The organism is uncultured Gemmiger sp. (genome assembly GCF_934561205.1).
Lineage (GTDB): Bacteria > Bacillota > Clostridia > Oscillospirales > Ruminococcaceae > Gemmiger.
Genome location: NZ_CAKTFU010000019.1, coordinates 1 through 46840, shown reverse-complemented (window position 1 = coordinate 46840; position 46840 = coordinate 1). Strand labels below are relative to the sequence as shown.

The window sequence follows — 46840 nt, the reverse complement described above, 5'->3', positions numbered from 1 at the left end:
ATGCTTTGTTTTTGGTAATTCCTGCAATTATTTTGTTCGTTATTGGTTTCGTTGTAAAGAAGAAACAGTAAACAATTCCGGTTTGTCGGGGAGCAAATAGAACAAATCGGAATTTCCCAATTAAATCCCGGTAGACATGATGTGTCTACCCTTAAATTGCGGCAATTCTCGCTTTGTGTCGTGGCATTTATTATGTGGCTCTGTTATGATTTTTGCGAAAGGAGGACTGCGGATGGACCAGCAAAAAATAGGTAAATTTCTTAAATACCTTCGCAAGGACAAAGGGTTGACTCAAGAACAACTGGCAGAGCATTTTTGTGTTTCTTCCCGAACCGTTTCACGATGGGAAAACGGAAACAATATGCCGGATGTGGATATTCTCATTGGGCTTGCAGATTTCTATGAGGTAGATTTTCGAGAACTCATTGATGGAGAAAGAAAGAACGAGAATATGAATAAAGAAACAAAAGAAACAGTATTAAAAGCGGCAGAGTACATGAATGCGGGAACAGAGCGATATACGAAGCGTGTACACTTACTTTTACTGGCAGGGGGAATCTTTTGGTTTGTGGCAAGTTTGATTAGCCATACGGAACTAAATAATAATGCAGTTCTAAATGGAGTCTCAAACTTTGCCGAAGGTGCCGCAATCGGAATGATTTTATGCGGGATTGTTTTTACAAGTCGTTATGGACAAAGAATAAAAACCTTCAAACAGCGTTTACTTAAAAGGCAGTGACAACCACCAGTTTGTCGGGCTGCGATGTCGGGGCGGGACATAACGGCAGCTTTGGCTTCCCCCTTGGGGGGAAGCTGTCACCGCAGGTGACTGATGAGGGGGCAACTTCCGGATATTTCTCCCTCATCCGGCGCGTACCGCGCCACCTTCCCCCCAAGGGGAAGGCTTTCCCCGGCGGGGTTGGGTTGGTGTAAGAAAGACAAATCAGAATTTATATATAAAGGAAAATATTGATGAAACTGTTTTTATGTTCGCACTTTTCAAGTGTAGGAAGTTTGATAAAAGAAGAAATCGATAACAAGAAAGTCGCATTTATTCCCACAGCTTCGCTGCGTGAAGGCTATACCGGTTATGTCGGCTCGGCTCGAAAGCTATTCAATAAACTGGGAGCAGCCGTAACTGAAATTGATATTTCAACGGAGGCTTATTTAACGATACAGTCCGTTTTTGAAGATGCGGATGTGATATATTTTACCGGCGGAAATTCTTTTTTCCTTATAGACCAGCTCCGTAAAACGGGAACGGATGAGCTGTTGAAGAAAGAATTGGCAAAGGGAAAACTGATGATTGGTGAATCGGCAGGTGCGATTATATGCGCTCCAAGCATCCAATATATCGAGCAAATGGATGAAAAGCCGGAGGACTACTCACAAGAAGATGATGCAGGGCTTGATTTGATTGATTTCTATGTTCTTCCGCATTATCTTACAGCACCATTTAAGAAAGTTACTGAGAAAATAATGACTGAATTTTCGGATTTGAATCTATGCCCAATTAACAACCATCAGAGAATTGTAATTGATGGTGAAGGTTCAAGGGTTATTTGCAAAGACTAATTTGAAAATTCCAGTTTGTCAAGCTGCGGTGCCGGGGCGGGGCATAATGCACGGGTTTCGGTTCTGGCAGGAAACTGGGCAGGTTTAAGACGGACAAATCGATATTTGTAAAGGAGATATACAACATGAAGAAAGTCTGCTTAGCGGTTTTGCCAGCTTTAACAATAGTGTTAGAATTATTACCCTTGGGAGCAGTTTGTATTTTTGCAACATCTCCAACAGAAAGAGTAAAAGAAACATTCTCATACTTTAGCCTTACACCGTTTGGCTATGCAAATTTTGCTCCACTTATTACAGCCACACTTACTGTTGCCATCTTCTTACTTTCATTGTTTTCATTGAAGAAGAAAGGTGTTCTCAAAGCATTGTTTGTCCTTTCCATTATTACGGTAGTTATTTCTCTTTTGCCATTGATGTATGGCTTAAACTACTATACCCTTGTAGGAGCCTTTATAACAGTAACACTTGTAATAGAAAGTATTTTGGCTAAGATACAACAAAAGTAAAGCGATAACTTCCAGTTTGTCGGGCTGCGGTGCCGGATGAGGGGGCAACTTCCGGTCATTTCCCCCTCATCCGGCGCGTTCCGCGCCACCTTCCCCCCAAGGGGAAGGCTTTCCCCGCCATCCGCATTGACACCTTGCGCCGATGCGCTTATAATAAAGTCATATTCGCAATTATAAAAAAGGGGTAATCACTATGGCAAATGTTCGCACCCGCTTTGCGCCGTCGCCCACGGGCTATATGCACGTCGGCAACCTGCGCACGGCTTTGTATACCTATTTGCAGGCGCGCCACAACGGCGGCACCTTTATCCTGCGCATCGAGGACACCGACCAGGGCCGCTTGGTCGAGGGCGCTACCGACATCATCTACAACACGCTGAAGGCCACCGGTCTGACCTGGGACGAGGGTCCCGACATCGGCGGTCCCGTCGGTCCCTATGTGCAGAGCGAGCGCATGGGGATGTTCAAGCAGTATGCCGAGCAGCTGGTCGCGGCGGGCAAGGCGTACTACTGCTTCTGCACCGAGGAGCGCCTGAACGAAATGCACGAGGCGCAGCGCGCCGCCGGCGAAATGACCCACTATGACGGGCATTGCCGCAGCCTGAGCGCCGAGGAAGTCGCCGCCAAGCTGGCTGCCGGGGAGCCGTATGTCATCCGCCAGAAAATCCCCGAATCCGGCGTGGCGGGCTTTGACGATGTGGTGTACGGTCACATTGAGGTCGATGTCAAGGAGCTGGACGACCAGATCCTGATCAAGACCGACGGTATGCCCACCTACAACTTTGCCAACGTCGTGGACGACCACCTGATGGGCATCACCCACGTCATTCGCGGCAGCGAGTATCTTTCCAGCACGCCCAAGTACAACCTGCTGTATGAGGCGTTCGGCTGGGAAAAGCCCATCTACGTCCACTGCCCGCCCGTTATGAAGGACGCGCAGAACAAGCTGAGCAAGCGCAACGGCGACGCCAGCTATCAGGACCTGGTTGCCAAGGGCTACCTGCCCGCCGCCGTGCTGAACTATCTGCTGCTGCTGGGCTGGGCGCCCGAGGGCGAGCAGGAGATTTTCTCGCTGGATGAGATGATCAAAATCTGGGACCCCGCGCGTATTTCCAAATCCCCGGCGATTTTTGACCCGCTGAAACTGCGCGCCATCAACGCCGCGTACATCCGCGCCCTGCCTGCCGAGGAGTTCCGCCGTTTGGCTGACCCGTTTATTGACAGCGCCGTACACCGCGACATTGACCGCGACCTGCTGTGCGCCAATTTGCAGCCCCGCTGCGAGGTGCTGGAGGATATCCCCCCGCAGTTGGATTTCTTTGACGCGGTGCTGCCCATTGACGCCGAGATGTACCGCAATAAAAAGCAGAAAACCGACCCCGAATCCGCCAAGGAAGCATTGAGCGCCCTGCTGCCGATGCTGGAAGCCCAGACCGACTGGAACCGCGACGCCATTTTTGAGGCGTGCAAGGTTTTGGCGGAGCAGATGGGCAAAAAGAACGGCTGGCTGTTGTTCCCGCTGGGCATTGCCCTGTCCGGCAAGGCACGCACCCCCGGCGGCGGCACCGACCTTGCCGCGATGCTGGGCAAGCCGGAAACCCTGAACCGCGTGAAGGCAGCTTTGGAAAAGCTGTAATACAGAAATGCAAAGGCGCTCTCGCAGGAGGGCGCTTTTGCTAAATAAGAAAGAAGAAATAATAAATAATAAATTTGGTGTGCCCGCCGCGCGGGCACATTTTTATTCGGGGCGGCATAAAATTTTATGGCATCTGCCCGTTTGGTTGTAGGGGCGAGCATTGCTCGCCCGCGGGGTTTACCCGTTGGGTTGCATTACCGGGTTGGCTGCGGCGGGCGGCATATATGCCGCCCCTACAAACCAACCCATTATATTCATTATAATATACGGTCGCGGGCGGGGCATGCCCCGCCCCTGCTGTGCAATGATTTTTATTGCCCTGTGGGGCGGCATACACCCCACCCTACCGCGCATTTGCGGGGAATCGCGCTTTCTTAAAATGTGCGCGCACGGCGCGCACTCCATATTTATTATTTATTATTTATTATCTATTATTTATTTTTCCCCCATCACCACCGCCGGGTCCAGATATTTCCCGTGCTGCATGCACTCCAAATGCAGGTGGCTGCCAACGTGCGCCTCGGCGGGCAGGCTGCCCAGAACCGCCAATGTCGTGTCCTGCGTGACCTTTTCCCCCTGCGTGACCTGCGTCTGGCGCAGCCCGCAATACCGCCACACAATGTCGGAGGAATCCGTTATCTCCACCACATTGCCCCACAGCGCATCGCTGCGCACCGCCGTGACCGTGCCTCCCACTGCGGGGGTGATGACCTTGCCCTCCGGCACCGTGTAATCCGCGCCGTTATGGGTGCGCCAATCGCCCAGCGTTTCATTGTACACCAGCTCGTCCCCGCTGAACGGCGTCACCGCCTTGCCGTACCAGGCAGGGCGCGGCCGCACGGCCTGCTGCGGAACTTGGCTTTCCGCCGCCCGCATCGGCTGCTGCGTGGGCTGCGGTGTAGCCGTCGGCGCAGGTGTAGGGGTCTGTGTCGGCTTGGGGATATCCACCACCGGCTTTTCCACCGCCGTGTCGGGCTGCTCCCACAGGGTATCCTGCTCCACAAGGCCCGACGCAGCGTCGGGCTGCCCCGTCAGATGCCCCACAATGCGCCGCAGCGCCAGAATGCCCGCCGCCGTGGCCGCAAACGCCACCGCCAGGCACAACAGATACAAACCCTTTTCCCGTACAAACGCTTTGAAACGGTCCATTGTCCCCCATCCTTTACCTGCAGATTGTTGTTGTATGCCCCTAGTCTGCGCGCACGGCGGGCGTTTTATACACGGCACAGTTATCCGTTTTGGTCACGATTTTTAATATTATACAATTTGGATAATCTTAAAAAGTTTTTATTGCGTTTTGTCGCAAAATCGTGTAGAATAAAGTGTTGTAGTTTTTATCACCGTTTTTGATAGATTTAAGGAGTGACCCATGGCTTCGTTACGCGAGGAAATCGAATCCCGGCGCACCTTTGCGATCATTTCGCACCCCGACGCCGGCAAAACGACCCTGACCGAAAAGCTGCTGCTGTACGGCGGGGCGATTCAGTCTGCCGGCTCCGTCAAGGGCAAGCAAAGCGCCAAGCACGCCGTTTCTGACTGGATGGACATCGAAAAGCAGCGCGGAATTTCCGTTACATCGTCTGTTTTGCAGTTCAATTATCAGGGCAAGTGCATCAACATTCTGGACACCCCCGGACACCAGGACTTCAGCGAGGACACCTACCGCACCCTGATGGCCGCCGACTGCGCGGTCATGGTCATCGACGCCGCCAAGGGCGTTGAGGCGCAGACCATCAAGCTGTTCAAGGTCTGCACGCTGCGCCACATCCCCATTTTCACCTTTGTCAACAAGATGGACCGCGAGGCACGCGACCCCTTTGAGTTGATGGAAAACATCGAGGAAATTCTCGGCATCAAGACCTACCCGATGAACTGGCCCATCAGCTGCGGCAAGGATTTCAAGGGCGTGTACGACCGCAACGCCAAGCGTGTGCTGGCTTTCACAAGCGACGGACGCGCCAACGGCGTGAAGATGGTCGATGAAATTGAAGCCGAGCTGGGCGACCCCGCGCTGGACGCGCTGATTGGCACGGCCAACCACGAAAAGCTGGCCGAGGACATTGAGCTGCTGGACGGCGCTGCCGAGGAATTTGACCTGGACGCCGTGCAGCACGGCGAATTAAGCCCCGTGTTCTTCGGTTCGGCTTTGACCAACTTCGGCGTGGAGCCGTTCCTGAAAGAGTTCCTGCGCCTGACCCCCGCCCCGCTGCCCCGCAAGGACGCCGCCACCGGCGAGCTGGTGGACCCTTGCAGTGAACAGTTCAGCGGGTTTGTGTTCAAAATTCAGGCGAATATGAACAAGAACCACCGCGACCGCATTGCGTTTTTGCGCATCTGCTCCGGCAAGTTTGAGCGCGGCATGGAGGCGTTCCATGTGCAGGAGGGCAAGAACATCAAGCTGGCCACCGGCACCAGCCTGATGGCCGACGACCGCGCCATCGTCAGCGAAGCCTACGCGGGCGATATCATCGGTCTGTTTGACCCGGGCATTTTCTCCATCGGCGACACGCTGTGCACCGGCAAAAAGCACGTTCAGTTTGCCGGCATCCCGACCTTTGCGCCCGAACATTTTGCCCGCGTGACGCAGGTGGACACGATGAAGCGCAAGCAGTTCGTCAAGGGCATGGAGCAGATCGCCCAGGAGGGTGCTATCCAGATCTTCCGCGACCTCGGCTCCGGCATGGAGGAGGTCATCGTCGGCGTGGTCGGCGTGCTGCAGCTGGAAGTGTTGGAGTACCGTTTGAAAAACGAGTACAACGTCGATATCCGTATGCAGTCCCTGCCGTATGAGCATCTGCGCTGGATCTTGAACGACCCCGACGAGCTGGACATCAAGCATCTGGACCTGACCAGCGACACCCGCGCCATCGAGGATATGAAGGGCAACCCCCTGCTGCTGTTCGGCAGCCCGTGGAGCATCAACTGGGCAGAAAACCACAACGAAACGTTGAAATTGTCCGAGTTCGGCAATTTGACGTTCTAAACAGAAAAGCGCCCCCTCATCCGAGGGGGCGCTTTGGTTTTGTCGGAAAACCTTACGGGACGATTGCGAACCTTCGTTGGGTTTGTAGGGGACGGTCTTGACCGTTCCGTGCCGCCTTGCCGATAGCACGATATATCGGGAAACCGCGCGCCATTCGGCGCGATTTTATGCGCTGCGCGCGGCCAGATGTACGGATGGGTCAAGACCCATCCCTACAAATATCCCGGAAACGGACTTTTTCTCCAAACCAAACTCCCCTCACAAACGTGAGGGGAGTTTTTGTTCGCCTTACCTGCCGAAAATTGCCCCGATGCTGCTGAACACCCCGGCGATGCTGTCGGCCTGCTTTTGCAGGGCATCGACATTTTCCATCAGGCCGGGCAGCCCTGCCAGCACCTTATTCAGCGAATCCACGTCCAATTTTTGCAGCTGATCCACAATGCCGGGCAGCTTTTGCATCATATCGTCCAGCTCGGCGGGGTCCAGCGTGCCCAGGCTGTTTTGCAGGGTCTCGGCCAGGGCGTCCACCTGCGTGCAGGCGTCCAGCACCTCGGCGTAGGCGGCGTTCAGGCGCACGGCGGCAAAGGCCAGCGCCGCCAATACCACCACCGCCAGCACGACGGTGACCGCCATGTGGATCGTCTGATTGCGCAAAATTTTTTGGTTCTGCTCCTCAATGCGGTCCAGCTGTGCCTGCAGCGCCGTTTCGGGCGCGGGGGTCTCGCCGTTGTGTTCATCGGGGGTGCGGTTCAGTTCCTGCATAGGCTCCTCCTTTACTCGGTGCGGGTATCCCGCATTTCAAACCAGAATGTACTGCCCTGCCCCACGGCGCTGTTTACGCCAAAGGCAAAGCCGTGCTGCTGCAAGATCGCCTTGGTGATGCTAAGTCCCAGCCCCGTGCCGCTGCGGCCGGAATCCTGCCGCGCGCGGTAGTAGCGGTCAAAAATGTACGGCAGCTCGTCGGGGGGGATGCCGGGGCCGTGGTCGGTGACCTCCACACGGCAGCCGCCGCCGGGCAGGGGTGCGGCGCGCAGGACCACCACGCCGTCCGCGCCGATATGGTGGAACGCGTTGCCCAGCAGGTTGTGCAGCACCCGTTCCATCATGGCGGGGTCGGCACTGACAGGGCAGGGCTCGTCGCCCAAAAATTGCAGCTGCCAGTGGTTTTTCTCACACAGGGCGTCGTAGCGGCCCGCCACCTCAAAGCAAAGTTCGTCCATATTGAACTGCACGAGTTCGGGCTTTTCGGCGCCCGACTGCACCTTGCTCAGCTCCATGACGCTGTTGACCAGCGCCGACAGGCGGTCGGCCTCGTCGGCAATGATGCCGCACTGCTCGGTGCGCTTTTCGGCGTCGTCGCCCGTGATGTCGCGCACCGTTTCGGCGTAGCCTTTTATCAATGTCAGGGGGGTGCGCAGGTCGTGGCTGACGTTGGCCAGAATGTCCTTTTCCAGCTGGGCACTGCGCTTGACCTCGGCGGTCATGTGGTTAAAATCAGCGGCCAGACGTCCGATTTCGTCGTTGTGCTCCACCGTGATGCGGGTGTCGTAGTTGCCGGCAGCGACCTCGCGCGCGGCGGCGGACAGGCGGTGGATGGGGCGGGTGATCCAACGACTGAACAGCATCGCCGCCAGCAGGTCGATGACCAGCAAGACCAGCGACAGCGGCAGCAGCAGGCTGCGCAGCACCTCGGCGGCCGTGAAGATCTGCGCCAGATTGGCCGAGACCAGCACGCCGTAGCTGCCGTCCGCCGAGAGCCTGCCCACGACCATCTGCCGATTGCTGCCGGTCGAGATGATTTTGTACAAACTGCCCTGCTCAAACAGCTGCTGGCGCAGCGAGATGACCACGGGGTTGTCGGCCGTAAAGGCAAATTCGCCGCCGAATGCGGCCGAGCTGTCGTGCAGAAGGCAGGGGAACAGGCTTTCGTAGGCTTTCAGGCAGTGCAGGGTGGAATCGCTGAAATCCACGCAGGTGCCGTCCACGTCGATGCGCTGCTGGGTAAAGGCGTCGCTGACGCTGTTCCAGAAATCGCTGTTGAGCCACAGCCCCGTGTAGGTGCGCTGAGAAATTTTTTCGTCGCTGCGGTCGATCATGGCCGTAATGGCCGTACAGCGGTTTTCCAGCCGGGCGCGCAGTGTGCGGTTGTACATCGGCTCCAGCCCATAGGTGATGACCGCCCACATCAGCGCCAGCGTAAACAACGTTAAAGCGCTGATAAACAGCATCAACTGCCAGCGTATGGCCAGCGCGGGGCGTTTGTGTGCAGGGTATTTGACCATGGCGGCACTTCCTTTACCGTGCATCGGGGTCGAACTTGTAACCGATGCCCCACACCGTGACGATCAGGTTGCGGCAGACCCCTAAGTGGCTGCGCAGCATTTTGATATGGGTGTCCACGGTGCGGTCCTCGCCGTAGTAGTCGTAGTTCCAGACCTTTTGCAGAATTTTTTCGCGGCTGAGGGCAATGCCCTTGTTGTTGACAAGGAACACCAGCAGGTCAAATTCCTTGGGGGTCAGCGGCGCCTCCTGCCCCGACACCCTGACGCTGTGGCTGGCCGTGTCGATGGTCAGCTCCCCAAAGGTGTACAGCGTGTCGTCGCGGTCGGTGCGGGGCATGGTGCGCCCCAGCACCGCCTTGACCCGCGCCACCAGCTCCCGCGGGGAAAACGGCTTGACGACGTAATCATCGGCGCCGTTTTCCAGCCCGGCCAGCTTGTCGTACTCCTCGCTGCGGGCGGTCAGCATAATGACGGGGGTCATGATCCTGCGGGTGCGCATCTCGCGCAGGCAGGTCATGCCGTCCATAAAGGGCATCATGATATCCAGAATGACAAGGTCGATGCCGCCCTGCGCCAACAGGCTGAGGGCTTCGCCGCCGTCGCCGGCCTCGGTGCAGGTAAAGCCGGCAAATTGCAGGTGCTCCCGAATCAGGTCACGGATGCGGGGTTCATCGTCCACGATGAGAATATTGGGCATGGGAAACTCCTCCTTAAACATTACCTCTATATTAGCATAATACCGCAGCATCGTGGTGAATTTGTGAAATTTTTCGAAAAATTTTGAAAATAGCTTGCCGCCCCGCGCCGCGCCGAACTCTCTTGTGTGAACTCCGTGCGTTCAGACATTGTATTTTTTTGCAAGCTATGGTATACTTTTTCCATATAAATCCCGCCGGAGAGGACGAATTTTTATGAAATATCTCAGCCTTGCTGAGCATGCCTATGTATACAACCACCTGAACCGTGTGCGCCACATCACGCTGGACCCCGACGGCCCCGGCGCGGTGCGCATCCATCTGGTGCCCTGCCGCAAGCCCGACCGCACCACGCCGTTTGTCGCCATCCTGAACGGGCAGGATATTCTGCCGCTGCAGATCAGCTGGGCGATCCTGCTGGCCAACCTGATGGACGCCCTGCAGCCCTTTGCCGGCAAGGAGATCTCCCCCGCCGACTGGGCCGCCGTAAAAACGCAGACGGCCGCCTCCACCCGCAAAATTTACCGCACCACGCCGTCGGTGCAGATCGAATCCGATTTGCAGGTACTGCTGGACTGCCTGCTGGCCATCGCGCAGGGCAAGACCCCGCCCGTGTCCGTGCAGCCGCTGCGTCTGGCCGACTACGCCCCGCGCATGGCCGCGCCCCACCGCATGGACCTGATGGTCAGCGCCATGACCAAGGACGGTGCGTGGCACTGCAACCAAAAATGCCTGCACTGCTACGCCGCCAACCAGCCCCTGGCCGACACGGCCGAGCTGGACACCGACCAGTGGCTGGCCGTCATTGAAAAATGCCGCAACGCGGGCATCCCGCAGCTGACCTTTACCGGCGGCGAGCCGACCCTGCGCAGCGACCTTGTCAAGCTGGTGCAGGCGGCGCAGTGGTTTGTGACCCGCCTGAACACTAACGGCCGTATGCTGACCAGCGCGCTTTGCCGCGACCTGCACGCCGCCAGCCTGGACGCCGTGCAGATCACCTTTTACGCCGCCGACGCCGACACCCACAACGCACTGGTGGGCGTCAACGGCTACACCGACACCGTGGGCGGCATCCGCAACGCGCTGGACGCCGGCCTGAGCGTAAGCCTGAACACCCCCCTGTGCAGCCTGAACCGCAACTACCTGCAAACCGTTCAGTTTGCCCACAGCCTGGGGGTGCGGTATCTGACCTGCAGCGGGCTGATCCCCACCGGCAACGCCGCCGGGGACGAGAGCCGCGCCGTGCGCCTGACCCCCGACGAGCTGGCCGACGTGCTGCGCCCCGCCATGGCCTTTGCCGCCGAAAACGGCATGGAGATCAACTTTACCAGCCCCGGCTGGCTGAGCGAGGACATGCTGGCCGCGCTGGGCTTTACGCAGATCCCCAGCTGCGGGGCGTGCCTGTCCAACATGGCCATTGCCCCCGACGGCACCGTACTGCCCTGCCAGAGCTGGCTTTCGGGCGGCGGGCTGGGCAACATTCTGCACGAGCCGTGGAAACAGATCTGGGACGGTGCCGCCTGCCGCGCCGTGCGGGAGGAAAGCGCCCGCATGAAACGCCTGTGCCAGCTGGGCAACACCCCCTTGCAGGAGGGCTGCTGATGAAAACAACATTTGTACGCAAGTTTTTTGCTTTTTTGCTGGTCGGCGCGCTGGCGTGCCTGCTTTGCCTTGCCGCCTTTGCCGACAGTTTAGCCCCCTATGCCGAGGACGGCGACATGGACTATATCCCCCTCTACCGCGTCACCGTCGACCCGCGGGAGGACGGCTCGGCCGATATCACCTACGAGATCGACTGGCAGGTCATTGACGGCGGGCGCGACGACTACCTGTCCTGGGTAAAAATCGGTCTGGCCAACGCCTACGTCGATGAGCTGACCGCCCTGACCGATACCATCTCCGACATTGAGTACAGCGGCGACGGCGGCAGCTACGCAAAAATCACCTTTGCCGAGCCTTACTATGCTCCCGACATCGCCGCCGAGATCGGCGCCGAAAGCCGTGTGCACTTTGCGTTTTCGGTACACCAGAGCCACCTGTTCCGCTTAAACCCCGACGGCACCGCCGACTTTGCCTTTACCCCCGGCTGGTTTGACGAATTGTGCGTGGAAACCATGGAGGTGCGCTGGCGCATGACCGACGGCTGCACCGCCGACAACATGGCGACCGACGGGGACTATCTCTTGTGGGAGTACGGCCCGCTGGAGCACGGCCAGGGCGGGGAGGTGCACGTCACCATGCCGGTGACCGAGAGCTTTGACCCCGACGCCGCCTACAGCCCCGACGATGCCCCGACATGGGAGGAAAGCGAGCAGGGCACCTCTGTGGATGAGGTGATCGGCGTTACGTTTCTTATTGTATTTTTTACCATTCTTGTCATTGCGCTGAGCGTGACCCCCCACTGGGGCGGCGGCTTTGGCGATGACATCGACCCCGACGACTGGTACTGGTACACCAACGGCGTCCACACCGTGCGCTGCCTGCGCACAGCCCCGCCCCCCACCGGCTACCGCCGCACCGACCCGCCCAAGGGCTTTCGGGCCGGCGGCGGGCACAGCCGCGGCGGCGGCACGGGACGCCACAGCGGGGGCGGCTGTGCCTCCTCCTGCGCGTGTGCCTGTGCGTCCAGCTGTGCGTGTGCCTGCGCCTGTGCGGGCGGCGGCCGCGCCGGATGCTCGGTCAAAGATTTTTACACCGTCAAACTTCCCCGCAAAGAAAGTGAGGCATAAGCCATGGGTCTGGAAGATCAATACGACGCCTGGGTGCGCGGCCTGATGGGCGGCAGCAAGTACGCCGCCACCCCCGAGCAGGCCGCCCAGGCGGGGGACGCCGTGCAGCAGATGCAGGCGCAGCTGGAAGCGCTGCAGCAGGCAAACCGCCGCCAAAAAACCGCCGCGGGCGCCGCGGGCGCCGTGGACGCCGTGCAAAAAGCAGGGGCAGCCACCGCCGACAGTGTGCGCAAGATGAGCAGCGATCTGGCCCGCAGCCTGAAACAGGACGGCCTGCTGGGCGGCAAGACCGCCGCCCCCACGCCCGCGCCCGCTGTGCCCGAACATGCGGATTTCAGCGGCGTGGCGGAAAAAGTCCGCGCGCAGGTGCTGGGGCAGGACGCCTTTGTGTCCGCCGTGGTCAAGGCGTTCCGCCGCCCGTTTGTGCTGGGCACCGCCGCCGACACCGCCAAGGCGCGCAACATCATGGTGCTGTGCGGCCCCGCGGGCACGGGGCGGCACTATGCGCTGGACTGCACCGTGCGCGAGCTGGCAGGGCGCGGCATTTTGCACAGCGAACTGGTGGAAACGCTGGACCTTGCACTGTATCCCGGCCCCGCGCAGGAAAAGCTGTTTTTGCAGGACCTGTACGCGGCCCTGCAATCCGAGGCCGAGGTGCTGGCCTTTGAAAATTACGAGGGCTGCGCCCCCGGCTACCTGAACATGCTGGCGACCCTGGCCATGGACGGTACGCTGGCGCTTTCCAGCCGATACGTTTTGCAGCGCGGCATTCTGGTGGACGTGGGCACGGCGCTGGCCCCCGGTGCCATCGGTGAATTGAAGGCCGGCGGCAAGTACTTTGTGTTTTTCTCCCACAAGGGCGAGGCGGCGCTGGCAGAGACCTTCGGCGCCCGCTTTGTGGACGCCGTCTGCGGGGATATCTGCCGCACCGAGGCCTTTACCCCCGAAGCACTGGCCGCCGTGGCCGCGCGCGAGCTGAACGAACTGGCGCAGCGGGTGCGCCGTCAGTGCGGGCTGGCCCTTGGCATGGACGCCGCCGTGCGCGACTTAGTCGCCGCACAGTACGGAAAAACCAGCGGTATGCAGGCCATGCGCGACTACTGCGAGACCGTCTACCGCGCCATTGCCGAGTATGTGCTGGACGCCGACACCGCCCCCGCTGCAGGCACCCCCGCCGCGCTGCGCGTGGAGAACGGCCGCCTGACGATGGCCGTGGGCGACGCCGCGCCGCTGGACCTGCTGGCGCTTTTGCCGCAGCAGTACCGCGGGGATATCGATGCCGTCGAGGCCGAGCTGGACGAGATCGTCGGGCTTACCGAAATCAAGGATTATGTGCGTGACATCGCCAAAAACGTGCAGGCGCAGCAGCGCCGCAAGGCACAGGGGCTGAAAGTGGCCGACATCAACATGCACATGATCTTTACCGGCAACCCCGGCACAGGCAAAACGACGATCGCCCGCATTTTGTCCAAGTACCTCAAAGCCATCGGCGCTTTGCGTGGCGGCCAGCTGGTGGAGGTGACCCGCGCCGACTTGGTGGGGCGCTATGTGGGTCACACCGCGCCGCTGACCAACACGGTCATACAAAGCGCCCTGGGCGGCGTGCTGTTTATTGACGAAGCGTACAGCCTGTACCGCGGCGGTGAGGACAGCTTCGGCCTGGAGGCCATCGACACGCTGGTCAAGGGCATTGAGGATCACCGCAACGATCTGGTAGTGATTTTGGCGGGCTACACCAAGGAGATGCAGCTGTTTTTGAGCGCGAACTCCGGCCTTGCCAGCCGTTTCCCGAACCAGATCGAATTCCCCGATTACACGGGTGCCGAGCTGTACAAAATTTTGCTTTCCATCGCCAAAAGCAAGGGCTACCGCCTGGACGAAAGCTGCGAACAGCCGCTGACCGCATGGTTTGACCGCCGCCAGGCCGAGGACGCCGCCACCAACGGCAACGGCCGCATGGCGCGCAACGCTTTGGAAAAGGCGATTCTGAACCAATCCCGCCGCCTTGTTGCCGACCCCGACGCCTGCCTGGAGCTGCTGCTGCCCGGTGATTTTGAGTTGGAGTAAGGGCGCGCATCAGCTTGTAAAAAAAGTCTGTTTCCGGGAAATTTGTAGGGATGGGTCTTGACCCATCCGCACATCTGGCCGCGCGCAGCGCATAAAATCGCGCCGAATGGCGCGCGGTTTTCTCGTCATGTCGTGCTTTTGGCAAGGCAGCACGGAACGGTCAAGACCGTTCCCTACAAACTGACCGATAGGTCGCAAATGCCGCATAAAGTCAAATAAGGTTTTTCGACAGCCTGATGTGCCCGCACAGGCGGGCACATTTTTTCGGCAACTTCCATCTTTTTATTGACATTGCCGCGTTTTGGTGCTATCATACGCATATACCCACAAAACACATAGGTTTAATCTGTTAAAGAAATGAGGATATTATCATGAGTGACCGCAAATTGCATTTTGAGACCTTGCAGCTTCATGTCGGCCAGGAGCAGGCCGACCCCGCCACCGACTCCCGCGCCGTTCCCATTTACCAGACCACGTCCTATGTATTCCCCGACTCCCAGAACGCCGCCGACCGCTTTGCCTTAAAGGCAGGCGGCAACATCTACGGCCGCCTGACCAACTCCACCGAGGACGTTTTTGAAAAGCGCATCGCCGCACTGGAAGGCGGCGTGGCCGCTTTGGCCGTTGCCTCCGGCGCAGCGGCCATCGCCTACACCATTCAGGCGCTGGCACAAAACGGCGGGCACATCGTGGCACAAAAGACCATCTACGGCGGCACCTCCAACCTGCTGGCACACACGCTGCCCGCCTTTGACGTGCAGACCACCTTTGTGGACGCCCACAACCTGGCCGAGGTCGAGGCCGCCGTGCAGGACAACACCCGCGCCATCTACATTGAGACGCTGGGCAACCCCAACGCCGACATTCCCGATATTGATGCCATCGCCGCCATCGCCCACAAGCACGGTATCCCGCTGGTCATCGACAACACCTTCGGCACGCCGTACCTCATCCGCCCCATCGAGCACGGCGCCGACATCGTCGTGCACTCCGCCACCAAGTTCATCGGCGGCCACGGCACCTCGCTGGGCGGCGTCATCGTCGATTCCGGCAAGTTTGACTGGAAGGCCAGCGGCAAGTTCCCCGCCCTGGCCGAGCCGAATCCCAGCTACCACGGCGTCTGCTTTGCCGAGGCTGCCGGCCCCGCCGCCTTTGTGACCTACGTCCGCGCGGTCATTCTGCGCGATCTGGGCGGCTGCATCAGCCCGTTCAACGCCTGGGTGCTGCTGCAGGGCACCGAAACGCTGTCCCTGCGCCTGGACCGCCACAACGAGAACACCAAAAAGGTCGTTGAATATCTGGCACACCACCCCAAGGTCGAAAAAGTCAACCACCCCAGCCTGCCCGACCACCCCGACCACGCCCTGTACGAGAAGTATTTCCCCCACGGCGGCGCGTCGATCTTCACCTTTAACATCAAGGGCGGCCAAAAGGAAGCGTTTGCCTTTATCGACCACTTGAAGATTTTCTCCCTGCTGGCGAACGTAGCCGACGTCAAGAGTCTGGTCATCCACCCCGCCACCACCACCCACGGCCAGCTTTCCGACGCGGAGCTTGCCGACGTGGGCATCGGCCGCAACACCATTCGCCTGTCCATCGGCTGCGAGCATATCGATGATATCATTGCCGACCTCGAACAGGCATTCAACGCCGTGGAGTAAGATTTTTCCTTTCTGTGTGCCCGCTTGCGCGGGCACATTTTTTATTGCGGCACAAAACAGCACCCCCTGCCGCCCGTAACGGGCGGCAGGGGGTGCTGCTGTTATTGCGTCAAATCAGACGATCTCCACTTTTTCCATGACAACGGGGGTGCGGGGCTTGTCGTTCCAGTCGGTGGCGACGGCGGCGATCTCATCCACGACCTCCATGCCGGACACAACATGGCCGAACGCGGCATAGCCGCCGTCCAGATGCGGGGCGTCCTGGTGCATGATAAAGAACTGGCTGCCCGCAGAGTTAGGGTCCATGGCGCGGGCCATGCTGATAACGCCGCGGGTGTGCTTGATGGGGTTGGCTACGCCGTTCTGGGCGAACTCACCCTTGATGTTCCAGCCGGGGCCGCCGGTGCCGTTGCCCTTGGGGCAGCCGCCCTGGATCATAAAGCCGCGGATCACGCGGTGGAAGGTCAGGCCGTTGTAAAAGCCCTGCTTGACCAGCTTTTCAAAGTTTTCGCAGGTGATGGGGGCGGCGGCGTGATCCAGCTCAATGTCGATGGTCTTGCCGTTCTGCATGGTGATACGAATCATGATTCATTCTCCTTTGGGGTTGTATTTTCGGGGTCGCTTGCCGGGGTGGCAATGCCCGCCGTATAGCTCATACTGCCGATATGCTGCCGAAATTCGTCCGCACTCAGGCGGTCGCCCCAGAACAGCAGGGCGGCACTCATGTACTGCTCGCACCGCTGCTGGGCGCGGGGCAGCAGACCGCGCACACCGCCGTCATACACCGCGCCGGTGAAGGGGTCCTTCCAGCGGTCGGGCAGGTCCTCGGACAATTCGCAGGGCGAAACGTGCACCATAATCATGCCTTTTTTGCCGAAAAGCGGCTCGACCGCCTTAAAAAATCCGCGTACCAGCGGGCTTTCGGTGGCAAAAAGCCCCCGCAGCTTGTAGATGTGGTAGAACGCATCGGCAATGTATTCGGGGCTGATCTCTTCGCCGTACACCTCGCGCAGGCTTTCGCGCAGCAGCGTGATAATGTCCGAAAGCTCCTCGCCCACGGGCAGGGGGCTGACGTCCTCTACGTTGACGGCGCCGCTGCCGGTGTCCTGCCGATGCAGCGCCGAGTCCAGCCCGATCTCCAAAAAGCCGTGGCCGCCGGGCTTGGCGTAGGGCTTGCCCTCCTCACACATGGCGTACACAAAGGGATGCACCACGGTGTCGGCGGCATAGTGGCACAAAAAGCCCAGCACATACTCCATCTGCGGGCGTGTGCGGACGCGTTTGCACATGCTGTACAAAAACTCGCCTGTTTTTTCCTCGTGCATACGGTTGCCGAGACCGATCAGGTCATAGCGGCGCTTGGCGCGCTTTTTCCACACTTCAAAGCAGAAAAAGCTGTCCGGCCCATTGGCACCGGCGGCAAAGGCAGCCGGGTACCGTATTTTGCAGCGGATCGCCGCAGCCGCCAGCCGTGCCGTGCGCACATGGGTATAGCCTTCGGGCATGGTATTGTCACTTCCTACATTTACAGTATCGCCCTACTATTGTAGACGCTTGCGGGCAAATTGTCAAACCCTAAGATAACACTGTCAGACTGTCGATAAACCTAACGGAATGATTGCGGCCTTTCGGCTGCTTTGTAGGGAACGGTCTTGACCGTTCCGTGCCGCCTTGCCCAAAGTACGACGCAACGTGAAAACCGCGCGCCATTCGGCGCGATTGAATGCGCTGCGCGCGGCCAGCTGTGCGGATGGGTCGAGACCCATCCCTACAAATCTTCCGTTAACAGGCTTTTTCTACAAGCTGAACACTGTATCATTCTGCGTACCGACAAGCCGCAGTCCTGTCGTTCGATTTACCGAAGCATATCCCCTAATTGAAACAGGCCGCTGCAAATGCTTTCCCCTGCCCCGTTGATTGCCTGTGCGATAATGATCGCGGCAACTATAATCGACGCTGCCACAATGATTTTTCCGATCAGCTGCTGGTACTCTTTCATTTTGATTTCCTCTTTTTTTTCGTACTCTGCCGCGTCAGATTTTGCGGCTGTCGCCCTGCAGGGTCTTGGGCAGCACAAAGAAATACAGCGCCGCGCCCGCCAAGATAATCAAAATCACCGACAAAATGCCGTAGGGACCGGCGGCGCGGTTGATGGCATCCACCTGCTCGGCGGTGGCGGTGGCGGCGGTCAGCCCCTGTGCCGCCAGCATCCGGGAGGACGCCAGCGCGCTTACGCCGCCCACCAGCGTGGGACCCAGAATGGAGGAAAACTTGCCGAAGATGTCAAAAAAGCCGAAGAACTCGCCGCTGCGGTCTTTGTCGGGGATGAGCTTGCCGAACATCGAGCGGCTGAGCGCCTGGATGCCGCCCTGACTGGTGGCGCACAGCACCGCCAGCACCCAGAACTGCCACAGACTGTTCATAAAAAACGCAAAAATGCAGATGAAGGAGTACACGCCGATGCCCACGCCCACCATAACGCGGGCGCCGAATTTTGCCGCCAGCTTCATGTACAGCAGGCAGAAGGGCAGCCCCAGCACCTGCACCAGCAGCAGCGCCAGCAGCATACCGGCGGAATCCAGCCCCAGGTTGGTGCCGTAGCTTGTGGACATACTGATGATGGTATGCACACCGTCAATGTAGAAAAAGTACGCTACAATGTACACAAGCATCGGCTTGTCGGCGGCAATTTCCTTCATGGTCGTAAAGACGTTTTTGATGCTGCGCCCCACATCGCCCTTTTCGTAGGGCTTGCCGGTGGTCTGTTGGCAGTTTTTCAGCAGCGGCAGGCTGAACACCAGCCACCACACGGCGGTAAAGCCAAAGATAAAGGCCAGGCAGGTCAGCATCGGCACACCCACGGCGTTCATGATCAAAAAAATCAGCAGCGGGATCGTCGAGCCGCCGATATAACCCAGCCCGTAGCCCAGCGTGGAAACCGAGTCCATGCGGTCCTCGGTGGTGACGTCGGTCAGAAAAGCGTCGTAGTAAATGCAGCTGGCGTCAAAGCCGATGGTGCTTAAAATGTACAGCACCAGCACCAGCATTGTGACCTTGGACGCCGCCGCGGGCGAGGAGGTAAAGTCCATCAGCGGGGTGAACGCCAGCCCGGCCACCGACACAATGCCCAGCAGCAAAAACGCCGCGAATAACTTTTTGCGCATACCGCGAATGTCCCCGAACACGCCCAAAAACGGCGCGGACAGGGCAACAATGGCCATGGCAATGCTGGTGGCGTAGCCCCAGATGGTCATGCTGGAGACACTGTCGGCCGTGCACTCGGCCACAGAGTTGAAGAAGATTGGCAAAATGGTGACGACAATGACCGAGTGCGCACTGTTCGCCCAGTCGTACATCATCCAGCTAAGCTCCTGCTTGGTGAATTTTTTTAACAAGCCCATACGTTGAGCCTCCCTCTTGTATTTTGCGATTAGACGGATACAAAGATATTGTACCATTTTAGCCGTGCAAAAACAACATGCCCCGCCTGCCTTTCGGTAAGCGGGGCGTAAAAGTTTTGTCATATTTTTGCAGCAAAATGACAGGGGCAACAGGCGCTTATTCCTGCGCAGTCGTTCCCCTGCGCTTTTTTGACGGCAGCTGGCTGGCAACGATGGCGGCAAACATCAACGCGCAGCCGGTCAGCTCGGTGGGGGTCAGCGTCTGGTGCAAAATCAGCCAGCCGGCCAGCGCGCTGAACACGCTTTCCAGGCACATGGCAAGGCTTGCAATGGTGGGGTCAAGGTCCTTCTGCCCTTCGATCTGCAGGGTGTAGGCCACGCCGCTGGACATGATGCCGCAATATAAAATCGACACGGCGGCATCGCGGAACTGCTGCGCGGTGGGCTGCTCAAACAAGAACATCCCCACGGTGGACAACACCGACACCACAAAAAACTGCGCAAAACTCAACTGTATGCCGTCCAGTTTCGGGCTGAAATGATTCACCAGCAAAATCTGCCCCGTGAACAGCAGCGCACACAAAAGCAGCAGCCACTCGCTGCCCGAAAGGCTCAGGGTGCCGTGCCCGGCCAGGCACAGCAGGTACAGCCCCGCCACGCTGGCCGTCACACAGCAGCACAGCTTGGCATCGGGCCGCCTGCCCGCAAAAATGCCGCACACCGGCACCAGCACAACATACAGCGCCGTTAAAAAGCCCGCCTTGGCCGTGGTCGTGCCGGGGATACCCATCTGCTGCGCCACCGACGCCGCAAACAGCGCCGTGCCGCAGCACAGCCCGCCGACCGCCAGCGTTTTGCGCTGCAAAAAGAAGGGTACGCGCACCCCCTTGCGGCGCTGGTTGGCACGGCGCGCGCCCATAAGCCCCAGCAAAAATACGCAGGCCAGCCAGCTGCGGCCCGCCAAAAAGGTGTAGGCACCCATGTACCCGCCGCCCACGCTTTGGGCCACAAATGCCGTGCCCCAGATAAACGAGCAGGCCATCAATAACAGGGTGTTGCGCAGTTGTTTTGTGTTCATAAGTATTTCCCCTCTAAAAACGCCCGCGCTTGTTCGGCGCGGGCGTCATTGCCTTTTTACTCGGATTCTTCCAGGCTTTCCAGCTCGGCACTGCCCAGGCCGGAAACCGTCAGCCCGCCGGTGACATACACCGAGGAGGCGTCGTAGCTTAACGTGACCTTGTACTGCTTGCCGGGCGTCAGGCCGGAGATCGTCACGCTGCGGCAGTCGCCGTCGGCACGGAAATAGGTCGTGGACTCCGGCACATAGGCGACCTTGGCGCGGTCATCGGTCAGCTGCCATACGGCCAGCTTGTAGTACATGTAGGTTTCCTTGGTGGCCTCGGTCGTGGCGTAGGAGGTCAGCGTAATGCTGTCGGACCCGGCCACAAAAAAGTCGGTATTGCCCATCTGTACACCGTTAAAGGAGACATACATCGTGCTGCCCTCGGCATAGCTGACAAAGCGCGCGGCCGAGGTATCCATCCCGGCGGGGAACACCACCTCGCCGCCGTCCTCGGCAAAGACGCGGGTATCGGTGTCGTCGTCGGCATCCTCGCTGACAAGGCCCAGCATGGTGCAGACCTTGATGATAATGGGCTTGAGCGTTTCTTTGGGGGAGCAGGCGGTCAGCGTAAGGCACAGGCAAAGTGCCGCGGCCGCCGCAACAAGAGGCTTGCGTTTCATTATAAAAACCCTCCACAGGTATAAAAGCCAAAAGCGTACAGTACATTATACCGCAACGCGGCGCAAAATGCAAACGGCAGAATTGTAAAAACTGCGTCCGATTCTGCCCCTTTACACCGTCACATCGCCCACCAGCATCTGCCCGGCGGGGTCAATGGCAAACACCGTGCATTTGCGGGGCGGCTCCTGCCTGGGGATGCACAGCCCGCCCTGCTGCGGCTCGGCAAAGTGGAAGGTGCGGTGCGCGGTGGAGGCATGCACGGTGCCGTCGGCCTCGGTCCAGGCCAGCAGCCCGCCGTGGGCGCAGAAATCGTCCCCCAGGGGGTGCTCCTCCCCGTTGACGTACAGGCGGTAGATGTCCGGGAACTCGGTCCCGACGGGACGTATCCACGCGCCTGTGCGGGTGCGCGGCGCGCGGTGCGCACCGTTCGGCTGCGGGCGCATCAGCAGGGCGACGTTGTCCCACGCCACCATAAAGCTGTCCAGCGGCATGGCGGTCTCGGTGTCAAAGTCGTTTTCGGCGGCGCAGGGGTCGCACAGCAGCACCTGCGGGGTGCTGTTTACGGCGGTAAAGCCGCGCACGGCGGCAAAGCGGCGCTCCGGCAGGCCGGCGGCTATCTCGGCGGGGGTGGATTGCAGCGCCACCACCGCGCCGAAACCGTGGCGGGCCTCGTCGCGCAGCAATGCCAGATTGCCGTAGCACACCCAGGTCGGGAACCCCCACGCTGCGGCGGCGGCAGCGGCAAAGCAGAGGTTTTGCGTATCGGTGTCATCGGTGCGCCAGTCCCGCACGATTTGCGCCAGTTCCTCCGGCAGAAGGTCGGCGCCCCAGCGGTTGGTCAGGGCGGTCAGGCTGCAGGCCATGTCCATCCACGGGCGCAGCGCAGGGGCGCGGCGGGCGGCGGCGTAGGGCAAAAGATGCATCCGCGTGTTGATGGGGCGGCCGCCGGCGGGGATGCCGTCCTGTGTGCGCACACTGGCGCAAAGCAGGCTGACGGCGGGGGTCAGGCGGTCGGATTTTGTGTACAGGTAGATGCGGATCTGCGCCTGTTGGCCGGTCTTGCTGTCCAGCAGCAGCACATCGGGGCGGCGCTGCAGGCAACCCTTGTCCTGCGGGGCGGGGGATTCGCGGCGCAGAAAACGGCTCCATTTGCCAAAGCTGACCCAGGTCGTCCAGTTGCCGTCCACCATCACGCGGGCCTGCACCTCGACTGCAGTCTGGTCGGGGGCGTCGGCGTTCCAGCTTACGCGCAGCGCGTCAAAGGCGGGCATCGGCAGGGGTGCGCTGGTGTAGCAGCCGTAGGGCACATAGCTGCCCTGCACCAGATCCAGCACGATGCGCCCGTCCGAGATCGTTACATTGTCCAGCTCACCGCGCATAAAAACGTCGGTGTCACGCAAAATTACAGTGTTTCTTTCCATGGTGCAGCCCCTTTACAGGTCGTGGTTCTCCGCTTCGCGGGCGGCCAGGCGCTCATTGATTTCGGCATCGCGGCGCTCTTTCAGCGTTTCTTCCAGGCGGAACACCTTGTCCAGGCCGGGGTAGATGACCATCAGCGCGGGGACGACGGGCAGCCAGAACCCAAAAGCGAGGATAACGATAATGCTGGCGGGCAGCGTCAGCAGCATGACCACCCAGTACACGGCGGTGATGGCCGCCGCAGCCAGTGTGCGCGGCAAAAAGCCGAAGAACATCAGCGCGGCATTTTTGATCAGTTCCGTCAGCGGCAGGTCCACCAGCGGGATCTGCGCAAACAGCCAGACAAAAAAGCCCACGCAGACAAACATGCCCACAACGGCCGCCGCCCACATCAGGGTGGACGGGCTGCCCTCGTTTACCATATGGAACAAAACAGCCGTCCAGCCGCCCAAAAACAGCCCCAGCAGGGCACCGGGCACAAGGCTTTGCCGCCAGTTCTGCCGCCAGGCGCGCTTGTAGGTGTGCCACCAGTAGCCCGGCTCGTCGCGCAGGGCGCGCAGGGTCGTGTCGGCCATGCCCACCAAAAACGGCCCGCCCAGTGCTCCGCCCAGCGCGCCGCCCAGGGCGCACAGCAGCGGGGCGTGCGCCATCAGGCCGAACAGCACGGCTGCAAGCCCCGGCACAAAGGCCGCGCAGCACAAAAAGCTGGAGCGATACAACGCCCACAAATCGCGCCCCAGCAGTTCAAAAAAACGGGCGATGCCGACTTTGCGGCCCGAGGATTCGTTCATAAAAAAGCTCCTTGTTTTTTACCGCATATTTTGACTTATATGCGGACACACAGTATAATAATAACACAGTATAATCATACCGTTCCGCTGCCCTGTTTGCAAGGTTTTGTTAAAATAAGTTTACAAATATTCCCGCAAAAATATGGTACAATAAGGCAACTGAGGTTAAAAGGAGATTTTGCCATGGCATGGGTCACAAAAGACAGCGTCGAAACCTACTCTGCGCCCGAACCGCCCAAGGAATACACCAAAAAAGAAAAGGCCGCCAACTGGTGGCACTACAACGGCAAACTGGTGGCCGTTGCGATCGTGGCCGTGGTTTTGATTGCAGTGTTTGTTAAGGATACCGTGCTGCAGACCCGCCCCGATATCAAGATCGGCTATGTCGGCACCGCCGAGCTGCCGCAGGACACCGTCACCGCTTTGCAGGACGCGCTGACCCCCTTTTGCAGCGACCTGAACGGCGACGGCAAGGTCGTGGTGCAGATCAGCCAGTACACGGTGGACTTTGCCGGGGAGGAAAGCAACACCGACGCCTACTACCAGATGGCGGGCGTCACCCAGCTGAGCGCCGAGGTCACCGATGGCGAAACCTTTATCTATATTTTGCAGGACCCGGCGGGCTTTGAAAAGAACACCGGCGTACTGCGGTATCGGGACGGCACCCAGCCCGACGACGCCGAGACCCTGCCCGACGATGCCTGGCAGCAGATGGTCTACCGCTGGGGCGACTGCCCCGTGCTGGCCGGGCTGGAGCTGGGGCAGTACGACGGCTACACCCTGATGGACGACCTGACAGGCGACAACCAGGACGTGCTGGCAAATTTGTACATCGGCGCGCGCGGCGTCTGGGGCGACAAGAACGCCGACAAGTTTGCCGCCGGGGAGGCCCTGTGGCAGCAGCTGACCGCCGGTGCCGCAGAGTGACCGCCATGAAGATGCCCGAATGGCTGCGGCGGGCACTGCGCCGCCGCCCGCGCCCCGCCGACCCCCACAGGGGGCTGCAGAACCCCTATCACCGCTGCTTTACGCAGGACCGCACCTTTGAGGAGCTGGCGCGCGAGGCGCGGGAAAAGCAAAAGAATCCCCCGAAGGAGCCGTGAGCTTATGCCGAAAATCATCGAAGTGACGGAGATTTCCGCCCCCGAACTGGACGTCTACGCCCGCCTGACCGAAAACGCCCTGCGCAGCCGCGCCGAGCCGGAAAAGGGCATTTTTATTGCCGAAAGCCCCAAGGTCATCGGCACGGCGCTGGACGCGGGCTGTGAGCCGCTTTCCTTTTTGATGGAGCGCCCGCACATTGCGGGGTCTGCCGCCGCCGTGCTGGCGCGCTGCCCCGATGTGCCGGTGTACACCGCCGACCGCGCGGTGCTGCAGCAGCTGACAGGCTACACGCTGACCCGCGGTGTGCTGTGCGCCATGCGCCGCCCCGCCCCGCGCACGGTGGCCGAGGTCTGCCAAAACGCCCGCCGCATCGCCGTGCTGGAAAACATTGTGGATTCCACCAACCTCGGTGCGATCTTCCGCAGCGCGGCGGCGCTGGGCATGGACGGCGTGCTGCTTTCGCCCGGCTGCTGCGACCCGCTGTACCGCCGCGCCGTGCGCGTCAGCATGGGCACGGTGTTTCAGATCCCCTGGGCGCGGCTGGATTGCTGGCCCGCCGGGGGCATCGACACACTGCACGCCCTGGGCTTTAAGACCGCCGCCATGGCGCTGGACGACCGCGCCATCAGTGTGCGCGCCCCCGCCCTGCAGCGCGAGGAAAAGCTGGCCGTTGTGCTGGGCACCGAGGGTGACGGTCTGGCCAAAACGACGATCGCCCAATGCGATTACACGGTCATGATCCCCATGCGCCACGGCGTGGACTCCCTCAACGTGGCCGCCGCGGGGGCTGTGGTGTTTTATCAGCTTTGCGAGTGAGCGCCCGACGCGGGAATTGCGCGGTGCCGCCGCCCTGTCAAACGCTTTCCCCTCTGGTTTGCAGCCAATACTCCCCCATGCTGGCGCCCGCGCGGCCGGTGCATTCGTCGCAAAGGTAGGCGGCCAGCCCCGCATCGGCGGGGTTCCACGCCAGCGCCTGGGCTTCGGTTTCAAATTCCACCTCGGCGTACCAAAAGCCGGTGGGCGCATCGGGGTCCACACAGTTGACCTCCAGGGTCAGCCCGCCGGGCAGGGCGTAGCCGCGGCGTTCCTTGCGGATCAGCGGCTTGCCGATGAGGTGTTCCAGCTTGGCAAACAGGTCGGCGTCGATCTCGGTCTCGATCTCCTCACGGCTCAGCGTGCCGCTGCCCTTAAAGCAGAGCACCAGTGCGGTCCTGCCGCCCTGCAGGGCTTCGCGCCGTATGCGCACGGTGGGGCGCACACTGATATAGCCCTGATCCATCTGATACAGCGAGGTCTGGGGCAGGTTTTCGGGCCAGCCTTTGACAAACCATTTGCGTTCGATTTCCATAGAATATCCTCCCGTTCCGCCCGCCCCGCAGAAGGGCGGAATTTTTTTAATAAGAAATACAGGCTGTCGAAAAACCGTCTTTGACTTTATGCAGCATTTGCAACCTATCGAATGGTTTGTAGGGAACGGTCTCGACCGTTCCGTGCCGCCTTGCCCAAAACACGACACAGTGAGAAAGCCGCGCGCCGTTCGGCGCGATTTTATGCGCTGCGCGCGGCCATATGTGCGGATGGGTCAAGACCCATCCCTACAAATATTCCGGTAACAGGCTTTTTCTACAAGCTGGGCGTTTCGCCCACGGCAAAACATTTTTGCTGTACTGCGCATCCCCTTTTCGGTTTGCGACCAGGGGGAGCAAACCCCACCTTATTTATTATCTATTATCTTTTATCTATTATCTTTTGTTTATATCAGTATACCACACTCCCCCATTTCTCCGCACCCTACATTTCCCCCAGTTTTTGGGTGAAAATCGGGCAATTTTTTAGCGTTTCGCCAGTTGCAATTTGCCTGCGTTGCCCGTATAATAGAGTCATAACAGCAAGGGCGCTGCGAATGTGTTTTCGCAGCGCCCTTTTTCACTAAGTCCCCCAATAGAGCAGTGAAGGAGTATGAAGTATGGCAGCAACTGTTATGGAACTCTACGGCAGCAAGGTTTTTAACGAGCACGAAATGCGCGAGCGTTTGCCCAGCTCGACCTACAAGAGCCTGAAGGCCACCATCGAAAAGGGCCAGCCCCTGGACCTGGAAGTCGCCAACGTCGTCGCCAGCGTTATGAAGCGCTGGGCGATTGAGCAGGGTGCCACCCACTATACCCACTGGTTCCAGCCCCTGACCGGCATCACCAGCGAAAAGCATGACGGCTTTGTCAGCCCCCAGCCGGACGGCACCGCCATCATGGAATTTTCCGGCAAAGAGCTGATCAAAGGCGAGCCGGACGCATCGTCCTTCCCGTCGGGCGGCCTGCGCGCCACCGCCGAGGCCCGCGGCTACACCGCCTGGGACCCCACCAGCTATGCCTTCGTCAAGGATGACACGCTGTGCATCCCCACGGCGTTCTGCTCCTACACCGGCGAAGCACTGGACAAAAAGACCCCGCTGCTGCGCTCGATGCAGGCCATTTCCGACCAGGCCTGCAAGGTGCTGCATCTGTTCGGCAAGGATGTCGAGCGCGTAGCGACCACCGTCGGCCCCGAGCAGGAATACTTCCTCATCAAAAAAGAGGACTACGACAAGCGCCTCGATCTGGTTCTGACCGGCCGCACGCTGTTCGGCTCTGCCCCGTCCAAGGGTCAGGAGCTGGAGGAGCACTACTTCGGCACCATCCGCCCCATCGTCTCCGACTTTATGAAGGAGCTGGACGAGGAGCTGTGGAAGCTGGGCATCCCCGCCAAGACCAAGCACAACGAGGTCGCCCCCTGCCAGCATGAGCTGGCCCCCATCTACGACACCACCAACGTTGCCATCGACCACAACCTGCTGACGATGGAAATGATGAAGAAGATCGCCGCCAAGCACGGTCTGGTCTGCCTGCTGCACGAAAAGCCCTTTGAGGGTGTCAACGGCAGCGGCAAGCACAACAACTGGTCGCTCGGCACTTCCAGCGAGAACCTGCTGGATCCCGGCGACACCCCCATGGAAAACCTGCAGTTTATGGTGTTCCTGACCGCCGTCATCAAGGCCGTGGACGAGTACGCCGACCTGCTGCGCACCAGCGTGGCCACCCCCGGCAACGACCACCGTCTGGGCGCCAACGAGGCACCCCCGGCCATTATCTCCATCTTTGTGGGCGAGGAGCTGGAAGCCGTCATCGACGCCATCTGCTCCGATTCCCCCTATGCCGGCCCCGTCAAGATGAAGATGGACCTCGGCGTGGACGTCCTGCCCAAGTTCAGCAAGGACACCACCGACCGCAACCGCACCTCTCCCTTCGCCTTCACCGGCAACAAGTTTGAGTTCCGTATGCCCGGCTCTGCCGAGAACCTGTCGGACTGCAACACCATCCTGAACGCCGCCGTTGCCAAGGCATTGAAGGACTTTGTGGCCGCCACCAGCGATGCCGCCGACTTTGAGTGCGCCGCCGCCGCGTGGGTCAAGAAAACGCTGACCGAGCACCGCCGCGTTATCTTCAACGGCAACGGCTACACCGAGGCCTGGGAGGCTGAGGCCGAGCGCCGCGGCCTGCCCAACCGCAAGAACACCCCCGACGCGATGATTGCCCTGAAAGAGGAAAAGAACATCGCCCTGATGGAGGAATTCGGTGTTCTGACCAAGACCGAGATGCTCAGCCGCCACGAGGTCGAGATGGAGCATTACGCCAAGATCATCAACATCGAGGCCCGCACCATGCTGAAGATCGCCAACAAGCAGCTGATCCCCGCCGCGACCGCCTATATGGGCGAGCTTGCCGGCAGCGCCGCCGCCAAGGCCGCCGCTGTGGAGGGCATTTCCACCAAGGCAGAAACCAAGGTGCTGACCGCCCTGAGCAAGTACACCGACGAAATGTCCGACGCCGCCGACGCCCTGAAGGCCGCCACCGACGCCGCCAGCGCCCTGACCGACGAGAGCGCCAAGGCCCACGCCTTCCACGATGAAGTTGTGCCCGCCATGGCCGCCCTGCGTGCCGCCGCCGACCTGGCCGAAGAACTGGTCGACGAGGAATACTGGCCGCTGCCCTGCTACAGCCGTATGCTGTTCTACACCGAGTAAGCGGGACAAAGTTTGACATTCTCTTTCTTCCTATTTTCTTACACCACCCAAAAGGCTCACCTGCAACGGTGAGCCTTTTGGGTATACGGGGGAAAGGTAGGGTGAACTTTATGGGTAACCTGTAGGGGCGGCATATATGCCGCCCGCCGCAACCATCCCGGCAATGCAGCCTAACGGGTAAACCGCGCGGGACGCATATATGCGTCCCCTACAAACCTGCCGGAAACAGGCGGTTTTGCCTATAACCGCTTACCCTCCGGTTATTTGTAGGGAACGGTCTCGACCGTTCCGTGCCGCCTTGCGGCAACGCCAACCTACCGGGTACCCTGCATTATGGCTTTTTCCCTACGGGCACACCAAATCTCAACTTTCAACTCTCCACTCTGTCATTTGACCACAGGAGGCTCCTATGAAACGTACCGCACAGGACATCCTCAATTTTGTCGAGGATAATGACGTCAAATTTGCCAAACTCACCTTCTGCGATATTTTCGGCAACCAAAAAACCGTATCCCTTTTTGCCCGCGAGCTGCCCCGCGCCTTTGAGCAGGGCATCAGCTTTGACGGCTCCTCCATTGCAGGGTTCCTGAACGTGGAGGAAAGCGATCTGGTACTGCACCCCGACCCCGACACCGCCACCGTGCTGCCGTGGCGCCCCGCCGAGGGCCGCGTTATCCGCATGTACTGCGACATTACCCTGCCCGACGGCCGCCCGTTTGAGGGCAACTGCCGCGGGTATCTGCAATCGGTGGTAAAGCGCGCCAAGGCCCGCGGGCTGATCTGCAACGTCGGCTGCGAGTGCGAATTTTACCTGTTCGAGACCGACGAGCACGGCAGCCCCACCCACACCCCGCTGGATCGCGGCGGCTACTTTGACATCCCGCCGCTGGACAAGGGCGAGAACCTGCGCCGCGAGATCTGCTTTGCCATTGAGGAGATGGGTCTGCACCCCGAACACAGCCACCACGAAAGCGGTCCGGGCCAGAACGAGGTCTGCTTTTTGTATGCGGACGCGCTGCGCTCGGCCGACAACCTGAACACCTTCAAGAGCACCGTCAAGGCCATTGCCGCCCGCAACGGCCTGTTTGCCAGCTTTATGCCCAAGCCCCTGGCCGACAAGCCCGGCAACGGCCTGCACGTCAACCTTTCGCTGCTGCGCGACGGCAAAAACCTGTTTGACGGCTTTACCCCCGACAGCGAGGCCGGGCATTTTGTGGCGGGCATTCTGGCCCACGCGCGGGAGCTGACGGCCTTCTGCAACCCCGTGCCCAACTCCTACGCACGGCTGGGCGCCAACGAGGCACCGCTCTACGTCAGCTGGAGCCGCCAGAACCGCAGCCAGCTGGTGCGTCTGCCCAGTGCCATAGGCGACCTGTGCCGCGTGGAGCTGCGCTGCCCCGACCCCGCAGGCAACCCGTATCTGGTCATCGGCCTGATCCTGGCCGCCGGGCTGGACGGCATTGACCGCAATCTGCCCCTGCCCGACGCGGTAAACCGCAACCTGTTCTGCCCCGGCGCGGCACAGGGGCTGGAAAGCCTGCCCCGCACCCTGCGCGAGGCCATCACGGTGGCCGCCCAGAGCGAGTTCATCAGCCAAGAGCTGCCCACAGCGCTGCAAAGCAAATATTTTGAGTACCAGACCCTGCTTTGCCATGACTTTGAGTCTGCCACCGACCCCGCCGCCTGGAACCGCCAACACGGATTTTTGATCCTGTGACCCGACAAAAGGGGGGATTTCCGTGGCAAACGCGCTGATCGTATCGGCGGGCAACAACGCCAACGAGTATCTGGCCCGCCATGTGGCCGAGCTTGGCTACACCCGCCCCGCCATAGTGGCCAGCGGCGGCGAGGCACGCCGCCGCATGGACGGCAAGGATTTTGAAGTTATCATCATCAACACGCCCCTGCCCGACGAGTTTGGCCACGAGCTGGGCATGGACGCGGTGCAAAAAAGCGATGCCGGTGTCATTTTGCTGGCCAAGACCGGCACGGCCGAGCAGATTTCCGACAAGCTGCAGGACTACGGCGTGCTGGTTCTGGGCAAGCCCTTTTCCGCCGTGCAGTTTCGGCAGACCGTGCAGATGGCGGCAAGTATCTGCCGGCGTCTTAATTTGGTGCGCGCCGAAAACGCCAAGCTGCAGGACAAGCTGGCGCAGCTGCGGCTGGTGGACCGCGCCAAGTGCTTTTTGATCGAAAAGCGCGGCATGACCGAGGCCGAGGCGCACCGCCTGATCGAAAAGACCGCCATGGATACCCGCAAGAGCCGCGGCGAGGTGGCGGAGGAAATTTTGGAGGCCGAGGAGTAGGGGGCGGTTTTTTCACGGGTACTCCGTAGGGGCGGGGCATGCCCCGCCCGCGACTTTGCGGCTATAACAACATAACGGGTAAATCGCACATATGGCTTCCCCCTTTGGGGGAAGCTGTCACCGCAGGTGACTGATGAGGGGATGCCTGCCGGACATTTCCCCCTCATCCGGCGCGTTCCGCGCCACCTTCCCCCAAAGGGGGAAGGCTCTTGCGCCCCTTGCAAAATTCGTGGGTTGTGCTATAATCCCTGTAGCACTTACAGGAAGGAATCAGCTCAACCATGAACGAAAAATGGCAGGAAATCATCAAGCAGGCGGCGGTCATTACGCTAAGCATCACCATTATGGCCATAGGTGTGTATTTTTTTAAGTTCCCCAACAACTTTGTTTTCGGCGGGGTAACAGGCACGGCGGCGCTGGTCGCCAAGCTGACGCCCATCTCGGCCAGTGCCTTTTCGTCGGCGGCCAACATTATTTTGCTCGTCGTCGGGCTTATCTTTTTGGGCAAGAGCTTTGCCATCACCACGGGGTACGCCTCGGTGCTGCTGTCGTTTGAGCTGATGCTGCTGGAAAAATTTGTGCCCATCGACGGTCCCCTGTCCGACCAGCCCATGCTCGATCTGGTGTTTGCCATTGCGCTGCCCGCCATCGCGTCGGCGCTGCTTTTTAACGTAGGTGCGTCCAGCGGCGGCACCGATGTCATCGCCCTGATCGTGGAAAAATACACCCATCTGCACAACATTGCGGCGGCGCTGTTTTTGACCGACCTGTTCATGGTCGTGGCGGCCTGCTTTGTGTTTGACCTGTACACAGCGCTGTATTCCTTTGTGGGTCTGGCGGTCAAGTCGCTGGTCATCGACGAGGTGCTGGAGCGCATCAAGATGTGCAAGTCGATTTTGATCGTCTGCGACGACAAGGACGCCGTCTGCGAGTTTATCATGCAGAACCTGCACCGCGGCGCCACCTACACCCCCTGCAACGGCGCCTACACCGACAAGCCGCATTTTATGATTTTTACCACGCTGACCCAGCGCGAGGCGGACTGCCTGCAAGAACACATCCACGACAAAAACCTGAACGCCTTTATGACGATGCTGAGCACGACCGAGGTGTTCGGCAAAGGGTTTAACCATTAAACAACGGCAGCCGCCCCTAACGGGGCGGCTGCCGTTATCTTAATCGTGCGTTTTATTTCGTTGTGTAGACCGCTTATTCTTCCTCCATCCCGTCCAGGTAGCCATACGGCACAACGTCGTAGGCCTCGGCCAGGTGGTCGCGCATCCACATCTCGGCGTCCAGGCGCACACTGTACCCCGCGCCGGGGTCGGTCATCCACTCCTCCGGCTTGCGGAAGGGCAGCGCGTGCTGGCTGAGCATGTTCATGATAACGCCGCCATGGGTCACGCAGGCGGCCTCCTCGGTGTGGGTGCGCAGCATGTACTCAAACATTTTCATCAGCATGGCCGACGTGCGGTTGAAAAACTGCTGACGATCCTCGGCCCCCTCGGGCACGGTGCGGCAGGTGGGGTCCATCCACTGTGCAAATTCGGGGTCCATCACCAGCTGCTGCAGGGGTTGGCCCTCAAACTTGCCGAACGCCATCTCGCGCAGGTCCTGCAGCTCGATCTGCCTTACCCCGGGGAATAAAATCTCCGCCGTTTCGGTGGCGCGCACCATCGGGCTGGTGAACACCAGCGGCACCTGCGGGTAGGCAAAATCCTTTTTCAGCGTCTTGAGCTGGGCGCGGCCCTCGGCACAAAGGGGCAGGTCGGTGCCGCTGCCGATGTACAGCCCTTCCAGGTTGCCCTGGGTCAGACCGTGGCGGATCAGATGCAATTTGTAATATTTCAAGGCGGTTACGCTCACTTTCTATCGGGTTTCCTTACAAGAATACCGTAAAACGGGCATCTGTTCAACCCAAAATGGTTACAATTTGGTTACAGTTTCGCTCTGTCGCAGCGTTTTGCCAAATTTTGCCCACAATATTTATAGCCCGCCGCGCATACGGCAACCAAATGTGGGAACAGCCCCCTTGCAGGGCGAATTTTTGCGCGAAATATGGGGTTTACAAAGCGTTTTTTTGCAAGTATAATATACATCATGTAGAAACGTTGAGCAGCCGGCATTGCGGCGCGGCTGCAGAAGAGGAACACTTATGGCCATTGAGTTCAACCGTATTCTTACCATGCTGCGCAAAGAACGCGGAATCACCCAGAAACAGGCGGCACAGGATCTGGGCATCAGCCAGGCGCAGCTTTCCCATTACGAAAAAGGCATCCGCGAGTGCAGCCTGGCCTTTGTGGTGCAGGTGGCGGACTATTATAATGTAAGCTGCGACTATCTGCTGGGCCGCAGTGCCGAGCGCAGCGGCCAGACCATCCAGGTCGAGGATCTGCCCGAGGCCAACACCCCCACCACAGGCAGCGTGTACCGCGGCAGCGTACTGCCCACGATGTACAAAAAGCTGATTGAAAACTCGCTGGATATTTTGTACGATAAACTGCAGGAAAGCAAGGACAAGCAGCTGATCACCTGCGTGAGCCGCTACCTGATGCTGGCCGTGTACAAGATGTTCCGCATGATGTACGATGCCTCCGGCCGCAATGTCGTGGGCATGTTCCGCATCAGCCCTGCGCGCTGGCAGGGCAGCGCCGATGCCGCCATGCACCTGACCGAGGGCGAGCTGAACGCCGTGCTGCTGGGCGAGGACGCCAACCACGACAGCATCGACCCCGCCACCATGAGCCTGAGCACCGAGCGCCTGACCGCCGATTACCCCCGCCACGCCACCAGCTTGCTGAACCTGGTGAAAAACGCCGAGGAAGCCATGCGCGGCTTAACGCGGGAGAGCAACTGACCTGCAACGCAAAACGACCGCCCATGGGCGGCCGTTTTTTGTATCGCGCAAAGTGCGGGGCTTACAGCTTTTCCAACTCGCGGCGGCAGGTCGGGCAGATACGCTTGCCGTGCAGCATCACCGTGCCGGGCTTGACTTCGTTGCAGAAAATGCAGGCGTCGGCGGGCTGGTATTTGCGCAGCAGGATCATCTCCCCCTCGGTCATGATTTCCAGCGGGGTTTCGGGGGTGATGCCGTAGCTGCTGCGCAGCTCCTTGGGCAGCACAATGCGGCCCAGATTATCGATGCTGCGAATAATTCCGGTAGAGATCATAGGTAAGTCCTTCCTTTTTCCTTCGTTTTTTGCAGGGGTGTGTTTCCTCTTCTCATTTCGTCATTATTATACAGGAATCCACCAGAATTGTCAATATATGGAAACGTCAAACTTTCGACATTTTTCGCGTTTTCGGTGTGTGTTTATCGTTCCTGCGTTTCTTTTTGAAGATGCGCCAAAAATTCGGCGCAAAATATGCGCAGGATTTTATTTCCAGTTGTAACATTTTGGGGTTTTCGCCCGTTTTATGGGTAAACAGGAAAATTCCGACACAGTTTCGACACATTGCTCCGTTATACTGCTTATATCTTACAAAAAGGAAGGAATCTGTATGCCTACGCCGCACACCCCTGCCCCGCCCCGCCGCCAAGTGTACCGCCGCAAAAAACGGCGGCGGCGCATCTGGCCGTGGTTTTTGCCTGTTCTGCCGCTGCTGGCGCTGGCCGCCGCCGTTTTGCTTCACGACACAGCCCCAGCGCCCCAACAAGCCGCCCCGGCAGCCAAGCCCGGCGACGCCGTGTCCGAGCCTGAGGACGACCGCATTGTGGTGGCCGTTGACCCCGGCCACGGCGGCATAAACCCCAACATCGGCAGCGAGGATTACGGTGCCGAGGGCTGCGGCCTGCGTGAGTGTGACGTGACTTTGCAGACGGCGCAGCTTTTGGCCGCCAAGCTGGAGGCTGACGGGCGGTTTCGCCCGCTGCTGACCGCCGACGGCACCGACTACCTGAAACCGTCACAGCGGGCCGCGCTGGCCAAGGAGGGCGGCGCACAGCTGCTGGTGTCCATCCATCTGAACTACGACACTTCCGCCGCGTCGGGGTTTGAGTGCTACGCCGCGCCGCCGCACCTGGCAACCAACGCCGAGAGTGTGCGCTTTGCCCAGCTGGCGGCAGCCAATTTCAGCGCGCTGGGGCTAAGTTTGCGCGGCAGCACCGACGGTGTGCGGTACATGTATTTTGACGAGGACGACAACCGCATTTTTGCCGATATCAGCGACGACACCGTACATAGCGGCTGGCCCACCTACACGGTGGTGGAGGCCGCGGGCTGCCCCGCCGTTTTGTGCGAGGAGGGGTTTATCAGCAGTGCCGCGGACATGGCGATTTTATCGGGTGAGCGCGGCTGTGCGGCCGCCGCCGACGCGTATTACGCAAGCATCGTGGAATATTTCTTTGGCGAAGGGTAAGGCGGCGGGCGCAGTGACTGTTCCGTGCCGCCTCGCCAAAAACACGAAGTAACGAGAAAACCGCGCGCCATTCGGCGCGATTTTATGCGCTGCGCGCGGCCAGATGTGCGGATGGGTCAAGACCCATCCCTACAATTATCCCGGAAATCTACTTATCTACGAACTGAAAAGGACGTTCCCCTTGCGGGGAACGTCCTTTGGTGTTTATTTTGCGTATTCGGTGGCGCGGCTTTCGCGGATGACACTGACCTTGATCTGGCCGGGGTAATCCAGCTCGTTCTCGATCTTCTTGGCGACGCTGCGGGCCAGCAGAATGACCTGATCGTCACCGACCTTGTCGGGCTGCACCAAAATGCGCACCTCGCGGCCGGCCTGCACGGCGTAGGAGCTTTCGACGCCCTCAAAGCCGTTGCACAGTGCCTCCAGCGTTTCCAGGCGCTTGATGTAGCTTTCCATGTTTTCGCGGCGGGCACCGGGGCGGGCGGCGGAGATCGCGTCGGCAGCCATGATGATGAACGCCAGCGTGGTTTTCGGTTCGACATCACCGTGGTGCGCCTCGATGGCGTGGATGACCTGCGGGTTCTCGCGGTACTTCTTGCAGATATCGACGCCGATCTGGACGTGGCTGCCCTCGATCTCGTGGTCGAGTGCCTTGCCGATATCATGCAGCAGACCGGCGCGGCGTGCCAGCTGCACGTTGACGCCCAGCTCGCCGGCCATCAGCCCGGCCAGCCACGCCACCTCGATGGAGTGGCTCAGCACGTTCTGGCCAAAGCTGGTGCGGTACTTCAGGCGGCCGATCAGCTTGACCAGATCGGGGTGCAGGCTGTGGACACCCAAGTCCATGACGGCCTTGTCGCCCTCGCGCTTCATCTGGATCTCCAGCTCGCGGCGGCATTTTTCCACCGTTTCCTCGATGCGGGCGGGGTGGATGCGGCCATCGGCGATCAGGCGTTCCAGCGCCATACGCGCCACCTCGCGGCGGGTCTGGTCAAAGCTGGACAGGGTGATGGCTTCGGGCGTGTCGTCAATGATCAGGTCGCAGCCCGTGGCGGTTTCCAGCGCACGGATATTGCGGCCCTCGCGGCCGATGATGCGGCCCTTCATCTCATCATTGGGCAGCGGCACCACGCTGACGGTCGCCTCGCCGGTGGCGTCGGCGGCGCAGCGGGCAATCGCCTGGCCCACCAGATCGCGGGCGATCTGGTCGCACTCGTCCTTCATGTTGGCCTGGTAGGCGCTGATCTTCATCGCCTTTTCGTGGGTCAGCTCGTCGTCCACCTGCTTGAGCAGCACGGCGCGGGCGTCCTCTTTAGACATGGCGGCGATGGTTTCCAGCTTTTCGGTCTGGCGCATCTTCAGCTGCTCCAGCTCGTCCAGGCGGGCCTCCACGGTCTCGGTGCGGCGCTTGAGGTCCTCCTCCTTGCGCTCCATGGCGGCGGTGCGCTTGTCCAGCGCCTCCTCCTTTTGATCCATGCGGCGCTCCTGGCGGGAGACTTCGGCGCGGCGGTCTTTGATTTCCTTGTCGGCCTCGGCTTTCAGGCGGAAAGCCTCGTCTTTGGCTTCGATGATGGTTTCCTTGCGCTTTTGCTCGGCGGATTTGATGGCATCGTTGACGATGCGCTTGGCTTCTTCTTCGGCAGAGCCGAGCTTAGCCTCCGCGGTGCGTTTACGGTTTTCGCCGCCGAGGTAAAAACAAATCGCCCCGGTGACAGCAGCGGCAACAAGGACCAGCACCACAACTAAAATCGGATGCATAGTCAGTTTCACTCCTTATCAAGTTCGGAGGGCACTGCGCAGCGGGACGCTTTTTGTTATGATATTTTGGCACAGCACAGCACGGGGCAAGGTACACTATGCCCCTTACCGTGCTAAAAAAGTACATAAACACGCATAAAAGCGTGAAACACTCATATCGTAAAAAGCGGCGTTCCCGTTGGGCGACACCCTTGTTAAGCCCCGCTGCACACAGGGTGCGGCGGGTTCTTATTTCCTAAAGTAATTGTAACTTTTTTTGGGGCATATGTCAAGGAGATAGTTTGTCGTATTCCACAAAAAATCAGCGCGTTCAGCGCGTCAACATGACAGCCAGGCACTCATACCGCTCGTCGCGGGCGTAGGCGTGGATGGATTCCGTCTTTTGCCCCGCCGGCAGTTCTGCCTGCACATTGTGGGGCGTGGCGGCGCACAGCGGCTGCAAAACGTCGCCGTCGGCCAGATAGAACTGCAGGTATTCCCCCTGGGCGCAGGCGCGCACGGGGCGGCCGTCCATGGCAAACACCGGCCCCGCGTTCAGGTGGGCGGGCAAAAAGGCTCGGTGGGTAAAGGCGAAGCCCTCGTCGGGCTGCAGCAGAAATTTTTGGGGGTCTGCCTCGTCCCGCGTCAGCTCATACAGATGCACACGGGTCTGTTCGGGGTGCTTTTCGTCCGGCTCGGAAAACAGGATGCCCGTGCTCTCGCGGCCGGGCACGGCCACGGGTGCCAGCAGCCCCGCCGGCAGGTCAAAGTGCGCCACAGGGTCCCATCGGGTGGGAAATTCCGGGCTCCAGAAAAGCTGCCAGCCGTTCTCGTCGGCGGCCAGCAAAAAGCAGTCTTGGTTCCAGTCAAACACCAGCGGGTAGGCGTAAGCGCCGCCCAAGGGCAGGTACTGCCACGGCCCGCGGACGCCGTTTTCCAGCGCGGCCAGGCAGGCGCGGCCCTGCTCGTCCCCCGCCAGCAGCCAGTGCGCATCGTCGCGGCAGATCAGCTGCGGCGCATACCAGGGGGCGTCCTGCCCCTGCGCGCAGACGGTAAAGGCGGGCAGACCCATGGCGGGCATGGGGTCGGTGCCCTCATACGCGGGGCGGGCGCGCAGCAGCAAAGCCGGCTGCGGCTCACGGCGGGCAGCCAGCTTTTGCCAAAGCAGTTGCAGGTTCGGCGTTTTCATCGGTCGGCACCGTCCGTGTCGTTCAGGCTTGCATCGCGGATGGCCTTGATTTTCTTTTCGAGGTCAAAGCTCTTTTCCAGCCCCGGATAGACAGCCTGCAGCGCGGCCTGCAGCGGCAGCCACAGGTTGAACAACAGCACCGCCGGGACCGACAGCGGGAAAAACAGCCCAATGGCCGCCGCGTACAGCAGCAGCCACAGCACGGCCAGCGCGGCGCGGGGCAGGTAACCCAAAAGCAGCAGCAGGGCGTTGCGCAAAATGCCCGCAAAGCTCATTTCCAGCAGGGCGATCTGGGTGAAGGTCAGCAGCGCCAGACCCAGCAGCAGAAACACCCCCACGAACATGACGGCGATCAGCACGGGGTTCTGCGCCCAGTCCGTGTGGAACAGCGAGAAGATTTCCGTCCCCAGCAGCAGACCGAACACCACACCCGGCAGCAGCGACGCCTTGGCGTTGCGTTTCCAGGCGCGGCAGTAAGTTGCCCACCAGTAGCCCGGCTCGTCGCGCAGGCTGCGCAGGATGGTATCGTTCAGCCCCACAAGCTGGGGCGCCATAACGGCACCGCCCACAACACCCGCCAGCAGCAGCGGCAGCACGGCGTGGGTCACCACGGCGAACCAGACGCCCGCGATGTAGGGCACAGCGCCCAGCAGCGCCAGCATACCGGCACGCCAGAACGCCGTGCCGTCGCGGGTGAACATCTCCCAAAAGCGGGGCAGACCTTTTTTGCGGGGGGCGTTTTCGGGCACGCCGGGGCCGGGTTTGTCAAAATTGAAGTTGAAAAAAGCCATGATGTATTACTCCTGTTGATGATTTGCCCCGTACCGCACGGCTCCGTTGCCGGTGAGCAGGTCGGGTTCTATGCGCAGGCCGGGCTTGCGCCCTTTTTGCGCTTCGGTCAAAAAAAGCCACGGCGCGTCCTGCGCCGTTTTGCGGGCAAAGGCCAGCCGTTTGGGTTCCAGCCCGACGGCGCGCAGCGCGCAAAATATGTCTGCCAGGCTGTCGGGACGCTGGCAAAGCACCAGCTTGCCGCCGTCACGCAGGGCACGCGCGGCACAGGCGGCCAGGTCGGCGGTGGTGCAGCTGTCGGTATGGCGGGCGGCGGCGCGCAGCGGGTCGGGGCTGCGCGGGCCTGCCGCAAAATACGGCGGGTTGCAGGCCGCAAAATCGTACCGACCACGCTCTGCCCCCTGCAAAAACAGGGTGCGCAGGTCGGCGCAAAGCGGCGTAATGTGCGCAGCATCGTTGTCCCGCACTGCCTCGGCGCACAGGGCGCTGGCTTCGGGCATGATCTCCACCGCCGTGCAGGGGCCGCGGTAGCCCTGGTCGTGCCATTCCAGCGCGACGATGCCACAGCCGCTGCAAAGTTCCAGCGCGCGGTCTTTATTTTTGGGTACGGCAAAGCGCGCCAGCAGCAGCGCATCGGTGCCGAACTGCGCGCCGGGCGCGGTGTATACCTTGGTACCGTTGGTTAAGATTTCCGTCGTCATTTACTTTTTATCGCGCAGCATCGCGTATTTCAGGATGCCGATCTGGGTCTTGCTGTCCTTGATGGTGCCGTCCATGACAAGGCGCAGGGCCTCGTCCAGCGGCATTTTGACAACGTCCAGAAACTCGTCCTCGTCCAAATGCTGGTTGACGTTGTGCAGCCCCGTGGCGGCCCAGAGATAGATTTTTTCGCTGTCGTAGCCGACGGTGGGGTAAACGACGCCCAAATCCACAAAGCGGTCGGCGGTCAGGCCGCATTCCTCGGCCAGTTCGCGCTTGGCGGCCTCAAAGGGGTCCTCGTCCTTTTCGAGCTTGCCGGCGGGCAGTTCCCACATTTCCTCGCCCAGGGCGTAGCGATATTGGCGCACCATCGTTATGTTTTCGTTTTCGTCCACGGGCAGGATGCAGGCGCCGCCGTGGTGATGCACGACCTCGCGGGTGCTGGTGTTGCCGTTTTCCAGCAGGACCTTGTCGTAGGTGACGCGGATGACGCGGCCGTTGAAGATCTCCTCGCTGGAGAGGGTGGTTTCGGTGTGAGGCATAGGGATCCTTCCTTTTTTAGATAATAGATAAAAGATAATAGATAATAAATTACAAATAATAAATAAGAAATAATAAATATGGAGTGTCCGCCGCGCGGACACATTTTTATACCGTACGATGTAGGGCGGGGTGACTCACCCCGCCGGGGAACCTGAAATTTATTGCAATTATCCCTTTCGTTGTAGGGGCGAGCATTGCTCGCCCGCGGCGGTTTACCCGTTAGGTTGATTTGTCGGTGTGGCTGCAACGGGCGGCATATATGCCGCCCCTACAAACCAAACCATAATGTTCACGTTGCCGTTTTGTCGCGGGCGGGGCATGCCCCGCCCCTACCGGGTGGTGAATTTTTCGGCGGAGCCGTAAGACGGGAGCGGGTGGGCGGGGCGTTAAAAAATGTGTCTTGACGATTTTTTAGACCCGCCCGTCCGCGACCCACCTATTTGGGGGTCCAGGGGGACTGGTTCCCCTGGCCGTGCCCCGCGCCTCGGAAGTAGCGGCAGTTTTCTCTGGTTCTCTCTTTTGCTGCCAAAAGAGAGAACATAGCCCCTTTCCCCTTCCATATTACAGCATTTGCAGGCAGGAATCAATAAAGTCCAAAGTATATTTTTTGCTGCGCAGGCGGCCGTCGGTTTGCAGCCAACGCAGGTACTCTGCCATGCTGCGGGTCAGCAGCGGCTGCTGTACCAGATATTCGCGGCGGCAGGGTTCGTTGGCCGCCCCTGCGGCCGTCTGGCAAAACACCACGCCGCCGCTTTCCAAAATCACCACATGGATACCCGACACCATCGGCTGCTGTTCGGGGTCAGCCAGGCAGACCATCGGTTCCTCTTTTTCGACGGCGGCGCGCAGACGCAGCAGCAGATTGCGGCGCAGCTGCGGTGCCAGCGGCAGGTACAAATCGTCCGGCAGGCCGCCGATGCGCCCGCTGTGTACAAAATCCAGCAAGCCCGCCTCGATGAAAATCACGTTCATGCGGCGGTTTTTCCATTTGCGGATATACTCCAGCACCATGCTGCGCACACCGTCGCTGTCCATTTCGGGGGTAAGCTGTATCTGCTCGCACATGGCGTCGTCCAAAAACAGGGCCAGCGGCGGCCGCCAGCGCACCAGTATGGCACCACTATCCCGCTGAAAGAACCCGTCGTACAGCTCGGCGGCCTCGGCAAAATAGCGGCCCCACTCGGTGGGCTGCAAAAACGGCACGGCATCGCGGTATTGTTTTTCGTATACCTCGCGGAAGCCCTCCACAACGGCAGGTTCTGTGACAAGGGCCGCGCTGTTTTCCGCGCAGAACAGCGCCGCATGCGGGAACAGCAGGTAAGCGTCTGTCAACGCGCCGGGCAGCTTTTCGACGGCGGGGCCTGCCATTGAGCGCGCCTCGTAGTTGACATTGTCGATGAACAAAAACGGTATGGCGCGGGTCACGGCGCGGATATTGCCCGCGTCCCCCGCCACCGATTCGCCCGGACTTGCCAGCCGCAAAAGCTGGCGCACGCTGTGGGGTTTTCCGCGCCACTGCGCCAGACTTTTCAGTGCGCCGTTCAGCAGCGGAGCCTTACATACGGGCGACACCAGTACAGGGCGCACGTCGTCCCCGCACAGATATTCCATCGTCAGCCGCCGCGCCATTCTTTCGGTCTCGACGGCGCCGTACACAAACCCGCACAACGGCAGCGGTTCCGTCGGTTCCGGGCGTTTCGGCATGGCGCGCAGCTTTTCCAGCTGATGCGGCATGGCAAACAGTGTGTTCATCAGCAGTTCGATCTCACTGCGCATGACCGGCTCGCTGCTGCCGCGCAGGGCGTTGCCGCGCAAGATCAGGTTGGCTGTGCGCTCCGGCGGCAGGTTCAGCGCGTGCACCAGCCGATACAGCTGCTCGCCGTTGGGCACACGCTCGCCCTTGGCAAACTTGTACAGCGTCGAGCGGTCGACCCCCGCCGCCCGCGCCAGCGTTGTCATTTGGCCTTGGTAGCCTCCGATAAGTTTTTCCAGTTCAGCGGTAATGTCCTGCATAGCATGGGCTTCCTTTTCTGAAAAGTATACAATAGTATGATACTTTATCATACACGGTTTTGCCGATTTTCGCAAGACTTTATGACAAAGCCGCCGCATTGTACATTGCGAAACAGCGCATTTTTTGCTATACTGAAAGCAAGAAAATTTGCAAGGAGGATTCCCCCCATGAAACCTCACCGCGCTGTTGCCGCTGCCGTTGCCGCCGCGGCTGCCGCCGCCGGGACCGCCCTGCTGGGCGCCGCCTACGGCATGTACCGCATCAGCTTTTACCACAAGCCCGACCCGAAGGTCCCCGCCCCCGCCGAGATGAAGTCCCGTCTGCCCTACCGCGATGCCATGGAGGCCGATGCCGCCATTCTGGACAACGCCCCCTATGAGGAGGTGCACATCACCGCCAAGGACGGCGTGGATCTGTTTGGCCGCTACTACCACCACAAGGACGGCGCGCCCGTGGTGCTGATCTTCCATGGCTACACCGGCTACGCCCAGCGCGACGGCCTGGGCGGGTACATTTTGTGCCGCAAGCTGGGCTACAACGTGCTGCTGCCCGACCAGCGCGCCCACGGCCGCAGCGGCGGGCATACCATTACCATGGGTGCCAAAGAGCAGTACGACGCGCAAAGCTGGGCCAACTGGGCCGCCGACCGCTTTGGCCAGGACACCCCGCTGTTTTTGATGGGCGTTTCGATGGGTGCCGCCACCGTGATGCTGGCAAGCGGGCTGCCGCTGCCAAGCTCGGTCAGGGGCATTGTGGCCGACTGCGGCTACACCAGCGCCGAGGAGATCACCCGCAAATGTCTGCCCGACTACCTGCCCCACGCGCCCGTTGGCGCAGCCTACGCGGTGGGACGCCTGGGTGCGCGGCTGTACGGCCGTTTTGAGCCGAACAACATTGACTGCACCGCCGCCGTAAGCAAGGCCACCGTGCCGATTTTGTTTGTCCACGGCGAGGAGGACGGCTTTGTGCCCTGCGAGATGAGCCGCAAAAATTTTGACGCCTGTGCCTCCCGCAAGCAACTGCTGACCATACCCGGTGCCGCCCACGCCGTGTGCTATTACCGCGACACCGAAAAATACACCGCCGTGACCACCAAATTTTTTGAGGAATGTCTGGAACAGTAACCGAAACAGAGCAGTGCCCCCGCGTTTTGCGGGGGCACTGCTCTGTTTAATTGGGCAAATTGTTCACTGCGGTGCATTTTGCAGAAAATAATACACCGCGCCCACCAGCCCTGCGTCGTTCTGCAGGGCGGCGGCCTTGATTTCCAACCCTTGGGCAAAAGCAGGCATTACGCTGCCGCGCACTTTTTCCGCCAGCGGGTCGATCAGCAGCGTTTGCTGCGCGCTGACGCCGCCGCCGATCAAAATCAGCTGCGGGTTAAAGATATGCACCAGCCCCGCCAAGCCCTGGGCGATTTCATCGATCCAACGCTCCAGCACGGCAGCGGCGCGGGCATCGCCTGCGGCGACAGCCTCAAAGATGGCGCGGCCGTCGGGCAGGTCCAGCCCCGCGCTTTTGGCCCCGCGCACCAGCGCCGTGGTGGCGGCGTAGCGCTCATAACAGCCGATGGCACCGCAGGTGCAGACCACACCGTCCAGCGCATGCAGGCGGAAATGTCCCAGCTCGCCGCCAAGACCGCGTGCACCCTCCAGCAGGCGGCCGCCTGTCAGGATGCCGCCGCCCACGCCCGTGCCCAGCGTAACGCCGATGACATCGGTATAGCCCTTGGCGGCACCTGCCCATACCTCGCCCAGCAGCATACAGTTGGCATCGTTGGCGACGGTGACAGGCAGGTCAAACTCGCGTTCCAGCGTTCCTTTTATATCCACACCGATCCAGCCGGGGAAGTTGCCGCAGGTCCCCGCGACCACGCCGCGGCGGCTGTCGATCTGCCCTGTGGCGGACACACCGATGCCCGCAAGCGCAGGGGCACCCTGCGCCAAAAACTCGCGGACGGCGGCCTGCACAGTGTCCAAAATCGGCGTTTTGTAGCCGTCAAAGCTGACGCTGCGCTCGGCACGGCGCAGCACGGTGCCGTTTTCATCGACGAGACCCAGCTTGACCGCCGTGCCGCCGATGTCCACGCCTAAATACATGTTGCTCATGGCAAACCCCTTATTTGTGGTTGTTGATAGCCGCCGTGAAGCGGGCGGTGATCTCCGCCGGGCGGGTGATGGCACCGCCCACGACCAGCGCAAACGCACCCGCGTACAGCGCCTGCACGGCCTGCTCCGGCGTGTGGATATGCCCCTCGGCAATGATTTTGGCGGGGCACTCGCGCGCCAGTTGGGCGATAAAGCCAAAGTCCACATCGTCGATGCCCTTGGTTTCGGGGGTGTAGCCGCGCATCGTCGTGCCGATGAAATCCGCACCCGCGGCAGCGCAGGCCATGGCGTTTTCAAGGTTATCGCAGTCGGCCATGACAAGCTGGTCGGGGTATTTTTCTTTGACAGAACGAATAAAATCGGCGCTGGTCTGCCCGTCGGGGCGCAGCGCACCCGTGCCCTGCACGGCCAGGATATCCACGCCGCAGGCAACCAGTTCATCGACTTCCTTCATCGTGACGGTGATGTACATCGGCGTGTTGGGGTAGTCCTTTTTGATGATGCCGATGACGGGCAGATCCACAACCGCCTTGATCTGGGTGATGTCGCGCACGGTGTTGGCGCGGATGCCCACCGCCCCGGACTGGGCGGCGGCCTTGGCCATCAGCGGCATGATGCCGCCCTCCTTGGTGTACAGCGGCTCATGCTCCAACGCCTGGCAGGAGACGATCAGTCCGCCCTGAATTTTATTGAAAATTTCTTCGTGCGTCATAAAAGACAACTCCTTTTTCATGCCAAAAGGCCTCCCCCGAAAAAAGGGGGAAGGCTTTTTACTTTATTTCATCAGAATTTTGACCACGGCCTTGCGCAGGTGGTCGCAGCCGGGGGTTTTGCAGCTGGGCTTGTGCAGTTCACCCGGGAAAAAGATGGCAAACCTACCCTGCCCCAGTTCCCCGCCTGCGTGTTCCGGGCCGGACTTAAAGCCGACATCGCCCTCGGCGTTGAAGGTCCCTTCGTCCCTGCCGTCGGACGCCCAGCCCCAGTGCTCGCTGCCGCAAAGGTCGATCTGCAAATCGGCGTAGCGGCGGTGGTACTCAAAGGTCGCGCCCTCGGCGTCGCGCAGGTCGGCGTCCATCACATTGACAAAGACCTTGTCCCCGTCGATGATGATGCGGCCGTTTTCCAGCGCGTCCAGCGTGTGGCTGTTCAGCCAGTCGATGGCCGTGTCCAGGTTGGGGTGCAGCCCCTTGTAGCGGGCGATATAATCAAACGAATCGACGATCATGCCGCACCTCTTTTACAGCTCCGCGACGGCGGCCTCGATCATGCGCTGCGCCTCGGCGACAACGGCCTCGTCCTCAGGGGCAAGGTTCGGCAGCGGGGCGCGCACGCCGCCCAGCTCCAGGCCGTACATGCGGCGCAGAATTTCCTTCTGCACGGCGTACAGGTTGCCCTTGGCCTCGCACATTTTGTAGATGATGCGGTCGGCCTTGTACTGGATGGCGCGGGCTGCGGGCAGGTCGCCCTTTTCGATCAGCTCGTTCATGCGGATAAACAGTTCGGGCATAACGGCGTAGGTGCCGCCGATGCCGCCGTCGGCACCCATGGCGCGGCCGGAGACGAACTGCTCGTCGGGGCCGTTAAAGACGGCAAAGCCATCTTCGCCGCGGGCGGCAATGCCGGCGTCCTTGAACAGCTGGATGTCCTGCGTGGGCATGGAGGAGTTCTTGACCGCGACAACGTTGGGGTTCTTGAGCATCTCCTGCAGCAGGGGCATGGTCAGCGCGGTGCCGGCCAGCTGCGGAATGTTGTAGATGATGAACTCGGTGTTGGGGGCGGCGGCGCTCATGGCGTTCCAGTAGTCGGCGATGGCGTGGTTGGGCAGGTGGAAGTAAATCGGCGGGATGGCGGCGATGGCGTCAACGCCGCATGCTTCGGCGTGGGCGGCCAACTCGACAGAGTCGGCGGTGTTGTTGCAGGCGACGTGGGCGATGACGGTGATTTTGCCCTTGGCCTCGCTCATGACAGCTTCCAGCACGGCCTTGCGCTCGTCGGGATGCTGGTAGATGCACTCGCCGGAGGAGCCGCCGACGTACACGCCCTTGACGCCCTTGGCGATCAGGTGGCGGGTCAGTGCCTTGACGCCCTCGATGGAGATGGAGCCGTCAGGGGCATAGCAGGCATAAAATGCGGGGATAATGCCGCGGTACTTGGTAATGTCTTTCATAAACAAAACACTTCCTGTTCATAAATAGCTGGTGTTACGTTGAATTTTGATGGTGAAGGGGTGGTGCGGGTATGGGGATACGCCGACACAGCGTGTCAAAAAATCACATTCCATAGACAGGGAATGTGTAGGGGCGACCATCGGTCGCCCGCCAACTTGGCGCAGCATCGCGTTTTCCGGGGCAGTTTTCTTACAAGGCAAGCGGGCACGGGCGAGCAATGTGTATAGAGTAGTAACATAGGTAACAGGTAGAGAAGAGACATAGGTAACAGTTTTTGC

45 protein-coding genes are annotated in these 46840 nt (G+C 60.1%); 19 read left to right on the top strand and 26 right to left on the bottom strand.

Features of this window, described 5'->3' with window-relative positions; translation table 11 throughout:
• Positions 1 to 232 precede the first annotated feature (232 nt).
• The 4 genes from Q0I19_RS10565 (at position 233) to gltX (ending at position 3717) form a co-directional block, all read left to right on the top strand.
• Positions 233 to 739 carry a helix-turn-helix domain-containing protein gene (locus Q0I19_RS10565; RefSeq protein ID WP_294760340.1) on the top strand — a complete coding sequence of 169 codons (507 nt, stop codon included), beginning with the start codon at positions 233 to 235 and terminating at the stop codon, positions 737 to 739.
• A gap of 233 nt (positions 740 to 972) precedes the next feature.
• A complete protein-coding gene (locus Q0I19_RS10560; RefSeq protein ID WP_296023721.1) occupies positions 973 to 1575 on the top strand; it encodes a Type 1 glutamine amidotransferase-like domain-containing protein in 603 nt (200 codons plus the stop codon).
• A 125-nt stretch (positions 1576 to 1700) separates the two neighbouring features.
• Positions 1701 to 2081 carry a hypothetical protein gene (locus Q0I19_RS10555; RefSeq protein ID WP_117998218.1) on the top strand — a complete coding sequence of 127 codons (381 nt, stop codon included), beginning with the start codon at positions 1701 to 1703 and terminating at the stop codon, positions 2079 to 2081.
• Between the two features lie 193 nt (positions 2082 to 2274).
• Entirely contained in the window at positions 2275 to 3717 is a 1443-nt protein-coding gene (gltX, locus tag Q0I19_RS10550; RefSeq protein ID WP_294760342.1) for a glutamate--tRNA ligase, read from the top strand.
• Between the two features lie 435 nt (positions 3718 to 4152).
• On the opposite strand, the gene Q0I19_RS10545 is transcribed toward gltX, so the two are convergent.
• Entirely contained in the window at positions 4153 to 4866 is a 714-nt protein-coding gene (locus tag Q0I19_RS10545; protein WP_294760343.1) for a M23 family metallopeptidase, read from the bottom strand.
• A gap of 220 nt (positions 4867 to 5086) precedes the next feature.
• Between Q0I19_RS10545 and Q0I19_RS10540 the strand changes: the two genes are divergently transcribed.
• Positions 5087 to 6700, top strand: coding sequence for a peptide chain release factor 3 (locus Q0I19_RS10540; RefSeq protein WP_294760344.1), 1614 nt, complete (start codon positions 5087 to 5089; stop codon positions 6698 to 6700).
• 288 nt (positions 6701 to 6988) lie between these two features.
• Here the strand turns inward: Q0I19_RS10540 and Q0I19_RS10535 are convergent, their stop codons facing one another.
• From Q0I19_RS10535 to Q0I19_RS10525, 3 genes are read right to left on the bottom strand one after another with little or no spacing between them, the layout of a single operon-like run.
• On the bottom strand, positions 6989 to 7462 hold the full coding sequence (locus Q0I19_RS10535; protein WP_294760346.1) for a hypothetical protein: 474 nt from the start codon (positions 7460 to 7462) through the stop codon (positions 6989 to 6991).
• An 11-nt stretch (positions 7463 to 7473) separates the two neighbouring features.
• Positions 7474 to 8982, bottom strand: a complete 1509-nt coding sequence (locus tag Q0I19_RS10530; protein ID WP_294760347.1) for a HAMP domain-containing sensor histidine kinase — start codon at positions 8980 to 8982, stop codon at positions 7474 to 7476.
• Positions 8983 to 8995: 13 nt separating this feature from the next.
• Positions 8996 to 9679 carry a response regulator transcription factor gene (locus Q0I19_RS10525; protein WP_294760349.1) on the bottom strand — a complete coding sequence of 228 codons (684 nt, stop codon included), beginning with the start codon at positions 9677 to 9679 and terminating at the stop codon, positions 8996 to 8998.
• A gap of 214 nt (positions 9680 to 9893) precedes the next feature.
• Between Q0I19_RS10525 and Q0I19_RS10520 the strand changes: the two genes are divergently transcribed.
• The 4 genes from Q0I19_RS10520 to Q0I19_RS10505 all read left to right on the top strand — a co-directional run bounded on the left by Q0I19_RS10520 (position 9894) and on the right by Q0I19_RS10505 (position 16134).
• On the top strand, positions 9894 to 11279 hold the full coding sequence (locus Q0I19_RS10520) for a radical SAM protein (protein WP_294760351.1): 1386 nt from the start codon (positions 9894 to 9896) through the stop codon (positions 11277 to 11279).
• Complete coding sequence (locus Q0I19_RS10515; RefSeq protein WP_294760352.1) at positions 11279 to 12406, top strand: hypothetical protein; 1128 nt, start codon at positions 11279 to 11281, stop codon at positions 12404 to 12406. Before Q0I19_RS10520 ends, Q0I19_RS10515 begins: the two co-directional genes overlap by 1 nt.
• 3 nt (positions 12407 to 12409) lie before the next feature.
• The gene (locus tag Q0I19_RS10510; RefSeq protein WP_294760354.1) at positions 12410 to 14473 is read left to right on the top strand and encodes an AAA family ATPase; all 2064 of its coding nucleotides are present in this window, start codon (positions 12410 to 12412) and stop codon (positions 14471 to 14473) included.
• A 371-nt stretch (positions 14474 to 14844) separates the two neighbouring features.
• Entirely contained in the window at positions 14845 to 16134 is a 1290-nt protein-coding gene (locus tag Q0I19_RS10505; RefSeq protein WP_294760356.1) for an O-acetylhomoserine aminocarboxypropyltransferase/cysteine synthase family protein, read from the top strand.
• A gap of 114 nt (positions 16135 to 16248) precedes the next feature.
• Here the strand turns inward: Q0I19_RS10505 and Q0I19_RS10500 are convergent, their stop codons facing one another.
• The 8 genes from Q0I19_RS10500 to Q0I19_RS10465 form a co-directional block, all read right to left on the bottom strand.
• Positions 16249 to 16719, bottom strand: a complete 471-nt coding sequence (locus Q0I19_RS10500) for a peptidylprolyl isomerase (protein WP_294760358.1) — start codon at positions 16717 to 16719, stop codon at positions 16249 to 16251.
• Positions 16716 to 17639 carry a zinc dependent phospholipase C family protein gene (locus Q0I19_RS10495; RefSeq protein WP_294760360.1) on the bottom strand — a complete coding sequence of 308 codons (924 nt, stop codon included), beginning with the start codon at positions 17637 to 17639 and terminating at the stop codon, positions 16716 to 16718. Before Q0I19_RS10495 ends, Q0I19_RS10500 begins: the two co-directional genes overlap by 4 nt.
• Before the next feature lie 350 nt (positions 17640 to 17989).
• Complete coding sequence (locus Q0I19_RS10490) at positions 17990 to 18133, bottom strand: hypothetical protein (protein WP_294760361.1); 144 nt, start codon at positions 18131 to 18133, stop codon at positions 17990 to 17992.
• Between the two features lie 34 nt (positions 18134 to 18167).
• Positions 18168 to 19535, bottom strand: a complete 1368-nt coding sequence (locus Q0I19_RS10485) for an MFS transporter (protein WP_294760362.1) — start codon at positions 19533 to 19535, stop codon at positions 18168 to 18170.
• Positions 19536 to 19692: 157 nt separating this feature from the next.
• Positions 19693 to 20613, bottom strand: a complete 921-nt coding sequence (locus tag Q0I19_RS10480; protein ID WP_294760363.1) for a DMT family transporter — start codon at positions 20611 to 20613, stop codon at positions 19693 to 19695.
• Positions 20614 to 20669: 56 nt separating this feature from the next.
• Positions 20670 to 21278: a hypothetical protein gene (locus tag Q0I19_RS10475; RefSeq protein ID WP_294760365.1), complete on the bottom strand. Its 609-nt coding sequence runs from the start codon at positions 21276 to 21278 to the stop codon at positions 20670 to 20672.
• A gap of 111 nt (positions 21279 to 21389) precedes the next feature.
• Entirely contained in the window at positions 21390 to 22700 is a 1311-nt protein-coding gene (locus Q0I19_RS10470) for a hypothetical protein (RefSeq protein WP_294760367.1), read from the bottom strand.
• Positions 22701 to 22712: 12 nt separating this feature from the next.
• Positions 22713 to 23489 carry a hypothetical protein gene (locus tag Q0I19_RS10465; protein WP_294760369.1) on the bottom strand — a complete coding sequence of 259 codons (777 nt, stop codon included), beginning with the start codon at positions 23487 to 23489 and terminating at the stop codon, positions 22713 to 22715.
• 183 nt (positions 23490 to 23672) lie between these two features.
• On the opposite strand from Q0I19_RS10465, the gene Q0I19_RS10460 reads away from it, so the two are divergent.
• From Q0I19_RS10460 to Q0I19_RS10450, 3 genes are read left to right on the top strand one after another with little or no spacing between them, the layout of a single operon-like run.
• A complete protein-coding gene (locus tag Q0I19_RS10460; protein ID WP_294760371.1) occupies positions 23673 to 24416 on the top strand; it encodes a hypothetical protein in 744 nt (247 codons plus the stop codon).
• Entirely contained in the window at positions 24383 to 24592 is a 210-nt protein-coding gene (locus Q0I19_RS10455) for a hypothetical protein (RefSeq protein ID WP_294760372.1), read from the top strand. The genes Q0I19_RS10460 and Q0I19_RS10455 overlap by 34 nt, the downstream gene beginning before the upstream one ends.
• A 4-nt stretch (positions 24593 to 24596) precedes the next feature.
• Positions 24597 to 25409, top strand: coding sequence for an RNA methyltransferase (locus Q0I19_RS10450; protein ID WP_294760374.1), 813 nt, complete (start codon positions 24597 to 24599; stop codon positions 25407 to 25409).
• Between the two features lie 37 nt (positions 25410 to 25446).
• Here the strand turns inward: Q0I19_RS10450 and Q0I19_RS10445 are convergent, their stop codons facing one another.
• On the bottom strand, positions 25447 to 25941 hold the full coding sequence (locus Q0I19_RS10445) for a hypothetical protein (RefSeq protein ID WP_294760376.1): 495 nt from the start codon (positions 25939 to 25941) through the stop codon (positions 25447 to 25449).
• A 618-nt stretch (positions 25942 to 26559) separates the two neighbouring features.
• On the opposite strand from Q0I19_RS10445, the gene Q0I19_RS10440 reads away from it, so the two are divergent.
• From Q0I19_RS10440 to Q0I19_RS10425, 4 genes are all read left to right on the top strand, one after another.
• A complete protein-coding gene (locus Q0I19_RS10440; protein WP_294760377.1) occupies positions 26560 to 28650 on the top strand; it encodes a glutamine synthetase III in 2091 nt (696 codons plus the stop codon).
• A gap of 409 nt (positions 28651 to 29059) precedes the next feature.
• Complete coding sequence (locus tag Q0I19_RS10435; RefSeq protein ID WP_294760379.1) at positions 29060 to 30367, top strand: glutamine synthetase family protein; 1308 nt, start codon at positions 29060 to 29062, stop codon at positions 30365 to 30367.
• A gap of 22 nt (positions 30368 to 30389) precedes the next feature.
• Entirely contained in the window at positions 30390 to 30956 is a 567-nt protein-coding gene (locus Q0I19_RS10430) for an ANTAR domain-containing protein (RefSeq protein WP_294760381.1), read from the top strand.
• Positions 30957 to 31237: 281 nt separating this feature from the next.
• Complete coding sequence (locus Q0I19_RS10425) at positions 31238 to 32092, top strand: YitT family protein (protein ID WP_294760382.1); 855 nt, start codon at positions 31238 to 31240, stop codon at positions 32090 to 32092.
• A gap of 73 nt (positions 32093 to 32165) precedes the next feature.
• Here the strand turns inward: Q0I19_RS10425 and Q0I19_RS10420 are convergent, their stop codons facing one another.
• Positions 32166 to 32822, bottom strand: a complete 657-nt coding sequence (locus tag Q0I19_RS10420) for a histidine phosphatase family protein (RefSeq protein ID WP_294760383.1) — start codon at positions 32820 to 32822, stop codon at positions 32166 to 32168.
• 289 nt (positions 32823 to 33111) lie between these two features.
• Between Q0I19_RS10420 and Q0I19_RS10415 the strand changes: the two genes are divergently transcribed.
• A complete protein-coding gene (locus Q0I19_RS10415) occupies positions 33112 to 33813 on the top strand; it encodes a helix-turn-helix transcriptional regulator (RefSeq protein WP_294760385.1) in 702 nt (233 codons plus the stop codon).
• 61 nt (positions 33814 to 33874) lie between these two features.
• Here Q0I19_RS10415 and Q0I19_RS10410 read toward each other — a convergent pair whose 3' ends face one another.
• A complete protein-coding gene (locus Q0I19_RS10410; RefSeq protein ID WP_294760386.1) occupies positions 33875 to 34126 on the bottom strand; it encodes an AbrB/MazE/SpoVT family DNA-binding domain-containing protein in 252 nt (83 codons plus the stop codon).
• A gap of 331 nt (positions 34127 to 34457) precedes the next feature.
• Here Q0I19_RS10410 and Q0I19_RS10405 point away from each other — a divergent pair, with 331 nt between their 5' ends.
• Complete coding sequence (locus Q0I19_RS10405; protein WP_294760387.1) at positions 34458 to 35315, top strand: N-acetylmuramoyl-L-alanine amidase; 858 nt, start codon at positions 34458 to 34460, stop codon at positions 35313 to 35315.
• A 204-nt stretch (positions 35316 to 35519) separates the two neighbouring features.
• Here Q0I19_RS10405 and rny read toward each other — a convergent pair whose 3' ends face one another.
• The 6 genes from rny to Q0I19_RS10375 all read right to left on the bottom strand — a co-directional run bounded on the left by rny (position 35520) and on the right by Q0I19_RS10375 (position 42285).
• Positions 35520 to 37073, bottom strand: coding sequence for a ribonuclease Y (rny, locus tag Q0I19_RS10400; protein ID WP_294760388.1), 1554 nt, complete (start codon positions 37071 to 37073; stop codon positions 35520 to 35522).
• A 310-nt stretch (positions 37074 to 37383) separates the two neighbouring features.
• Positions 37384 to 38241 carry a hypothetical protein gene (locus Q0I19_RS10395; RefSeq protein WP_294760389.1) on the bottom strand — a complete coding sequence of 286 codons (858 nt, stop codon included), beginning with the start codon at positions 38239 to 38241 and terminating at the stop codon, positions 37384 to 37386.
• Positions 38238 to 39032: a hypothetical protein gene (locus Q0I19_RS10390; RefSeq protein WP_294760391.1), complete on the bottom strand. Its 795-nt coding sequence runs from the start codon at positions 39030 to 39032 to the stop codon at positions 38238 to 38240. Before Q0I19_RS10390 ends, Q0I19_RS10395 begins: the two co-directional genes overlap by 4 nt.
• Positions 39033 to 39038: 6 nt before the next feature.
• Positions 39039 to 39731 carry a methyltransferase gene (locus Q0I19_RS10385; protein WP_294760392.1) on the bottom strand — a complete coding sequence of 231 codons (693 nt, stop codon included), beginning with the start codon at positions 39729 to 39731 and terminating at the stop codon, positions 39039 to 39041.
• Positions 39732 to 40271, bottom strand: coding sequence for an NUDIX hydrolase (locus tag Q0I19_RS10380; protein ID WP_294760393.1), 540 nt, complete (start codon positions 40269 to 40271; stop codon positions 39732 to 39734).
• A 562-nt stretch (positions 40272 to 40833) separates the two neighbouring features.
• A complete protein-coding gene (locus tag Q0I19_RS10375) occupies positions 40834 to 42285 on the bottom strand; it encodes a helix-turn-helix transcriptional regulator (RefSeq protein WP_294760394.1) in 1452 nt (483 codons plus the stop codon).
• A gap of 168 nt (positions 42286 to 42453) precedes the next feature.
• On the opposite strand from Q0I19_RS10375, the gene Q0I19_RS10370 reads away from it, so the two are divergent.
• Complete coding sequence (locus Q0I19_RS10370; RefSeq protein WP_294760395.1) at positions 42454 to 43410, top strand: alpha/beta fold hydrolase; 957 nt, start codon at positions 42454 to 42456, stop codon at positions 43408 to 43410.
• Between the two features lie 63 nt (positions 43411 to 43473).
• Here Q0I19_RS10370 and Q0I19_RS10365 read toward each other — a convergent pair whose 3' ends face one another.
• The 5 genes from Q0I19_RS10365 to Q0I19_RS10345 all read right to left on the bottom strand — a co-directional run.
• On the bottom strand, positions 43474 to 44394 hold the full coding sequence (locus Q0I19_RS10365; protein WP_294760396.1) for an ROK family protein: 921 nt from the start codon (positions 44392 to 44394) through the stop codon (positions 43474 to 43476).
• Between the two features lie 10 nt (positions 44395 to 44404).
• A complete protein-coding gene (locus Q0I19_RS10360; RefSeq protein WP_294760397.1) occupies positions 44405 to 45106 on the bottom strand; it encodes an N-acetylmannosamine-6-phosphate 2-epimerase in 702 nt (233 codons plus the stop codon).
• A 63-nt stretch (positions 45107 to 45169) separates the two neighbouring features.
• Entirely contained in the window at positions 45170 to 45619 is a 450-nt protein-coding gene (locus Q0I19_RS10355; protein WP_294760398.1) for a YhcH/YjgK/YiaL family protein, read from the bottom strand.
• 12 nt (positions 45620 to 45631) lie between these two features.
• Complete coding sequence (locus Q0I19_RS10350) at positions 45632 to 46561, bottom strand: dihydrodipicolinate synthase family protein (protein ID WP_294760400.1); 930 nt, start codon at positions 46559 to 46561, stop codon at positions 45632 to 45634.
• An 18-nt stretch (positions 46562 to 46579) separates the two neighbouring features.
• Positions 46580 to 46840, bottom strand: a 261-nt coding sequence (locus tag Q0I19_RS10345) for a hypothetical protein (protein WP_294760402.1), incomplete at its 5' end; no start/stop codon positions are given.

Excerpts from the sequence above, each read along its gene's own strand:
- Q0I19_RS10385 (WP_294760392.1), bottom strand. The coding sequence starts at position 39,731 with ATGACGACGGAAATCTTAACCAACGGTACCAAGGTATACACCGCGCCC.
- Q0I19_RS10545 (WP_294760343.1), bottom strand. The coding sequence starts at position 4,866 with ATGGACCGTTTCAAAGCGTTTGTACGGGAAAAGGGTTTGTATCTGTTG.
- Q0I19_RS10395 (WP_294760389.1), bottom strand. The coding sequence starts at position 38,241 with ATGAAAACGCCGAACCTGCAACTGCTTTGGCAAAAGCTGGCTGCCCGC.
- Q0I19_RS10470 (WP_294760367.1), bottom strand. The coding sequence starts at position 22,700 with ATGGAAAGAAACACTGTAATTTTGCGTGACACCGACGTTTTTATGCGC.
- Q0I19_RS10460 (WP_294760371.1), top strand. The coding sequence starts at position 23,673 with ATGGCATGGGTCACAAAAGACAGCGTCGAAACCTACTCTGCGCCCGAA.
- Q0I19_RS10485 (WP_294760362.1), bottom strand. The coding sequence starts at position 19,535 with ATGGGCTTGTTAAAAAAATTCACCAAGCAGGAGCTTAGCTGGATGATG.
- Q0I19_RS10390 (WP_294760391.1), bottom strand. The coding sequence starts at position 39,032 with ATGGCTTTTTTCAACTTCAATTTTGACAAACCCGGCCCCGGCGTGCCC.
- Q0I19_RS10505 (WP_294760356.1), top strand. The coding sequence starts at position 14,845 with ATGAGTGACCGCAAATTGCATTTTGAGACCTTGCAGCTTCATGTCGGC.
- Q0I19_RS10410 (WP_294760386.1), bottom strand. The coding sequence starts at position 34,126 with ATGATCTCTACCGGAATTATTCGCAGCATCGATAATCTGGGCCGCATT.
- Q0I19_RS10480 (WP_294760363.1), bottom strand. The coding sequence starts at position 20,613 with ATGAACACAAAACAACTGCGCAACACCCTGTTATTGATGGCCTGCTCG.
- Q0I19_RS10380 (WP_294760393.1), bottom strand. The coding sequence starts at position 40,271 with ATGCCTCACACCGAAACCACCCTCTCCAGCGAGGAGATCTTCAACGGC.
- Q0I19_RS10560 (WP_296023721.1), top strand. The coding sequence starts at position 973 with ATGAAACTGTTTTTATGTTCGCACTTTTCAAGTGTAGGAAGTTTGATA.
- Q0I19_RS10520 (WP_294760351.1), top strand. The coding sequence starts at position 9,894 with ATGAAATATCTCAGCCTTGCTGAGCATGCCTATGTATACAACCACCTG.
- Q0I19_RS10525 (WP_294760349.1), bottom strand. The coding sequence starts at position 9,679 with ATGCCCAATATTCTCATCGTGGACGATGAACCCCGCATCCGTGACCTG.
- Q0I19_RS10510 (WP_294760354.1), top strand. The coding sequence starts at position 12,410 with ATGGGTCTGGAAGATCAATACGACGCCTGGGTGCGCGGCCTGATGGGC.
- Q0I19_RS10490 (WP_294760361.1), bottom strand. The coding sequence starts at position 18,133 with ATGAAAGAGTACCAGCAGCTGATCGGAAAAATCATTGTGGCAGCGTCG.
- Q0I19_RS10425 (WP_294760382.1), top strand. The coding sequence starts at position 31,238 with ATGAACGAAAAATGGCAGGAAATCATCAAGCAGGCGGCGGTCATTACG.
- Q0I19_RS10475 (WP_294760365.1), bottom strand. The coding sequence starts at position 21,278 with ATGAAACGCAAGCCTCTTGTTGCGGCGGCCGCGGCACTTTGCCTGTGC.
- Q0I19_RS10360 (WP_294760397.1), bottom strand. The coding sequence starts at position 45,106 with ATGACGCACGAAGAAATTTTCAATAAAATTCAGGGCGGACTGATCGTC.
- Q0I19_RS10535 (WP_294760346.1), bottom strand. The coding sequence starts at position 7,462 with ATGCAGGAACTGAACCGCACCCCCGATGAACACAACGGCGAGACCCCC.
- Q0I19_RS10500 (WP_294760358.1), bottom strand. The coding sequence starts at position 16,719 with ATGATTCGTATCACCATGCAGAACGGCAAGACCATCGACATTGAGCTG.
- Q0I19_RS10355 (WP_294760398.1), bottom strand. The coding sequence starts at position 45,619 with ATGATCGTCGATTCGTTTGATTATATCGCCCGCTACAAGGGGCTGCAC.
- Q0I19_RS10540 (WP_294760344.1), top strand. The coding sequence starts at position 5,087 with ATGGCTTCGTTACGCGAGGAAATCGAATCCCGGCGCACCTTTGCGATC.
- Q0I19_RS10530 (WP_294760347.1), bottom strand. The coding sequence starts at position 8,982 with ATGGTCAAATACCCTGCACACAAACGCCCCGCGCTGGCCATACGCTGG.
- Q0I19_RS10405 (WP_294760387.1), top strand. The coding sequence starts at position 34,458 with ATGCCTACGCCGCACACCCCTGCCCCGCCCCGCCGCCAAGTGTACCGC.
- Q0I19_RS10440 (WP_294760377.1), top strand. The coding sequence starts at position 26,560 with ATGGCAGCAACTGTTATGGAACTCTACGGCAGCAAGGTTTTTAACGAG.
- Q0I19_RS10350 (WP_294760400.1), bottom strand. The coding sequence starts at position 46,561 with ATGAAAGACATTACCAAGTACCGCGGCATTATCCCCGCATTTTATGCC.
- Q0I19_RS10495 (WP_294760360.1), bottom strand. The coding sequence starts at position 17,639 with ATGCCCGAAGGCTATACCCATGTGCGCACGGCACGGCTGGCGGCTGCG.
- Q0I19_RS10515 (WP_294760352.1), top strand. The coding sequence starts at position 11,279 with ATGAAAACAACATTTGTACGCAAGTTTTTTGCTTTTTTGCTGGTCGGC.
- Q0I19_RS10370 (WP_294760395.1), top strand. The coding sequence starts at position 42,454 with ATGAAACCTCACCGCGCTGTTGCCGCTGCCGTTGCCGCCGCGGCTGCC.
- Q0I19_RS10445 (WP_294760376.1), bottom strand. The coding sequence starts at position 25,941 with ATGGAAATCGAACGCAAATGGTTTGTCAAAGGCTGGCCCGAAAACCTG.
- Q0I19_RS10435 (WP_294760379.1), top strand. The coding sequence starts at position 29,060 with ATGAAACGTACCGCACAGGACATCCTCAATTTTGTCGAGGATAATGAC.
- gltX (WP_294760342.1), top strand. The coding sequence starts at position 2,275 with ATGGCAAATGTTCGCACCCGCTTTGCGCCGTCGCCCACGGGCTATATG.
- rny (WP_294760388.1), bottom strand. The coding sequence starts at position 37,073 with ATGCATCCGATTTTAGTTGTGGTGCTGGTCCTTGTTGCCGCTGCTGTC.
- Q0I19_RS10365 (WP_294760396.1), bottom strand. The coding sequence starts at position 44,394 with ATGAGCAACATGTATTTAGGCGTGGACATCGGCGGCACGGCGGTCAAG.
- Q0I19_RS10555 (WP_117998218.1), top strand. The coding sequence starts at position 1,701 with ATGAAGAAAGTCTGCTTAGCGGTTTTGCCAGCTTTAACAATAGTGTTA.
- Q0I19_RS10450 (WP_294760374.1), top strand. The coding sequence starts at position 24,597 with ATGCCGAAAATCATCGAAGTGACGGAGATTTCCGCCCCCGAACTGGAC.
- Q0I19_RS10465 (WP_294760369.1), bottom strand. The coding sequence starts at position 23,489 with ATGAACGAATCCTCGGGCCGCAAAGTCGGCATCGCCCGTTTTTTTGAA.
- Q0I19_RS10565 (WP_294760340.1), top strand. The coding sequence starts at position 233 with ATGGACCAGCAAAAAATAGGTAAATTTCTTAAATACCTTCGCAAGGAC.
- Q0I19_RS10375 (WP_294760394.1), bottom strand. The coding sequence starts at position 42,285 with ATGCAGGACATTACCGCTGAACTGGAAAAACTTATCGGAGGCTACCAA.
- Q0I19_RS10415 (WP_294760385.1), top strand. The coding sequence starts at position 33,112 with ATGGCCATTGAGTTCAACCGTATTCTTACCATGCTGCGCAAAGAACGC.